Below are 57671 nucleotides of genomic sequence, written 5' to 3'. Positions count from 1 at the left end.
CATACTGACAGGGGCACGACAGCCTCTGAAGAAACGGTCACTGGCCCAGCCACAGAGCAGGATGCCGGGAATGCCGGCAAACTCATAGAGGAAATAGGCCAGACCGCTCTGAGCCATTGAGAAACCTTTCACTTCTTTCAGGTAAGTTGGCGCCCAATCCAGTACTCCGTAACGAACCAGATAAACGAAGACATTAGCCAGCGAGAGATACCAGAGCAATTTATTGTTAAATACATATTTGAAAAAGATATCTTTGGCCGACATCTCCTGCTCATGGTGGTGCTCGTCATAGGATTTAAGCTTGTCACCAGTCCATGCTTCGATACTGGGCAGGCCACAGGACTGGGGAGTATCTCTTAATAAGGTCCAGGTGATACCGGCCAGGACGAGGGCTACGACTCCGTGGAACCAGAGCTGTGATTGCCAGTCACCAAACAGATAGACCGCAAAAATAGCCATGGGACCTACCAGACCGGCTCCCAGGTTGTGAGAAGTATTCCAGTAAGCCCATTTAACGCCCCTCTCTCTCACAGAGAACCAGTGTGTCATGACTCTGCTGCCAGCCGGATAGCCCATACCCTGAAACCAGCCATTGAGAAACAGCAGGGCAAACATGGAAGTGACTGTGGTGGTGGCAAAAGGAACGGTTCCCATAAATATCATGGTCAGGGCCGAGAGAATCAGGCCAATACTCATGAATTTCCGAGCGTCACTGCGATCAGAGAGGTTGCCCATAAGAAACTTGCTGAAGCCGTAGGCAAAAGAGACCGCTGAGAGAGCCAGACCCAGTTCGGACTTGGTAAAACCCTGCTCAATCAGGTCGGGCATGGCCAGAGAGAAATTTTTGCGAATCAGGTAATAAGCGGCATAGCCAACAATGATGCCTAACAAAACCTGTATACGAAGTTTTTTATAAGTTTCATCAACTTCTTTGGACGCAATCTGCTCTTGATGAGCAGGAGGACTGAGAAAGCTCAACATAGGAAGTACTCCCGAATTTATTCGTTATAGCCATTTGTCCCGAACAAGAGCTCGTTCGGGCGGCCAAGAGCTTCGGCAAACATTCCTTTGGCCGACAATTGGGTTCACGGCTGAATGATCGAACAGCTTTGCTCTCATTTCAGTGAGCATCATTTTTACAGGTAACTGGCAAAACGATGGTTAGACTCACCGGTATCAAAAAACAAAAGCCGCTTTATTAAGTCCCACAAACTCTGTGCAAAGATGTTCCTGTGGGAGGGTAGCAACTGTTAATTCCAGTTCAGATTTGTGATTTAGCAAGTCGAAAGCCAAAAAAAACTTAATATCACAATGATGTTCTTTAAATAGAACTTTCGTTTTGTTTTATAGTGCTAACCTGCCCGATGCGGTAAACTGCTGTTGTTTATCTTTTTTGTGCAGGTTTCATGAACTGGTTCGTTTATATCATTCTGGCAAGCAACAACAGTCTGTACACCGGCATTACCACCAATGTCGAGCGGCGCTGGAAGGAACACTCAGGCAAAAAGAAAGGCGGCGCCCGATTTTTTAATGGTAAAAAACCTGCTGCCCTGATGTATCTGGAAGCAGGTCATAACCGTTCAACCGCAGGCAGGCGGGAAGCCGCCATTAAAAAAATGACTCGCACTCAGAAGGAGGCTCTGCTGAAAGAAAAGCAAAACATTGCTTCCAACTATGCTGAAGTCCTTCCGGTCGAAGCAAGGCTTTGATCCGCAGAGATTTCTCACCCTGTCAGAATGCGCCTAAACCAATAAAATACATCGACATCAAAAGCGTCAATGCCGGTAAGTCATAAAGTGAGCTTGCCTTACTGATGTATTCATACTTAAAGCTACCCACATTGATAGACAGTTTTGATTTCCATAACCGCGCAGGACTGTACTCCGGTGATGCCTCAAATCGATAAACGTCGCCATTTTGGTATTCGGGTTTCAGTATCGTCAGGCGCTCACCGACTTTCTGACATAACCAGCTATCGACAATGTTTCCTTTGTCGTTCAGAAGACTGATTTTTGTGTTGGGTTCTTTACACAGTGCAACCACCGGGTAATTCTCCTCTTCAAACAGAGTTTCAGTCTGGGTCTGGTTAAAGCCCATTTCCCACATTAACTGAACGGAGTCTGCCTGTGTAACATCATAGTCAGTGGGTACCGTTTCAGTGGCCTTTGTTGTTACCGCATCGGTATAGATGTCAGTAATAACAGCAGCCGCTTTTTCAGTCGTATTAGTCATGACCGTCTCGGTATTGTTTCCAGTATCAGTATGATCAGTAATGGCAGGAATAGTTGTCGTTAAAGGATTTGTTAAACGAGCTTTTACACGGTTTGTTATAGGAGCAGGAGTAAAAGGGTAAGTTCCTGGAAGCCAGTTTAACTGAGGGTTTGTTTTTTTGCAGAGCGGGCTGGTGTCACCCTTTGCTTTACAGACATAAATCTTGATGCGCATGTTGTGTGTCAGACAATGCCCACCTTTTCTGTTATAGAGTGTACTCGCACGGCCATCTGAAGTGGAGAATAGATAGTAATATTTCCCACCTTCAAAGGTTTTGTCGTTCATTCCGGCAGCATTTTCAAGAAACAGTAAACTAAGGTGAATCAGGCGAGTAGGGTCGTCGCAAATAAATAAATCTTGCCGGGTAATGGGAAAATCTTCCGGTATCTCACAGTTTTCATAGTAGGTCTCGTTGTTCGTGAGCCATATATTTTCTTTCATGTCTGAGGTTTGCCTATCGTGGCTGCGTACCCTTGCTACAGTAGGAAGGTTGGGGCAAAGAAACTGTATCTGCGAGTTTAGCCTTACCCCTATGGTTTTGTTCTCAGCTTTGGAATATAAATCATATTCCCACAATACACTTGTGTAAACATCACGAGCATCAGATGTCTGCAAGAGATGGAATAACAACAGGAGCGAAAATAAGAAAACTTGCATTATATTTCTCTAATGTAAAGTTAGAATAAAAGTAGTAGCCCTATATGCACACCTTTATCTGGTCAGAATGCGTTTGTCACAATAAAGTACATTGAGATCAAAAGCGCCAATGTTGGTGAGTGGTAGAGAGGGTTTTCTTCATTGGTCATGTGATGTCTGAAGCTAGCCACATTAACAGACAGTTTTGATTTCCATACCCGGGTATGGCTATATTCGGGTGATGCCTCAAATAGATAAATGTCGCCATTGTAGTATTCGGGTTTAAGTATCGTCAGACGCTCGCCGACCTTCTGACATAACCAGCTATCGACAATCGCTCCTTTATTGTTCACCAGGCTGATGCTGATGTTGGGCTCTTTACAAAGTGCAACCACTGGGTAACTCTTTTCTTCAAAGAGCTGTGCAGTTCGGGTTTGGTTATAGCCCATTTGCCAAATTAACTGAAAGCGCCGCGACAGTGAATGACCATCATAGTCGACAGTGGCCGTTGTTGTGGCCTTTGCTATCACCGTTTCTGTATCAGTCATAATGACAGGAGCCACACCAGTGGTTTTTGGTACCATTGTTTCAGTTTCATCATCAATATCGGAATCTGTGTCGTTAATAATGATGTGCAAAGTCGTCGTTACAGGGTTTGTTACAGGATTTGTTAAAGGGGTGGTTAAAGGGCTTTTCAAAGGAGCATAAATAAAAGCATCCGTTGGACTGTAAAAGTTTGGCTGAGGATCTGTAATGCCTCTGCATTCGGGATTTGTTTCATTGATAAGCTTTTTTTTACAGACATAAATCTTGAGGCGCATGTTATGGGTTAGACAATGTCCGCCTTTTCTGTTGTTAACTGATGACTTAGTCCCGTTTGATGTGGACAATAAATAGTAATGTTTCCCGCCTTTAAAGGTTCTGTCGTTCGGCCCTGCCGCATGTTCAAGAAACAGTAGACTTAGGAAATCCAGCTCAACGGGATCGTCGCAAATAAAGTGATTCTTTTTAGTTGAGGGAAGATCTTCAGGTATCTCACAGTTCTCATAGTGGGTTTCATTGTCCGTTAACCATATATTTTCATACATGGTTGAAGTTTGTCTATCGTGGCCCCGTAGCTTTATTACGGTGGGGAAATTGGGACAAATAAAATATATCTGTGAGTTTAACTTTACTGTTATGCTCTTGTTCTCAGCATCAGAAAATAATTCGTCCCACCACCAGAGGCTCTGGTAGATATCACGAGCATTGCAGGTCTGAAACAGATGGAATAACAACAGGAATAACAACAGAAAACCAAATAAGATAACTCGCATACTTTTTTCCCAACAACTAGTCAGGATAAAAGTAGCAGATGTATCCGTATGCTTCAGAAAAATCTATGGAAAGGTTCTTAAACCTTTCAGAATCGGTTTGCAGCGATAAGATACATTGAAATAAGAAGCGCTAATGCCGATGAGTCATAGAGAGCGTTTGCGTTATTGTTATTGATTGTTTGATGCCTTATAGTACGCACATTAACAGACAGCTTTGATTTCCATAGCTGTTTAAGGCTGTAATCGGGCGATGCTTCAAATAAATAAAACGCATCATTGCGGTTTTCGTATTTAAGTATCGTCAGACGCTGATCTGTTTTGTTACATAACCAGCTATCGAGAATTTTGTTTTTATCATTTAGCAGGCTGATCTTGATGTTGGGTTCATGACACAATGCAACCACGGGGTAATGCTCTTCTTTAGAGATAGTTGTTGTTTGGGTCTGGTTGTGGCCGATCTCCCATATTAACTCAATGGGGTCATCCAGTGAATCATTATCCCCGATGGGAGCTGCTTCGTTAGACTCTGTCGTAACTGCTTCAGTAGCCTTTGTAATATCCGCTTCAGTAGTCACTTTCATAGCAGTTTTGGTATTAGCATTGTTATAGGGATCAGTAGTAATAGCAGGAACAGCGGGAATTACAGGATTTATAAAACTGTATATGGAATGAGAATTCGTAGAAGGATCACTTGGAGGAATAATGTTTAACTTAGGGTCTATGTTTTTGCACAGCGGATGAGGGTCGTTATTCCTTTTACAGACATAAAACTTGACGCGCATGTTGTGTGTCCGACAATGACCGCCTTTTCGGTTGTTAAGTGAACTCAGGTCGCCATCTGATGTGGACAATGCATAGTAATATTTCCCCCCTTCAAAAGTCATATCGTCTCTACCGGCAGCGAATTCAAGAAACTGTAGATTTACAAAAAACAGTTTATTGGCATCATTGCAAACAAAATGGTAAACCCTGCTTGAGGGATTTTCCGGTATCTCACAGTTTTCGTAGAAGCTTTCGTTTCTTACTAACCATAGATTTTCATTCATATCTGAGATTTGTTTATCAAATCTGCGTTGCCTTATCACAGTGGGAAGGTTGGGGCAAATAAAGTATATTTTTCCGTTTAACCGTACGCCTACGGTTTTGTTCTCTGCGTGTGAATATAAATCTTTCACCCATAGAGCGCTTGTGTAGGTATCACCGGCATCACATGTCTGAAATAGACATAACAACAAGATGAACCCGAATAAGACCAGTTGCATAATTGTTCTCTAGTACAAATTCAGATTAAGAAATAGCAGACAACTCTGCAGATTTTCAGTAAATAAGACAATAAAAAGACATTCATAGAGTTTACTCATCATTTGTTGAAACAAAGAAGTTGTGCCTGGTTCTTGCTAATCCGCTTAAATCATCTGGTTCTTAACCCTGTCAGAGTGCGCTTGTAATAATAAGATACACAGAGATCAAAAGCGCCAATACCTGTGGGTTATAAAAGGTGTCTGCGTTATTGTTATGATAATCTCTGGAGCTAACCACATTGACAGACAGCTTCGATTTCGGTGCCAGTATACGGCGATATTCCGGTGAAGCCTCAAATAGATAAACGTCGCCATACCGGTATTTGGGTTTAAGTATCGTCAGGCGCTCACCGACTTTCTGGCATAGCCAGCTATTGACAATGGTTCCTTTGTCGTTCAGCAGATTGATCCTGGTGCTGGGCTCTTTACACTTTGCAATCACCGGATAATGCTCTTCTTCAAAGATATTTGCAGTTCGGGTCTGGTTGTAGCCCATCATCCAAACTAAACGAATGGGCTGTGCCAGTGAATGTTCATGTCTGGTTGTGGTTGTTTCGGAATCGGTTTGAGTATTGTTGACAGTCATAGTGACGGGAGCCGTTCCCGAAGCGGTTGTCGTAACTATTGCAGTACTCTTGTCAGTGGTAGTGATGGGAGCCGTTCCCGAAGCGGTTGTCATAACTGTAGCGGTACTCTTGTCAGTGGCAGAGACGGGAGCCGTTCCGGAAGCGGTTGTCATAACGATTGCTGTCTCGTTGTCGGCCATAGTCACCGGAGCCGTTTCGGAAGCGGTTGTCATAACGATTGCTGTCTCGTTGTTGGCCACAGTGACGTGAGCCGTTCCGGAAGCGGTTGTCATAACGATTGCTGTCTCGTTGTCGGCCATAGTGACGGGAGCTGTTCCGGGAGCGGTTGTCATAACGATTGCTGTTTCGTTGTCGGCCATAGTCACCGGAGTCGTTCCGGGAGCGGTTGTCATAACGATTGCTGTCTCGTTGTCGGCCATAGTGACGGGAGCCGTTCCGGGAGCGGTTGTCATAACGATTGCTGTCTCGTTGTTGGCCATAGTGACGGGAGCCGTTCCAGTGGCGGTTGTCACAACTATTGCAGTGTCGTTGTCAGCCATAGTGACAGGGACCGTTCCATTAGCGGTTGTGTTAATTATTGCGGTACCGTTGTCAGTGGCAGTTGCAGGGACAGCTGTCGTTACAGGATTTGTTAAAGGTGTCTTTATGGGAGCAGAAAGAAAAGCACCCGTTGCATTATACCAGTTTAACTGAGGGTCCGGATAACTGCAGCTGGGGTCCGTTTCATTATAATTTTTACAGATATAAACCTTGAGGCGCATGTTGTGTGTTCGACAATGTCCGTCTTTTTTACTCTCAAGTGAGTCCTTAAAACCGGTTGACGTGGACATAAAGTAGTAATGTTGCCCGCCTTTAAACGTTCTGTCGTCCCTTCCGGCAGCATGCTCAAGAAACAGTATACTCAGAAAGCCCAGGCGAAGGGGATCGCGACATAGATGGACAGATGTTTCATCTGAGGTGATTTTCGGTATCTCACAATTCTCATAGTAGGTCTTGTTATCCGTCAACCATATATTTTCATACATGCTGGAGGTTTGTCTGATGGAAGTACGCATCTTTACCACGGTGGCAATATTGGGACAGACAAAATACATATGTGAGTTTAACTTTACCGATACGCTCTTATTTTCGTCGCGGGAATATAACTCGTCAATCCACCAGGTGCTCTGGTAGACTTGGCGACTAGCATGGCAGGTCAGGGGCAAATGGGATAACAACAAGAATACGATTAAGACAAATTGCATAATTGATCTCTGACAAGATGTCAGTGTTAAAGTAGCAGACAGGCCAGTGCATCTTTCGAAAGCCCGGAGATTTTTAACTTTGCCTGCAAATATCCGGGTTTAACGGGCAGAAAATAGAAACCACAGTGTAACGTTACGTCCACTTTTCATGAGACGGCAATACCTCTGAAGCCTGCTGCTGCCTTAACTTTACCCGATAAAAACAGCAGTTTTCTGATGCTGAAAACTTCCCGCCAATTAACAAAATCTTACAAAAATAATTCAAGACTGACGGTGAAGCGAGTATAATGCGCACCCGATTAAGGTTTGAACAATCTGTATGTATATGTAACCGGTGGCAGCCCGGACGACATTCACAACAATAAGACGAGGAGCTCTCCATGGAAGTAGCTTTTTGGGATGGCAAACGCGCACCCGGTATTTCTGATCATATTGACCTCGGAGCTTTCTCTAATCTTGGGGAAGTGATTGCAGATGCTGTCGATAGACATGGAGACAAGCCCGCCTTCACAGGACTGGGATTAACGCTCAGCTTTAATGAGGTGGATCGCCTGAGCGATCAGTTTGCAGCCTACCTTCAGCAGCACACCGGATTGCAGCCCGGTGATCGCATTGCTCTGCAAATGCCTAACATTTTGCAGTATCCAGTGGTGGCCTTTGGTGCCATCAAAGCGGGTTTGGTCATTGTTAATACGAATCCTCTATATACTGCCAGAGAGATTAAACATCAGTTCAATGACGCAGGTGTGAAAGCACTGGTCTGCGTCAATATCGTTGGACATCTGGTCGAAGAAGTCTTATCGGAGACTGGTGTTGAGCACCTGATTGTGACTGATCTGGCGGATCTGTTGCCCTGGCCGAAACGCTCCTTAATCAACTTTGCCGTTAAGCACGTCAAGAAAATGGTGCCGTCTTACAGCCTTCCAACGGCCATAACTTTCAGGAAGGCCCTGGCACTGGGTAGCAAGGGAACCTATAAGCCACCCAAGCCAGCACAAAGAGAAGATCTGGCTGCTCTGCAGTACACTGGGGGGACTACCGGTGTCGCCAAGGGTGCGATGTTGACTCATGCCAATCTGGTCGGCAATGTTCTCCAGACAGTTGAGTTGAGAAGACAGGTGAATGCTGATGGTAGTCCGGTTTGCAATCCTGAAGGTGATACTGTGGTAGCGCCATTGCCTCTTTATCACATCTATGCCTTCTCGGTTCACTTGTTGTCATACTTCTCTCTGGGAGGGCACAGTATCCTGATTGCTAACCCCAGGGATATTGATACCTTTATCAAAACCATCAAGCCATGGCGTATCAATGCATTCATTGGCCTCAACACTCTGTTTGTCGGCCTGATGAATCATCCCGAGTTCAAGAACATTGACTTCTCTGACCTGAGGGTGACCAATTCGGGGGGGACAGCGCTTCAGCAGGCGACAGCAGATCGCTGGCTCGAACTGACTGGCTGCCGAATTGGTGAAGGCTATGGTTTGTCCGAAACCTCTCCTATTTTGACCGCCAACCCTGCGGGTGACTTTGTTCAGGATGGCACAGTGGGTATTGCCCTACCGGGTACTGCTCTGAAAGTCATTGATGATGAAGGCAACGAGTTACCATTCGGTGAACGCGGCGAACTCTGTGCAAAAGGTCCCCAGGTCATGGCAGGTTATTGGCAACGCCCTGAAGCGACTACCGAAGTGCTGGACAACGAAGGCTGGTTCCGTACGGGTGATGTAGCCATTATTGGTGAAGACGGTTATATACGTATCGTAGACCGTCTGAAAGATATGGTGCTGGTATCCGGTTTTAATGTCTATCCTAACGAGATTGAGGATGTCGTGGCCAGGCATGAAAAAGTGCAAAACTGTGCGGTGATCGGAGTACCTGATGAAAAAACAGGAGAGGCAGTAAAACTGTTTGTTATTCCACAGGATGACAGTATTACCGAGCAGGAGTTGAAGGATTACTGTCGTAAAAATATGACGGCTTACAAAGTGCCCAGACAGGTGGAGTTCAGGGTAGAGCTTCCGATGACCCCCGTCGGTAAGGTTTTAAGAAAAGATCTCCGTGCGCAGGAACTGAAGAAGCTGGAAACAGCCTGATTATAATTGCAGCGATCTGTTTTATGGAGCATGGCATAGACTCGTAATGAGTCTATGCCACTATCTGGTAATAAAAACGATGACAGCCAGTCGTATGATTTAATTAGACTGTTCGTAGGATTGGCTATTGAAAAAGAAATGATTATTTTTTTCTTAATTCGTTAGTCGTTATTTAGTTTTGCATCATAATTTATGTACGACACTGTTTACAGTTAGTCAGTGCAATGGTACTTTTGATGCTTTCCAAATATTGCCCACCCTGGTTCTATAATGAATATTTTTGAAGAGTCCCTGAATATCCTGAAATCAAAAGTACAGTTACGTAAACTGTTTCAGGGCATGCATGTTGAAGATATAGAAAACGTTATCAGACGTGTAGAAGCGATCCATGCAGAAAAAGTGCGTGAGCACAATGAGCAGAAGGAACAACAAGGTCGCAAAAGAGAAGCTGTTGAAAGCATTCTTGGTCAGATGCAGGAGAAAGGTCTGACCATTGAAGATCTGATGGCTTCTACTGTTGTAGAGAAAACCAGAAAAGGAAAGCCAAGACAGCGCTATCAATTTCAATACGAAAAAGAAGACGGCTCTGTGGTTAACTGGGAAGGCGCTACCATGGGTCGTATTCCATCGGAGTTTACTGAATATCTGTCAAAGACAGGAAAAGAACGTAAAGACTGTATTGTGGCTGAGCTTTAATACTCATCAGCGCAAAAGTTATTACTAAATGGCCTGAGAAATGTAATAGCCAGCAAGTCAAATAAAAAACCGGATGATTCCGGTTTTTTATTAGTTGAATTGCAGGTCAGAGACGCTGCTTGATTTTTTCTTTCAGTACGCCTTCTTCGGTGTAGCCTCTCAACACTTCATCGGGGAATACCAGTGCAGGTGTTCCGCGAATGCCAAGCTCCTGTGCCAGACGCAGGTTCTCGTCAAGCTGCTGAGTTACAGACTCGTCTACTTTCAGTTTGTCGGAGTCTACTCCCTCTGCTTTCAGCGCCGCTTTAATGGAGCTGCTGGTGTGTCTGCCGGGTCTGGACATCAGACGCTGGTTAACAGACAGGTATTTATCCTTGTCCAGCTTGAAGGTGGCCAGAGCCATTTCCGCAGCTTCACGAGATTCCGGGCCAAGAACGGGGAGTTCCTTGACAACAATTTTTACATCAGGGTTCTCTTCAACAATTTTCTTCAGGATAGGATCCTGACGCTTGCAGAAACCACAGTTGTAATCACCAAAGTAGGCAATAGTTACCTTGGCTTCAGGGTTGCCCATAATGGGGTTCTCAGGGTTTTCGAATAGCTGCTTTTGACGGTCTTCCAGCATCTGCGTTTCGGCACTTTGCTGGGCAGCTATTTCTCGCTTTCTCAGTTCGTTCATAGCTTCAACCAGGATGTCAGGGTTTTCTACCAGTGTTTTACGAACCAGCTCTCTGACTTCCTGCTTCTGCTGATCATCCAGAGACTGTGCCTGAATGTTGAGCGAGCCCATCAATAGGGTAGTGGCGAGAATAAAAGTTTTTTTCATCGTGCTCATCTTTGAGTCAGTATTTGTTTCCCTGAGTTGTTGCTGAAGCTCATGGGAGTGAGATTCACTTCAGGGGCGAAATAGCTTTGACTGCCACTTTGTCATGATTAAATGGCAATGGCAAAGACTTATAGGCCAGGCTGTCTGGCTATGGAGCCCATCTGTTGGTGAAACTTCAGGGCTCAGGTTGGTCGGTAAACAGCGAAAAAGCATTCCATTATGATTCTATGAGAAGCTTTTCGGGCTGATTTCCCGGGTTTACCTGGACGATGCCTTCTCAATAGCCGCTGCAACACTGTCATGGTCGAGAATAACCGGCAGTGGTATTCCTTCAGGAGCACCCGGACCATAGACGATATTGAAAGGTACACCAAATCGCCCGTTCTTCTGAAGGTAGGCATTAATTTCTTCTGAAGGCCGGGTCCAGTCTCCTTTCATAGTTATCATAGAGTTTTTTTGCAGGCGACTGTTGGTTGGATCCCTGTCGATGACCCTGATCTTGTTTGCTTTACAAGTGATACACCAGTCAGCTGTGACATCGACAAAGACGACTTTGCCTTCAGCCACCGAGCTGGCAATTTCCTGCTCATTCAGGGGGTTCCAGATCAGATTGTCTGATGTCGATTGTTCCGCAGTGAACAAACCTGTCGACCAGGCTCCGAAGAGCACTATCGCCATTGACAGGAACAGTGAGGGCAGTAGCAATAGTCTTTTTCCAGCTTGAGGCATCAAGCTGATCAACAGGCGATGCAGGACCAGTACGGTAGGAATCAGGGCAATCATCAGAAGCAGATAGACTGGCAGGAATGCCTGAAGCAGGCTGGTTAGCCACAACGAAGTCACCAGCAGCATCAGTGCCAGTAAACGACGAAGGTTGATCATCCACTGACCGGGTTTTGGCATCCACTTCAAAAGAGAGGGTCTGGCTGCAATCAGCAGATACGGAAGGGCAAGACCTATGCCCAAAGCCGTGAATATGGCAAACAGGTTGAAGCTGTTGGTGGACAGGGCAAAGGCGACGGCGGTTCCCAGAAATGGCGCTGAACAGGGCGTTGCCAGAAGCGTTGCGAACATACCCTGAACAAAGTGGCCTGCTGTACTGTTATCACCTGCTGTAGCCAGCCTGGTCGACAGGAATGAGGGCAGATGGATTTCAAACAGGCCTATCAGGTTGGCAGCAAAAAGGGCAGTTACCGCCACCATGAAACCGATAAACCAGGGGCTTTGAAACTGGATGCCCCAACCAATACTGTTGCCGGTCAGCTTGAGTATCCAGAGAAACGTCGCCAGTAACCAGAAGGAGAAAACAATGCCTGCCGCAGAGCTAAGAAACTGCTTGCGGGTGACTTTGGCTTCCTGGCCTGAAGCATGGAGTACGGAAGAAAGCTTCATACCGAGGACGGGCAGAACGCAGGGCATCAGGTTGAGGATAAGGCCGCCCAGAAGTGCCAGACCCAGTAACACCATCAGGCTTGCTGAACGGGTGTCTGCTGGCAGTGAACTGGCAGCGACTTCCTTGACGGACAGGGTTTTTTCAAGGCCATTGTCGCCATTAAGAAGGGTAACGGTGACAGGTTCATCTGACAGGTTGTATTCACCCAGCCAGCTTGATGCATTCATGACGGCCTGAAGCTGGTTGCCCTCAATGGTAAATTCCGGCAGTCCGAAGGTAATCTCTTCCTGACCATCGATGATGACGTCAACGGCCTTTTCCCAGCCAGTCTCAGAGTGGGCAGTGGCAACAACCTTGTTGTTTTCCTTGTTCCATACAACAGATTCCACGCTCAGCCCTGAGTCCTGCATAGTCGTCGGAACCCGGGAAAGGGCTTTATCAATCAGGAATGACGCTTGCGGGTCTGCTTTCAGATCAGAGGGTGTGAAATCCAGTTGAATCTCGTAATCTGTCAGTACGCATACCGTGGTGCAGGAAGACAACCTCAGTCTGGCATCGATGGAGACCGGCTGATTCAAATCTTTAACCTGAATCAGAAGAGGAAAAACCGTACCATTTTTATAGCCAAGGGTATGCAGTCCCAGCATTTCTATACGCTCTGGAGCGGGCCAGAGCCACTCAACCGTTTCTATATTACTGCTGCCTTGTGGCTGTTCTATACGCCAGTCGATTTCAGGTGGAATACCAGCCTCACCGGGTGATCGCCAGTAAGTCTTCCAGTCACCTGATAATTGGACTTCCAGTGCCGCATAAAGTTGACGGGTGGTCGGGTCTGCTTCACCAGAAAAGTGTAGCCTGACCCTGGCCTCAGGCTGCTGAGGGTTCACTAACCATTCAGTTGAAAGAGCATGTGCAGGTCGATTGAGCGATAAAAGAAGGAATACCAGACATAAGCTGAATAGCACTAGCAGGGTATTCTGTCTGCTGTTTTTTGAAACTGTTGCAGTGCAGCTTATCTGAGAATGCAGATTAAGTGATCGTATCTTCATGTATATCCCGATAAATTCAGGCAGACCTTAAAAAGTCGATTATTGTCAAAGACTGCAAAGTGCAAAAAAGCATGAGTCTATCTCGACATTGGCGAAACTTTGCCTGAAAAAACATTGTCAGGGTAAATGTGGCCGGTCAGTGACCGTTCTCTATTGATCCTGTGAATGATACGCTGGACTTCAGTACCTGGATTCAGGAAAAATGATTTTTCTTTGATATTTTCAACCCGTTCCCACGCTCTGAGGCTGTCGCAAAACTCACTCCAGCATGGGAACGAGTTGACTCCTGTCATTCCCGGCTTCATTCTCGTCATTCCCGCGAAGGCGGGAATCCACACTGACTCACCACCAGAACCATATTGCCCGGTGCCCCCCTGGCCTTGTCATCCCCGAGAAGGCAGAGATCCACAGTTGGCGCTGGATTCCCGCCTTCGCGGGAATGACGACCTCAGAGCATGGGAACGAGCTGTTGGAGTTTTGCAGCACCCTCTTTAGCTTTGGGAGGCTGACAATGTATCCAGTAGTCAGAAATACTCCGTTGCGGTCAATTTTTTGAGTCCGGTTGGCTGTTTGGAGAAATGCACCCATTCGCTGGGGTCGGTGTGTAGCTGGCACTCAATGGTAGAAAGGGTTGAGGTGTGTTTTCAACAAAATAACTGATTAACACACTGAATTACTTGTGGATAACTCATGAGGTGCCTGAAATTACAAGGCGTTTATGCATTGGTTGAAAAATAATCAGACGAGAGTCTCTTGAATATGTTGGGCCTTTTGAAAGCCGTATTTATACGTTAATTGTTGTTTATAAGGCTACAAAATTTTGTGTATAACCTGCTTCAACAGTTGTTTTTTGAGAGCGTGTGTTTAAAGCAGGAGCCTGCTGAGAGCAAGCTCCAGACAGAGATATCATTGATTGCGATCCACATCAAAAGCTGCAAAAGCCTGCTGAACGGGCATGATTTCCATGGCGTTAATATTGACATGGGCTGGTCTGCTTGCGACCCAGTAGATGCTCTCTGCGATATCTTCTGCTGAAAGAGGCTTCATACCTTTATACACTGCATCGGCTTTTGATTGATCACCCTCGAAACGCACGAGTGAAAATTCAGTTTCAGCCATTCCGGGTTCGATATTGGTCACTCTGATGCCATTCCCCAGAAGGTCAGAACGAAGATTCAGGGAAAACTGTTTTACAAATGCTTTGGTGCCGCCATAAACATTGCCACCAGGGTAAGGATAATTACCGGCAACTGATCCCAGGTTAATAATACTGCCACTGTTGTTTTTCTTCAGGGCCGGTAAAAGAGCATGAGTGATCAGAACCAGTCCTTTAATGTTGGTGTCGATCATGTTTATCCACTGTCGTGTATCACACTGGTCAGCCGGTTTAGTGCCCAGAGCCAGGCCAGCATTGTTGATCAGAGTATGAATGTCTGAAAAAGCTTCCGGGAGGCTGCTCAGCGCATCCTGAATGGCATCTTCATCTCTTATATCAAAAACAAGGCAGTGAACAGGACAGGATGCCGAGAGTTCTCTGGCCAGTGCTTCCAGACGTTCCTTTCTTCTGCCGGTAATTACCAGCTGCCAGCCTTGTTCACTGGCAAAACGACGGGCACAGGCTTCACCAAAACCGGAAGTGGCTCCGGTGATAAACACAGTTTTCAAGCTCAAGGGGGGGACTCCTGGTCAGAGTGGGTCTTTTCTCTTTCCTTATTATGTCAGATTCTCAGAGCTATTATTTTTTTAGTCTCAGTGAGGCTGCTGACTGACTTCCTGCGCATGAAAATATGCATTTCGAATGCGGACAGAGTCAGATTGTTGGGCATTACTGTTACTCACTGTTTTCCTTCGGTGGGGTACTCTACTATGACTTTACCAGGCGGTAAGATAACGGAAGAACAAGTTCACAGGGGTCAGGCCGTTTATTCAAAGCGGGTTCTCAATATCTATGATATTGCCGTGCTGGGCATTTCCAACCGTTTTATCTGGCAGTGTCCGACACCTATAATCCTGGACTGGTTTAATCAGCACGTCAGCGACCAGCATCTGGATATAGGGGTTGGCACCGGTTATTTCCCTGACCGCTGCCAGTTCCCAACCGATCATCCATCGTTGACATTGGTAGACCTGAACGTAAACACACTTGAGTATGCCGGGCAGCGAGTAAACCGTTATCAACCCATTACCCTGGTGCATAACGTTTTCAAACCATTTACCTCCTTGCCGGTCAATGCCTTCAACTCTATCAGCATGAACTATTTACTGCACTGCCTGCCAGGCAGCATCCATAGCAAAGCTGTCGTGTTCGATCACGTTAAGCCCTTGCTGAATGAAGGGGGAAAACTGTTTGGCTCCACCATTCTTAATGTACCTCGTACTCTGGTGGCAAAAGCTCTTATGGGCCTTTATAACCGAAAAGGGATCTTCAGCAATCAGAAAGATTATCTGGATGGGTTGGAGCAGGAATTGCGCTCAAGATTCACCGATGTGGACATTCAGGTGACCGGTTGTGTCGCTCGTTTTGTAGCCAGTAGCCAGTAGCCAGTAGCCAGTAGTCAGTAGTCAGTAGTCAGTAAGTGCAGAAACAGAATTATAGCTCAATGAAAATACTCACTGGCCAGACGGGGGTTGATGATTCCTGTGTCACAGGGACTATTTAATATCGACGACCTTCAAATCCTGCTGTTTTTTCAGATCTAAATCGCGATAACGAATCCCGGGTTTATCAAAGTCTACCGATGCGAAATCAATCTCCCGAATACGGCTGTTAAACATGGTTTTGTAATAGTATTTCAGGTCTTTGGTATCCATAGCCGTCGTCCACTGAGTGGAGCCCAGTGTGTCGTCTTTGGGGAGTTCATCTCTGGCGAATACTGCACCAGAAGGAATATCAAAGTTGTTCAGGATGCGCAGTGATTCCATTGCGGCGGCATAGCCATTTTCGACGGGGCGTGCTGTGTTTCGAAGTGCCGCTGCGCGAACAAATCGAGATACGGGTGAGTAATCGCCAGGCAGGCCAATCATGCCCGAACCAGCACCGTGTGGCGTTAACTCCAGATCGCCTACTTTAATGTCTGGTTTGGCTTTAGCGGTAAGGCCGATGTAGTTTTTCAGGTTTTGCAGATGCCAGGGAAATTCAGGATTGTTAGTTAACACGCCGACGGGGTTGTCATAAATATTCAGCTGGCCGCCATGGGTGTACTCCACCACGATTGATGCTCCTGAGCGATCTGTGATCATGAAATGGATCGGAGGCACGATATTGCCTAAGCCTTTTTCCTTGACGGGGGCTACATCTATTTTTGGAAGATTTTGCTTTATATCTTTTATTGTCGACTGGGTAGAAAGTACCCAGTTGCTGATGTCTTGAGGGCCAATTGTGTTTGCTGCTTTGGCCGGGTCATAGGGTGGAAACTCGGCAGTGCCTGGCAAGTAAAGCACTGAAACGGCTAACCCTTTTTCGTTCATTCCATCAATAAGCGCTGGTTTATTCAGGCCATTGATGCCGACAACACCGTATTTGGCTTTCCACTTTAAGCCCGGTTTGCCATCAGGCGTGAGACCCGTGAAGGCGGTGTCTCGTGGTATCACCATAATTTTTGATTCCAGATCAAAGGATCCCCACTCTTCAGTGCGAGCCTGGATGACCGCATCGTCCTCTGAAACCAGTGTAATGCCCGTACAGGCCAGAGCGATTGGGATCTGAACAACGGCGGCAAGAGCCATGGCGCTGAGAAGAAAGGCTGCGATGACCGATACTTTTAATGAAGTAGTGTTCATAAAAAAGCGCTCTTTGTGGCGAGTAAGGCGCGATGGAAGTATAGCGTCTTATAAAAGATAGTTTAATCAAAGGGGTTTCCTTGTCTTTTTTTTGCGTCGAACTCACGTTTTTTAAGCAGATCATCAGCGTCCTGTCTTCTTGTTAGTTGCGCTTACATCAATGTTATGAACTTTTATCCTGAAGGCAACTCTGAGTTACCGAAGGACATCAATGTTGGATGATCTTCAAATCAATATCCTTGCAATCAAGGATAAAATTAACTTAATGAAAGGAACTTTATATGAATAACGTAAATACACCCGCCGCTGGTGGGGCTTCAGCCTCAGACTTGACAAAACCTGTTCAGCCACAGAGCAAACAAACAGGTGCTGGTTTCGGATGGGTTATTACTAAAGCTGACCAGGGTGAACTTTTAAGTCATCAAGGTTTACAACAGGCAGGCTCCCAGCTTCAAGGTGACAGGGCCAGTGACCGCCGTGTGGTGACCATCAATACCGATGGCATAGCGAATATCTACAATCGGAAGGCCGATGGGTCATTTGCAAAAGAGGCTAGCATTGCCTCAAAAGGTCATATCAACTCAGCCACCTTAAGCGGCGATAAGCTCCATGTGGTCACTGTCAGCGACGATCACATGGCGGGAATTCATGACCTGGGGGCCGACGGAGCATGGGTAACCAAAACTGCCATTTCCCATGACGGGCCGATCACATTAGCAACCTTCAGCGCTGATGAAATGCATATGGTGACTGCCAGTGACGATCACACGGTAAAAGTCTGTGACAAGATGGTCGACGGATCATGGGTAGAAAAAACCACCGTTCAACATGATGGGCCGGTCAATTTCGTAGACTTCATCGACGATGGCTTCCGCCTGGTGACCAGGAGTGAGAATGGAACGAGGCAAGTCACTGAGCTGAAGTGAAATGATTGATTGCCTGCGCTCACTCATGGTGTCAGGCAACAGTTCTTGACAACTCACCTTAATTAACGCAACCCGCCGAGTGGGCAGTGATGTACTCTGGTACTTTGACGCCACTGACAAACTCCCAGAACCTGCCGCAATTACCTGCTCTTAACTGTTTGTGCTCCAGAGACTCTGTTGGTGGGTCATGGCTAATTCATCAAAGTCGTGGCGAGATGGTCTGTTTCAAGCTCAGTGGCAAAGTGGCGATATAAAAAAAAACTCTCTGAGCATGGATGATGATATGACAACTGGTGGCTCCAATCTACCTGTTAATGGCCCGGGGGGCAGGCAGCAAACAGTTCAAAATCAATCGATACCTTCTACTCAACCATACAAGGCTAAAATGGGGCCTCGGGATGTCTCTGTTGACGAAACCACCGACTCGCTATTGCAGGGGGAAGCAGGTCTGCACCTCCAATATGTGCCTATCCACAAACGGGATGTTGTCATTGAGAATGTGGAGGGAGGCTTCTGGGCCACCCTCCTGACAGGATTTTCCAAGTTAGCGATGAAGTTTATCCGAGCCGGAGTCGGTAAGACTGGCAACAGGGCCGATGATAATTTAAAGAGAAATGAACAGTTTGCCAACGAGAACAAAAAGAAACTGAAGAAATTACAGTATGAGATGAAATCCATTCAGACTGAGCTGAAGGGATTGAGAAAAAAGCTTCCCCGTCTGGAAACTAAAAAGCAGGATAAATTTTCAAAACTCCAAAAAAGGCTTTTTGAATTAAGAGCTCAGCTGAGCAGGCTAGAGCGAAACTTAAATGAGATAGAGGAGACGAAGCCTCTCCTGAAAGTTTGGGATACGACGATCAGGAAAGAGACACAGGACTTCCTGACGTTGATCGAAAAGCAAATGGGTCCCGGACTTAAACTGATACATGGGCTTCAACAGGTCTTTGGAAAGTCCGAAAAAGAGCTGGCTGCTGGCAAGGTTTATCACCTCGACCTGGGGAATCTATCGACCACACTGTCCTCAGGTGCTGAGCTGAAGGTACAAAACATCGGTGTCTTTATTGAGCAGTGTTATATGTCTCCCACGCAAGAGCTGGTGCTGGATATTGCCGATATCAGGGCAGACTTATCGTCAATGGGAGCCAGTGGCGAGGTTGAGCCAATGACTTTGTCCGGAGGAATCAGTATCAAACTGAAGCCACCGGCCAGTAAACACTTGCACAAGGTGTTGACCGAGAACATCGCGAAAGCTCCCATACATATTAATGCCATGAGCAAAGTGCTGAAGCCTGCTGATGTGGCTGATATGGCGGAAGTGTCGATTAAAAGCCTTCAGTTAGAAAAAAAAGATGGACAAACCCTGGCGCTGCAAGACGCTTCGTTTGCTCATTCGCTGCTTGATTTGATGATCCCGTTCACGTCGGGAAGCCCCGAACTTCCTCTTGTTGCACTGGATCTTGAGAAGCAATGGAAGCTTAAAGGGTTGGAAGCGGTTTGCGAAAGTTTGGATAAAGAAGAAAAAGAGCGCAAAGACGATCTTCATCAACTGCTGAAAGATATAGAAAGCCTGCCTGGGGGTGAAACAAAAGACCACTGTCAACAGTTGAGTCTTCAAGCGACCAAAGCTCTGAAAGAGGTAGCGGAACTGAGAGAAGTCAAAATCCGTGAGTTAACCCACAGCAAACAGTTAAGAAGCGTACAGCAACAACGATCAAAGAATATTGACTCGTCATTTGATATGAACCGGGGGATGATCGATCTGGTCTACGGGCTGGCAGCTGTGGCTAATGGCAGCCAGACAGGCAGACAAAAGCATATTGCTATTCCGGGAATGAAGATTCCCGTATCGGATACCAGTTCTGTTGAATTGAGCCAGCTTAAGGTCAACGCGTCTGATTTTTCTTTCAGTCCATCCGGTGCCGCGGAGCTGACTATTCCGGAAATGGCCAGCCATATCACTCTTCAGAATGAAGTGACGGGAGAGAAAAAGTCGGTACCGGTCATCGTTAGAGGTGCATCGATCAAAATTCAGCCACCCTTTGGACCTCTGGTGAAGGAACTGTTGCAGCTGAAGTTTCCAGTGGACTCCAAAACGCTGAAAAAAGTCGTTCTGCCCATTTACAGGGAGGTGGAGAAAAAGAAGCACTCGGGTGGGACTAAAACCTCCGATTATTTAGAGATTGATCTGGGGAAGGTTGCCTGCCTGACCCGCGAGGGAGAGGTGGCTTTCTCAGGAGAGGAAGCCAGCCCGTATCAGCAGCACAGGCAGACGTTTGTCGAGAAAACCGGAGAACTTCTCTCGGCAAATGTTGATGCCGAGGCTATGGCGTCAGCACTGGCATCGGCAGGTTTAACCAAAGAGTCTCAGCAGAAAGTCTGGAAGCTTTGTGAGGAAGGTGTTTTTGCTGACAGTGCTGTTTTTGCACCTGAAAAACTGGAACATCTGGTCTTGCCATTCTCTGGACAAGAGCTACCAATACTGCGGACTTCCCCACTGCCGGAGCAAGAGGTCACTCAGAGTTCGGAAGTGGCGACCCCTGTTTCAGAGACAGAGCCACAAGAGAATACAACCCCGAATGCTGAGATCTCAGAGTCTGAACCTGTCTTAAACACTTCAACAGGCACAGCGGCGGTAAATCCTGAGTCTCCCCGGAATGTAACGGTGGATGCTTCCGTCGCTGAGCCGGAAAGGCTTGAGTCAATCCTGGTGAATTCTCGAAAAACCCAGGCAGTTACTCCATCCTCTTCATCGTTACCCGAAGAAGTCAAGCCGTCCGAAGTGGCAAACGCAGCGACCAATCGGCCCCTGTCCCGGGCCTCAGTTAAACCAGCCGTAGAAAAACCACCAGAAGGTTTAAAGTTCAAAGACCTGGACGAGTGCATCGGAGTGATTAATCCAAGGTTCCGGACAGAAAAAGGAAAAAGAGTCGCTGATTTTGAAATGCGTATTGCTCCTCGGAGTTTGATGAAAAAGCTGTCCTGGTGGATGGGCTTTTTCCTCGGCAAAAAAGAGGTGGCTGTAAAGGTAACTCTGCCGATTGACCGAAAAAGTTCAGAATTGCAACTGCAGTCACCTTTTGTTCAATTGAAGAAGCGAACTTCCTTAAACCCGGCTGTCTGGTTGGCGACTTCTCTGGTTAATCGCAGGCTCAGGAAGCAGCAGTATCAGCTGGAGCTGGACCGTGTTGAGCAGCAGAAGCGTTTGAATCTTGTTCAAAAGTCTCGGGTTAGGCCTGTCTGATGCCGGGAGTCCGGATCGCGGGGCAGAGCAGAAAGCGCTGGGATATATGGCAAACCTGACTAACTGGTTTGTAGAATGGGTGAGTGAAAATCAAGTGAAGGCATTCCTCAGAGTGTCGCACCAGACAACTGAGATGGGTTGGTCGTATAACTGAACAGACATTAGGCCAACAAAAAACGCTCAAGCCAGCCTTGAGCGTTTTTGGCAGGTGCAGTTAAGCCTCACTGCTTTTGGGTGTTTAACTCCAATGTCGATACCAAGCCCAAGGCAATCTCATCTTCAGTATAAAGGAGAGGTCTGAGCCCCTGGCCTGATGAGTAAAGCTCAGTTTGATCTTTATACTCAGGGCGCAACATATTGTTCGTTTGTGAGTAGGTTAATATGCCTTTAGCCTTCGGGCCGGAATCCGTAAAGCTCACCACATACATCCAGCTTGAGCCATTACGAATAGGATATCCCTCGGCGGTTAACCCGGAAGGTAAGGTGTCACCACTGACGACATCTGTAATCCCCGGATAGGTGTGCTGCGGAATAATGGTGTCATCACCCGTTAAACTGGTTGAGAACACGTTGAAGCCGCCTTCCTGGTTATGAGAACCGGGCCAGGGAAATCTCAGCCCCGATGGCGATCCATTTGGCAGGGAGCGCTCAACAAACTGAACCTTACCAGTTTCGCCGTAAAGCCTCGCTCAATGCGGGCGGGGATATAAGGCGGGAACGCGTAGAACGTTCCGGTTGAGTGTTTGTAGGTAAACTGCTACCTTTTGTCCTGTCTCTTGTAGACCTACCGTCGGGCAGACGGAACGTTAAGTCTGCGGAGTTTGTGTGAGACTTGGGGAGCATGGGTTGATTCGCCATCGTAAAAGCTCCCACTGTGGAACTTTTATGCGATAACCAAGCCTATTCCCTGAGCAACGAACTATGAAACAGAAACGTTCTTGAGCGATCAAGAACCCTCGCCCAATAGGGCGGGGAGTGTCAGCAAGTACCTCATCAGGTGCAAAACCCGCCTGGCCCAGATTGGCACTGGCTTTGGCAAGCGCAACCAGCACACTGCCATCGGTTGCCAGAGTGTTAGGTGTTGTTGCCGCATTAGCTGGATCAAACGGCACAGTAAACATAGTGCTCTGGTCAAACTCATGGGCAAATTCCCGGATTAGCGCACCGCCAATACTGTCGTTGTTTTGTGCACCGTTCCAATTCGCCAGAGCGCTGCACGCCGGGCGAATGTCTACCGACAAGCCTGCAGAGATTGTAACCGGGGTATCACCCTGAGCATCACATTGAGCCAGCAGTTCAGGCAGCACGAGTTCTGGTAAATAAGCGCGGTTGTTTGTCAGCATGTTCGACAGTTCATCAAGGTTAAACTTGCCATCACTACCGGCAGCATCCTCCATAAGCTTAAGTCCCATTCGGGTACGTAACCGAAGTTGACCACGCTCTTCCCCTTACATAGGTGAGAAATTTTCCAGTGGCTGGGCAAGGTTAGTTGACCAATGTGAGTCATTAGAGTTTTGCACAAAATCACTGCGCAGCAACTTGGGTGAGCGCTCGTAGGGCGTTGGACCATCAAAGGCAAAGAATGAGTTATCACCTGGCAGTACGGTAAAGCCCGCCTGTTCACGCAGGGCATTTAACTCTGGTGAGGTGCGCAGTGTCGCCACTGCCGCCTCAGAAAGCCCGGGGACTGCAGAGTCATCAATATAAAGAGCGTTGCCCTCTTTGTCGGCATACATGGTGTTGTTAAAAATCAAGCCATCATAATCGACAAAGGTTTGTTGGAACTCTTTTAAATTGGTAGCGCGGTTCATCGCCAGCCAGTGATCAATAGGGTCTGTGTTGCCCATATTCACATCCTGGATCATAAAGGCTTTGCCATCGTCCCAGCCAAAAGGGGCCGATCCTGGCGGTGCCTCTAACAGCGGGCGTCAGGCTCAGGTGTGGTGATCTGCGCCATACTGGTTGCTAACTGCTGCTTTAAGCTCTGGTTAAAAGCCGTCACGCTTGAGCTGGTGCTCGCCGGACGCGGTAAGTATTCATCGCCATCGCCAGGGTTGGCATAGAAAATTAAATCCAGGAAGTTAGCGGCCCCTGGTAGCGCTGTGACGGAGAATAAATAAGTGAGGTAGTCCACATCTGTGATAGGTTGCAGCCAGGGGTGCCCGGCACAAAACGGCTCTGCGTCTGGGTCATCGCCCTGGTTCACCTCTTGCACGTATTGGTTGTAGCCTTCAACAAAACCGCTTATCAAGGCTTTTGCGTTATCACTCATTTGCGGTAGCTTTTGTTCGGCAAGCTCGCGGATTCTCATGGCCTTGTAGGCAAAGTCAGAAATAATGTTGGCGTTGTCTTCCGCAAGTGGTACACCGTTTGTGAAATCTAACGTGTGGGGGCCAAAATATTGTGAGCGTTGGGAATTTGCCTTCACGAATCCGTCGGCCAAAATACACAGGTTGTCTTGTGCCTGCACATAACCACTACCGTACGCCAGGCTCTCAAGGTTATCGGCCCGAATATGAGGCACCCCGTATGTGGTGCGTCTGACTGTGGCTTGTAGTTTCCCCCACTGGCGCGAACGCCACTAGTGTTGATACTGGCTCAAAGACATCTTCATCATTTGAGCCACCTCCGCAGCCAGCCAATAACGTGCCTAGGAGGCTGACCGAGAATAGCGCCCGTAGCGAGGACGGCAGAAAATTGAGGATGAAAATTCGGTTTTGTGAGGAGAATAGCGAGCTATTTGACGAACAAAAGCGGATTTTCAGACCAATTTGCTGCCGCCGCAGTAGGGCAGTCTATTCTCGGTCAGCCTCCTAGGAGCCTGACCGAGAATAGCGCCCGTAGCGAGGACGGCAGAAAATTGAGGATGAAAATTCGGTTTTGTGAGGAGAATAGCGAGCTATTTGACGAACAAAAGCGGATTTTCAGACCAATTTGCTGCCGCCGCAGTAGGGTAGTCTATTCTCGGTCAGGCTCCTAGCAGCCTGTCGGACTTAAGACTGTCCTACGCGGCAACTGCTCCTGCGTTGCTCTAGCTCCTGCATCCATGCAGTCGTGCGGTTGCAATAAATTGGTCTAAAAATCTCTGTTTCTTCGTCAAATAGCTCGCTATTCTCCTCAGAAACAGAGATTTTTATCCTCAATTTCTTGCAATCCTCGCTACGGACGCTTAAGTCCGACAGGCTGCTAGCGCAACTCCAATAGCCAACTTAAGTTTGTGAAATTGCATATTATTATTATTGTCTCTTGTTATTTTTACATCTTGCTGCATCACTTTTGGCGATGTGCAACCACGCTAACACGTTAGCGAAAACATGCAGACCCGCCGCAATCGGTCGTTGAGCTGAGTCTGTGCATGTCAGGCTTTTTAAATTGTTACACTAACGTTGCAGGCGTATTAAACCAGTGTTTCAGACACTCGTCTACCAGGGAAATGGTTAATAAAAGGTAATGAAATTAGGCAATAAAGTAACCGGCAGAAAGCCCCTGCATCTGCCTCCGTCTTCGGACTTGGATAATGAGGTTCAGGGGGTTCGCAAGGAAGAGACAACCCGCAAACAGATCCTGTCTCGTTCAGAATATCAACCTTTCCGATCACTGGCTGAAAGGGGGATAGAGACAGTCCCGGTTAAACCCGGCCTGTTGACCCGTGCGCTCAGTTCACTGTCGTCCAGTTTTATCTCTTTTTTCAGCTCTGCGATTTCATCGGTTGCCGGTGCTACTCAGAAAGAGTTTCGCAATTTAATCAATTATGAGCTTGAGAATCAGGAGTCATTTAAGCGGGATATCGAAGACTTGGAGCACAGTCTGAAGCTTGCTGAGGAGTCACTGCAAAGGCTACGCAAAAGTATCAAGGTTCTGACGCCTGAGCAGATTGATCACTACAGTATTCTGGTTAAAAAGCAACTGAGCATAAAGGCACAGCTGGTTCTCAAAAAGGCTTATTTAACAAGATCCGCTGAACAGGTGCGTTCTTATGAGCAGTCGCTGCCAGTCAGTAAAAGAAAACTTGAGCAGAGTATGAAGGTGCTGCAAGAGAATATTTCAACCGGTATCCAAGCCCTTGCGCTAATGAAAGATGTTTTTAAAAGAAACAAGAAGGACAAGCATCGGGGAAAGGTGTTTGAAATGTGTTTGGGTGATGTGAAAGTGACCGATCCTGACCGTTATGACTTTCAGGTTAAAAATCTGGTCCTTAATACCAGTCGTTTCTGTTTTGAGAAGGGGCAGCTGGAGCTGGAAGTACCCGAAATCTCTGCCGATTGCTTTTCCCTGGAAGAAGATAAAGCGGTTGGCCCCATCAAAACGAAGGGGAGCTGTCGTGTTTGCATTGGCGAACCCCTTGCCGAGCCATTGAACCACTTGTTGACCTGTAGAAAGACAGAGACTTTCAGCGCCTACAAAAAATGCTCTGAGGCCTTTGGAGCTCTCTATGCAGAGACATCAGGATCGGATGCAAAAAGGCATCTGGGTGATGTTATTCAATGCTCGTTTGATGGCTTGGAAACGGAAGAGAGAGGGGTGAAGTCAGACCTGTTCATGGAAGCGATGGGAGAAGCGCTCATCCGATTATTTGCTCCGATGGTGACGACCTGGAAAAAAGAGCTGGGTGCTGACAGTCTTAAAAAGTCCAGAGAGCGGGAAGATGGCTTTGCCGTAAAAGCCAATGCTACGGTCGGTCTGTATCAGTCAAGAGAAAAGACGGTAAAGATACTCGAAGAAGATCTTCCAGGGATGAAGGAAAGCAAGGCGAAAAAGGCTTGCCAGGTCATGTTGGCCTCTTGCCGGAAAGATCTGCAACGCGCCCGGAAATTGCTTAAGCAGAGGCAAGAAGAGTTGTCGAAGCAGAAACAGCGGACTGCGGCTATGATGTATCGCGAAGCCAATGCTGGCCAATCCATCCATTCTTACCAAAATGCCCTGAAGCTCTTTCATACCTTAAGAGGACTTGCCAAAAAGCAGGCATCAGACCCTTCTACCTCTGCATCCATGGGTTTTGGTGAGCAGCGCATCGACTTTACAGACACAGCCCATGGCGAGTTATCGTCCGCCTCTCTGAAGTTTTCCGGATTCCGTCTGGGTGAGGAGGGTGTGCTTGAAATCAAAATGCCCGATGTCGTCCTGAACCTGGGGCTGGTCAACGAAGTGTCAGGTACCCGTCAAGCGTTTCCCGTCAGCCTGAAAGATGTCTCTCTGAAAGTGAATCCGCCAATGGGAGAGATTGTTCACCAATTACTGCAACTGGACTTTCCTCTTGAGTTTCGGAAACTGGAACGGCTATGGAAACAGTATCAGGCTTGTACCTCTGAACATTACAGCTCCATTGGTACCCATAATCCTCTTGGTATCGGCAGTTACCTTTCTGTCGACCTGGGCAGCGTGGCCTGTCTGGCTGCCGGAGATGTTCGTGTCGAAGCCAGAGAGCGCCCGGTTGCAGATAAGGAGTGGGTGGCCCTTGCTATCTCTGATCTGATGGGGAAGCCGCATGAGGTCAGTAAATTGGATCAGCTGTTCCAGGAAAAAATGGGTATGAATCCTCAGTCGTCCAATCAGGTCATGAACCTGCTTTGCCTGGGCTTGCTGGGTGAACCGGAACCGCTTTCTGCTCCGGACGAACAGAAAGAACTGTCGACCCATGAGATACCGCCATCCTTTCCCAAAGAGATTGAAGTGACTCCTGTAATCAATGAAAAGGCTGACATCAGCACCGGGTTGCCTTCTCAAATACCCGAAGAGATACTGGCTCCTCTATCCGAAAGTTCCGTGAGTCATAGCAATATAAAGTCAGAACCTGAATCTGAACCTGAGCCCGAACGTAAGGAGCCAGCATTCAACACGCTTCAGGAAAACCCTGAAAAAGCAGCACTGCCAGGGACAGAAATTTATTTGGGTGATCTTAGCCATTGTCCAGAGGTCAGTCAGGTGAAATTAGCGGTCAAGGGGGATACACCGCAAGTGAGTTTTGCTCTGAAAGTACCTGCCCTCAAGGTGCTTGGGAAGCTGCCTTTGCTGTTTAGCTGGCTGGTGGGATCTGACCTGGCTCTGTCTGTTCAGGCTCCCCTGAAAGAGGATATTGTTCAGTTCAGGCAACCCTTCATTAAGGTTCGTGGTGCCAGAGTACCTCTACTGGGTCCCTGGCTGGCCAATTTCTGGTTAAAACGCGCAATGGCCAGAGGCCAGTTAGCAATTAACACCCATCAGGTTGAAGGGCAGGCGGGCCTGCAGTTGCTGAGAGTTGACTCAGCCTGACGTCAGGATTTGTACCTCGACAGTGAATTCTGTCCCGACCCGGTCTACCGTTGTAGAGGCGTTAACTATAAAAACTCTGACCGGAAGGATAACTGGCTATAATGCCCTCTTGTGTTTCGGCTATAGTATGTTGGCTGGGACGGTTTAGCGCGGTTCTTTCACTGATGTTAAAACTCGAAAAAAGACAGATCTTTTTGCAGCAGGAGGCTGATAGCAAGCAGGAGGCTTTACAGTTAGCTGGCAAAAAAATGCTGGAAACCGGTTTGGTTTCAGCCGACTACCTTCCGGGTATCCACGCCCGGGAGAGCCTTGCTTCCACATTTCTGGATAACGGTATCGCTATACCTCATGGCATGCCAGAACTTCGCCGCGCCATTAAGAAGACGGGCGTGGTTGTCATTCAGTTTCCTGAAGGTGTTGAATGGGGAGTGAATCAACCTGTTTTTCTGGCCTTTGGCATAGCTGCCCACTGCCATGAACACCTCAGGATTCTGGGTGGTCTGACCAGGGTTCTGGACAATCGTCCTCTCTGTCATTATCTGGCCCGCACCCGTGAGCCTGAAATTATTGTCGATGCACTTGAGGGCAAACCATTACCGGGGCTGGGCAGTCTCAGTGAATGGCAAAAGGCTTACTTGAACCAGAGCCAGAAGGAAACCTGTGAGAGAGGCTGGGTCAGTCGTACATGCACGAAAAGCAATGAACTGACCAGAGAGTATCTTATCCACAACATTAATGGTTTACATGCCCGGTGCGGCAGTGCCTTTATTGCTGCCCTGACGCACTATGATGCCCGTGTTTATGTCCGCAATGTCAGTAAGAATGGTGACTATGTCAATGGAAGAAGCCTGGTCAAACTGTTGGGTCTTGAGCTGGTCTGTGGTGAGACTCTGGGTATCAGACTTTCTGGTCTTCACGCATTTGATGCGTTAAAGCGTCTTGATCAGTTGTTTCAGAAGAGTTTTTTTTGATCTGGGTCTGGCGCGCTTTTGAGTTCAGTCCGAAAGGCTCCCAAAGTAAAAAGCGCCCTTGAACGGGCGCTTTTGCAAATTCTATCTGGAGCTCAGGCCTCCAGGAAGTTGTTAGTTTCATCTACCTCAGTGATGAACATAAAGTATCCGGTTAATGACGGGTTTCACTGGCGGGCATTATGTTCGGGTGATCGAGCCACTCTTCAGGGCTCTCATCAATAGAGTCCACTGCTTCGGCTTCGTTCAGCTCCCCACGGGTTGCCAGCACTGCCAGATCCTTGGCAAAGCTCTGCAATAGATCGATCACTTCCTCCCTGTCAGGATCGAGGCTTTCATCAAAAGTGATATTAAAGAGAGGATTATCATGTTCATACTCCTCTCCCTTGCGCATAAGTGTCATTTGAAGTCCGGGGTTCTCATAGTCCGCGACTTCGGCCAACTTGAAGGTAACAGATTGAGCTTCCCTGAGAACAGACAGCAACTTCAGGGCTTCTGCAGCGCTGATATCGCCTGCATCCACACAGGCTTCAACATACTCTCTGGCTGATAACCCCGAGTCCAGGTAGTTGTCTACCAGATCCTGCAGTTCTTTGTACTTGTTATGGTTCATGGACCCTCCTTAACTGCGCTTTCAGTAATGCCTGTAAACGAGTGCACAATTCCAGTGTACCTGATTGCGGATCAAATGAAAGGTTAAATAAGTATTTGTACTTTTACGAATTTCGGGTGTTACCTAAAGGCATCAAGTAGATCTTCTAACAGTTGATTTAAGGTGATACATTTGGCCACCATAGCTTTCATGAAAGGTTTTCTGAAAGGTTTTTTTTATTCGTAATGTAGGGCTGTTTGGCCATACTTTTATTTTCTATCAATCCTTCTGCTGTATTTATGAACCTTTCCAGACTGAACCTGAACCTGCTGCCCGGCCTGAAAGCCCTGCTGGACACCCAGAGTGTTTCCAAAGCAGCGCAGATGATGTGTGTTACCCAGTCTGCCATGAGTCGAACTCTGGCCCAGTTGCGGGAAGCATTGAATGATCCGATTCTGGTGAGAAAAGGCAATCGGATTTTTTTGTCCGAGAAAGCTACGTCACTGCATGAAGATGTGAACAGAGTGGTCACGGAAGCGAGCAGTATTTTTGAAAACCAGCAATTTTATATTGCGACTACCCAGCGACATTTCCGGATTGCTTCGGGGCACACGGTGCTGGAGCGAATTCTGCCAGAAGTACTGCAAAAAATATGGGCGGTGGCACCCGGGCTGACCTTTGAATTGCAAGCCATCAATCCCGCTGTTGATGTTGCAGCCGGAAAGTTGGATCTGTCCATTGGTTATATGGGCGTTCGGGAAGAAGGATTATCCAGCTTTTCACTGATGAAAGATCGGATGTGCCTGATTCTCTGTGAAAACCATCCCTTGGCCCATGAGTCTTTTTCAGAAGAGGCTCTGAAGTCTTTTTCCTTTGTGGTACAACGGGACAATATCAATCTGCATCAACAGAGCGAGATCAACCATTTCCTGAGCAAGGTGCAGGTGAAAACCTGGTCACCCGGTCTTTCGATCAGTCTGGCGTTAATCAAGGGAACAGACTGTGTGCTCATGGCTCCGGCTTCACTGTCCATGTTCCTGGACGATCTGTCAGGCTATGTGATCCGTGATTGCCCAAAAATTATCCCGGAAGTCAGCTTCGATATTGTCTGGCCAGAGTATTGGGAGATGAACAGGGCGCATCGTTGGATGAGGGAGTTCATCAGTGATGCATTGCTGGAACATATCCGGAGCAAAGAGCTGTATATGTTTGCCAATGAGTCAGAAGAAAGTCGGAAAAGGCCAGGTGCACGCCTTTCCTGACCCTGTTCTCAAATGATACTTTCCCGGGCGATTGCTTCCGTTGTCGGGGGCTGGCACACCTGAAGAACATCATATAGCTTTTCTATCTGACGGGTGAGCATCTCAACAGGTCGCTCACCGGAGACATCAAGTGCAGCAGAAACCATTTTCCCACACTCGGAGCTGCTCATGGATAGGCTCTCGAGATCAAATCCCCGGTGTCTGATTACCCGCAGGAGTCTCTCCATCACCTCTGGTTTTTTATGACACTGGATGGTCAGAGAGTAGTGGGTTTTGGAATCGCTCATGCTCTTGCCTCCATCATTTCGTGGTTGGCGGCGCCGGGTGGCACCAGGGGCCAGACGTTTTCTCGCTCATCAATACAGACATGAAGCATTCTTGGTCCCGGAGCCAGAAGCATTTCTTCCAGGGCCGGGAGCACTTCATGTCGTTCGGTAATCATTCTGCCTTCAATGCCAAATGCATTGGCCAGCGTAACAAAATCAGGATTGTCCGAAAGGTCAGTTTCACTGTAGCGCTGGTCAAAGAAGAGTTCCTGCCATTGCTTCACCATGCCCAGCCGCTGGTTGTCGAGTAAGACAATTTTGATGGGGAGCTGTTTTCTTTTGATCGAAGCCAGCTCCTGCACATTCATCATGAAAGAGCCATCTCCGGAAACCAGTATCACATCGTCTTCCGGTCTTGAAATGGCCGCGCCTATCGCTGCCGGCAGACCAAAGCCCATGGTGCCAAGCCCGGCACTGGAGAGATGGTTGTTAGGATGAGAGAAGCTCATGTGCTGGGCTACCCACATCTGGTGCTGACCCACATCACAACTGATGACAGAATTCTCGCGGGAGGCTTCAGATAACTGTTTCAGAAGCAGAGGCGCAAAGATATCCTTACCGGGTTTGTCATAAACCCACTGGCTGGCAGCGCGGCTGGCTATACAGTGTTGTAACCAGTCACCCTTTTCTAAGGCGATGGTCAGGCTTTTGAGATTCTTCTTTAAGCAACCACCGAGGCTGACATCAGCCAGGCGACGCTTACCAAATTCTGCCGGGTCAATATCGAGATGGATGACTTTCGCATCGGGTGCAAAGCTCTCAAGCCTGCCTGTGACCCGGTCATCAAAGCGGGCTCCGATGGCTATCAGCAAGTCGCATTCCTGCACTGCCAGATTGGCAGCCCGGGTTCCATGCATACCTAGCATACCAAGGTAGCCCTGATCCTCAGGACAAACCGCTCCGATACCTTTCAAAGTACAAACACTGGGAAGACAGGTTTCTGTCAGGAATGTTCTGAGTTCGTTTACCGCATCAGCCATGCCTGCTCCACCACCGATATAAGCAAGAGGCTTGTTGCTCTTGCAGAGCAATGAGAGGGCTGTATCAATCTTGTCATAACTTTCGGCAGCTCTCTCTTCTATCACGTTGAGCGGTGGTGCATAGTGAGCTTCTGCTTGCTGAATATCTTTTGGCAGGTCAACCAGAACAGGACCCGGGCGGCCAGATTGAGCCAGATCGAAAGCTTTGTTCAGGGTTTCGCAGATATCATTCGGGTCTGTCACCAGAAAGCTGTGCTTGGTGCAACCCAGTGTCATACCCAGAATATCGATTTCCTGGAAGGCATCCGTTCCCATCATGGCAACAGGCACCTGGCCTGTAATGGCTACCAGGGGGATGGAGTCCAGCATGGCGTCAGATAAAGCGGTGATCAGGTTGGTTGCGCCAGGACCGGAAGTAGCAATACAGACTCCGGTTTTGCCACTGGCTCTGGCATAGCCAATAGCAGCGAAAGCGGCTCCCTGTTCATGTCTGCAAAGAAGGTGCTCAATATTGGAATCCAGAAGGGCATCATACACTGGCATAATTGTGCCACCGGGATAACCGAAAACATGCCGGACTCCGCGTTGGGTAAGATTTCTTACCAGTACATTAGCGCCGTTCATGGGGTTGACCTCGCCCGGGATGAACTTCAGACTTGATGCGAACAGGCTTGCCAGTGTTCAACTCAAACCATTGCTGCGCAAAGAAAAATACGGCAACAGGGAGGATAATCAGCAGCAGTTCAGGAAGGCTGAGTACTGCCGCAGCGGCCAGACTCAGAATAGCAAGAATCAGTTTGTTGTTTACGTTTAGCATGGTTCTATCCTCTCTGTTTGGAGTTTTTATCTTGTTTATACTTGCCGGGTTTTTAGGCCCCAAATACGAAAAAACCCCCCGAACCTTTCGGTGCGGGGGGTTCCTCGAAACTCTGATCTGTCAGCCAACAGACCCCCGCGCAGAGACGATAATCACCACGACTGGTAGCAGAATGATGTTGCTTATGGGGTTGGTTTTCATGGCTGACAAATACATATCAAGTTATTTAACGTGCTGTCAGGTATAACACACGCAGTCAGCATCTGCCAGAAAAAAATAAAATCTCGGAAAGGTGGCAGAGCCAGTGAGGCAGAGTGTCCTCACTGGTAAATCCTCAGAAAGGCTGGTTAATAAAGATGCGAAGCCGGTTGTCTTCTTTGCTGCTGGCGATTTCAGTTCTTACAGTGACACCTTCCACCTTGAAGCGGATACCACCGCCCACGCTGTATTTCATATCGGTGTGAAGTTCTCTCAGGTCGAAGTCGTCAGCAATGCGGCCGGCATCAACAAACAGGGTCCATTGCCACCAGGGAATATCGTACAGAGGTCCGATGACAGCTAGATTCTCAAGTGGCTGCCAGAGAGGAACTGCCCGGTACTCCAGACTATAAGACACTGCTGATCGGCCATGAAAACGCTCAGTGTTGTAACCTCTCAGCTTATCCCAGCCGCCCAGGGAGACTCCGGCAAAAGAAGGGGGGCGCTTGTACTCCTCTACGCCATTGACATCGGTAGTGTCGTTCCAGGTAGGCGTATCAGCCAGCCAGGCATTCAAGGCGATGACCTGCTGATCAAGATAGTCATTGCTACCCAGGTTAAAAAACTTGCTGAACTCAAATTGCCAGGTTGTCCAGTCGGCACGGCTTTCGCTACCCCAGTCCCTGGTGTAGGTGAAGGTTGTCTGACTGCCCTGGGTCGGCAATTGACTGGCGTTACGATTGTCATAATCCAGAGTAAGCCTGATACCGGCAGCTTCGTCTGCAGAATCTGTCGAGTGGTCTTCAAGTTTCACACTTTCGTAAAAAGGCTGAATGTCGAAAGAGCTGATACCGGATATCAGGGGGTTCCAGACTTTACCCGCAGCGGCATTGCCCAGTGCATCCTGTTTCAGGCTGGACAGTGCACCGTTTCGACCTTCTGCAATAGGAAAAATGTATTTGAAACGGGCTGAATAGCTTTGTTCAATACTGCCAGGGGTTATGAAGTTTTCCTTACTCGACTCATTGCTGCCTGGTTGCTCTCCGGAAAAGTCAGGATTGCCGGGCAAATAATATCTGGACTGTGTGTAATCACCATAAAGCCCATTGACACTCACCAGCATCTGATCAAAACCGGGAATGATGAGATTATAAAGACCGGCATAGGCCATCGCGGAACCATTGCTGGAGGCAATGGCGGTTCCGAACAGAGAGGCCTGTGGTTGTCCAATGCCTTTGATAAGTCCGGCACCACCCAAGGCGGTGCCCCAGTCTTCAGAACTGAACAGGAAGGGGATTCCGGCAAAATCGAATTCTTCACTTGCAGGCGTCGCAGCAAACGCGCTTTGAAGCCCGGCAGTCAAGAGTAAAGAAGCTCCAACAAGCTTTGTTTTTTGTCCGCGTTGGGTATTGTTGCGCATTGTGTGTGCAGCAGATCCTTAAGGTAATGCGCTATTTTCTAATTGGTTCCAACGTTCTGGAATAAGAGGTTGTGCCTATTGACCTGCTGAACTTTGGATTATGCAGTCGACCCTCTCTCAGTATGATAAAAAAATCTGAGTTGACAGTTAGTTACCCTGATAATGTTCTGGCCAGCTCGTAGTTTGTTTCACACTGAAGTGTTCTGATTTACCTGAGTTCTTGTTGAGGCCGACCACCATAGCTAGCCGTGACCTTGATACGATAGACATCGCCAGCATCAACCGTTAATAAATGATCAGGGTCATAGATTTCGACCAAAGTCGGGTCTTCATCCGCATCTTTCAACCACTTAAATTGGGCAAGCTTGTCAGAGTGTTGATTACTTTTTACCTCGAAAAGCAGGATGGACGGATCTATGTCACAGTAGGGCGCCTCCTGACGGTAATAAATATTCATGATTTTTTCGTTTCCTGCAGTGGTTTGCACAGACCACGGCGAGACATGGTCAATGCATTCTCTTGGAACTCCCGTAGTCACTGTGAAAGTATCCTCGCCGCCTCCCTGTATGAATTCTATCTGTGCCTGACCAACGGAGAAGGCATTCATGGAGCAGAGCGATAACAAAACCATGATAAATGCTATCGTAACGGTTTGGTTTGCATTTTGCCTCGACATAATTAAATCTCCGGTTGCATTGCTGCAGCCTGTATTCTAGGAGCCTGACCGAGAATAGCGCAACCAGACCAACAGAAGTTTTCCCAAATCTTAAAATGAGCAAAAAATATCCAATTATTAGTGGGATTTTGCTCATTTTTGCATATTTATGCCTTCTCACAGCCTCTATGCTGCCTTTTTAGCCTCTTTCAAATCTTCAAGACGGATTGACCTCGTGGAAGCCGCTTTTACAAATTTTTTGATATTATGCGCAGTGCATACCAGTGAAAATTCCGCTGAAACTTTTTCTTTGCCGCGGAGACTGAACCCTCGGAAACCAGATTCTTTTATCTGTCCAAATGGTGGCTCCGCAATAACTTTACGACGCTCATATATGGCTTTCGCACCGGCTGTCTCCATTTTCTTATTCATAGCCTGACGTGCTTTTTCAAACTTATCGGTACGGATAACCCTGCCAGCCTCTTTCTTTGAATCACTGCAATTCCGACGATAAGGGCATTCCCTGCATACCGTCTTGTTTGCCCGGTAGCTTTTTCTTTTGCTTTTGCTGGCCGGGTTCGTTACCAGCTTTTCCCCTGCCGGACAGATAAATACATCAGCTTCGGAATCATACGCAAAATCCGCTTTGACAAACTTCCTGTCAGAGCTTTCAAGGTCGTCAGCGGCAGGCTTCTCCGCCTTGTCGGTTGCGATATAGGCATCAATCTCATGTCGCTCGACTGTATGTAAGTTTGACCCTGAAAAGTAACCATTATCCATACTCCACTTATCTACAGCCGCGCCATCAGTGGCTCCTGATAATGCCCTCAGCGCCGGCTCCACTTCCTGTACATCGTTGGCGTGTTGGCTGACATGCTGGCCAACAATGATCTGGTTATCGGAATCAACTGTAATTTGAGCATTGTAGCTGTACTCACAATACCCCTTCTTGCTCATCATGCGGGCATCGTGATCTGCAAAACTGATCTGCTTTTTGTCGTCTATTGGTTTGTCTGGATTTAAAGCTTTTTCACGTTCTTCAAGTGCTTTCTTGGCCTCTTTGATTTTTTTCAGGCGCTCTTCTTTAAACTGGAGGTCTTCAGGAATGCTGTAACCATTGGTTGCTTTGTAGGCGTCATCTTCTTCCTGATCACACTGACTGGCTTTTTTGATCAGCTCATCCACTTCGGTACTGAGTTCTGCCTCTTTCGCTTTGAGCCTCCCGTAGCTCATGGCCTTGTGTTTTGAGCTGTTGGCTTTGAACTTGGAGCCGTCCAGGCTGATATGACCCAGTGATGCCATTTTGAGTTCAATGGCCAGTTTGACTGACTGTTTGAAGCAGTCATGGAAAAACGACAGATTATCCTTACGAAAGTCACCAAGAACCCTGAAATTCGGGCAGTTCATTTGTGAGATATACATGAACGCCAAGTCTTGTCGACACCGTCGCTCAATCTCACGGGAACTGAAAACACCATGGCTGTATGCGTAGATCAGAATAGCGACAATGAGCTTTGGAGGGTATGCGTGCTGACCAAGGTGGTGATATTTTTTTTCGACTTCAGACGTATTAATGTTCTGAAAAATGCTTTCATAAATAAAACAATCATGATCTTTGGGAAGCAAATCGAAAACGTTGGTTGGGAACAGCAGATGCTGATCAAACTCAACAGGACTGTCCTTAAACTTTGGTGGTGGTGACATTTGGCATAATCAGAGTTGGTTTAAGGCTTATCATAACAGATAAGCCTATTCTCGGTCAGGCTCCTAGCAGCCTGTCGGACTTAAGACTGTCCTACACGGCAACTGCTCCTGCGTTGCTCTAGCTCCTGCATCCATGCAGTCGTGCGGTTGCAATAAATTGGTCTAAAAATCTCTGTTTCTTCGTCAAATAGCTCGCTATTCTCCTCAGAAACAGAGATTTTTATCCTCAATTTCTTGCAATCCTCGCTACGGACGCTTAAGTCCGACAGGCTGCTAGGAGCCTGACCGAGAATAGCGCCCGTAGCGAGGACGGCAGAAAATTGAGGATGAAAATTCGGTTTTGTAAGGAGAATAGCGAGCTATTTGACGAACAAAAGCGGATTTTCAGACCAATTTGCTGCCGCCGCAGTAGGGCAGTCTATTCTCGGTCAGGCTCCTAGAACACCCTGACGTTTATGCGAGCATAAATGGTTAATGTTGGAAACAGTCAACCATAAGGTGGATAGCATCTCGTTTCTTCATAATTTACAGACTGAGCATCGTCACAAATCCTGACTTTAATATTGTCGCTAACATATTGTCGCTACCGTCAATTGATAATAATCCGCATTCATCAATAAGTACTCAACCATACGAAATCATATTTTCTGACTTATTGTTCAGGCACTCGCGGCAACTGCTCCTGCGTTGCTCTAGCTCCTGCATCCATGCAGTCGTGATGCGTTGCAACTCTGGTCACATAGCTTGCTATGTTCCCGTCGTTGCGCCTTGCAGAGCACCTGCCCAATAAGCCAGAAATATTCGATTCCGTATGGCTGAGTGCTTACAATGCCCGAATCGAATCAGGAAAGGCTCATATGAACCTGAAAAAGCAGTTTCCCATTCTGGAACAGCATGCCCATGGCCATCCGTTGGTGTATTTGGATAATGCTGCCACTACCCAGAAACCTTTCCCGGTCATTGAAGCCATAGATCGTTTTTATCGGGAAGCCAATGCCAATGTACATCGTGCGTCACACTACCTGAGTGCTCGCTCAACCCATGCCTTTGAGGAAGCAAGGGAGGAGGTTAAGCATTTCCTGAATGCCGCCAGTTCTGACGAAATTATCTGGACGCGGGGCGCGACAGAAGCTCTCAATCTGGTCGCTCAAAGTTGGGGAAGAAGTCAGTTGCAGCCGGGCGATGAAATTCTGCTTTCGGCCATGGAGCATCATGCCAATATTGTGCCCTGGCAACTGGTGGCCGAACAAACAGGCGCTGTGATCAAAGTCATCAGTGTCACCAGGCAGGGAGAACTTGATAGCAAGAGTTTTCGCGAACAGTTGACGGACAGAACCAGGATTCTTGTTATTACCCATGTCTCCAACGCGATTGGAACAGTGAACCCGCTTCAAACGCTTATTCCTGAAGCCAAAGCCAGGGGCGCATTGGTGTTGGTGGATGGCGCCCAGGCAGTGGCGCATTCTGCTATTGACGTACAGAAACTTAACTGTGACTTCTATGTTTTTTCCGGCCATAAAGTATTTGGCCCAACCGGTATCGGTGTTTTATACGGTCGTAAAGCCTTACTGGAAGACATGCCACCCTGGCAGGCCGGGGGAGAAATGATTCGGCGGGTCAGTTTCAGCGGCACTTCGTTCAACGACTTACCCTTCAAATTCGAAGCGGGTACTCCCAATGTGTCGGGCGTGATCGGACTCGGGGAAGCCATCCGTTTTTTGAGGTCACTGGATATGGGACAGATTGCTGAGCATGAAGACAGGCTGAGAAGAAAAACGGAAGCTGGTTTGAGAAAAATTCCCGGAGTCACTTTGGTGGGGGAAGCCAGAGAGAAAGTGTCTGTCGTCTCTTTTGTAGTCGAAGGGTTTCACAATCAGGATATTGGTCTATTGCTGGATCAACAGGGTATTGCCGTAAGGACTGGCCATCATTGCACCATGCCGTTGATGGAGCATCTGGGATTGTCAGGAACCGTCAGAGCTTCTTTTTCTCTCTATAACACACTTGCTGATGTGGATGCCTTCCTGTTAGCGCTGACCCGTATTGTGAACGGCGAGTTTGATGCTTCTCCCCTGAGCAAAGAGATTAAAGCCGATTCAGCCTTCTTCAACCAGCTTGAAGGTGAGCATGTTGCCGAGTTTACGAAAAATCAGATTTTCCAGACAATCACCAATGCCCGAAGCTGGCAGGAAAAGTACCTTCATATTATGCTGCTTGGCAAGAAACTGCCTTCTCTGCCAGAAACGATGAGAACCGAAGAGTCACGACTTCATGGCTGTGAAAGTACCGTCTGGTTGCATCATTTTTATGACGAGCAGTCCATGAAGCTGTTCTTCGCTGCGGATTCTGATGCCCGAGTGATCAGGGGGCTCATCGCTATCGTGATTTCCGTCTTTAATGGTTGTACACCAAAAGACATCAGTCGTTTTGATATCGATGGATGGTTTGCCAGTCTGGACCTGTACAACCATCTGAGCCCATCACGGGGCAATGGGCTGAGGGCGATTATAGAAGAGATCAGATCTATTGCTCACCGGTTTGAATAACGGTATCTGTCTTTGCCCACCAGGCTGCAAGAACAGAGCCTGTGATGTTATGCCAGATGCTGAAGAATGTAGCCGGCAGAGCAGCGGTAGGCATAAAGAATTTGGTAGCCAGTACAACAGCCAGACCGGAGTTCTGCATCCCGACTTCAATGGCGACGGTCTTGCAGGTTTTCCGGTCAAAGCCTGACAGGTACGCTGCCAGATAACCCAGACTCAGTCCTGTGCCGTTGTGCAAAGCCACTGCCAGAATAGTAATGAGTCCAATTTCTGGCAGCTCCTGAGCATTAGACGCCACGACCACGGCAATGACCAGAAGGATGCTAGCCATGGAACAGAGTGGAAACAGAGGGCTCAGTTTTTGCACGAAACCATCGCAGAAATGGTTGATCAGAACCCCCAGAGCCACCGGTAAAACAACTATCCTGGCCAGGCTCCACATCATTGCCAGTGGTTCCACTTCAATATACTGGTGAGCAAGAAGACTGATTAACAGGGGAGTAGCGAAAGCGCCTATCAGAGTTGATGCAGCGGTCATTGAAATGGACAGTGCAACATCTCCCCTGGCCAGATAACACAGCACGTTAGAAGCGGTCCCCCCGGCAACACTGCCAGCCAGAATCATGCCTATTGTCAAATCCACGGGAAGACTCAGAAGTTGTGCAATCAATAACCCGGCAAAAGGCATGATACCGAATTGCAGAATCACTCCAGCAGAGAGCGCGGGTAAACGATTTTTGATTCGGGCGAAGTCGGTCACTGATAAGGTCAGTCCCATAAACAACATGATCAGGCTGAGTCCCGGAGTAATCAGGTAACCAAGGTGGTCAAAGCCCTCTGGGAAGGAATAAGCGAGGGCCGAAAAGATAACCGCCCATAAAGGAAAAAGTCGTGTCATCGTATTCAAAAGCATGAAGGATTTTTCCACGCCAACCGTTAATCATTGGCAGCTAAAGATTTTCTTGAGTCGCTAGATAAATCTTAAACCAATGTGAACCCGGGTGACAGACCACTCAGAGCAAGTTGAGTAACAGAGGGAGCATTGAAACCGACAATCTGTTTTTGCTGCAAGCTGCTTAGTCTGGCAATGAGTAAAAACCGGATTGTCGTTGATCAGGAGTAAATCAATAACGATAAAGCAGGAGCTTAACTCCTATGGCCATCAGTTTTGAAGCTGCGTTGGGTGTTCATCCCCGGGCTCTGGCGTTTCGGGGAGTCCGTGCTGAAGTGATTGCCGGAAACCTGGCAAACATTGATACACCGGGATTTAAAGCCCGGGATGTAGAGTTTAAAACCATCTTGAATGGGCAGCTTTCCGGAGATGCCACCACCGACGGCAGGCATCTGGACATGCCACCCACTGGGCAAAACAATTCAATGTTGTATCGCATTCCATTCCATCAAACTACTGATGGCAACTCGGTAGAATTGGGCGTTGAGCAGGCATACTTCTCTCAGAATGCCATGGACTTTCAAACCAGTCTTATTTTTCTCCGTAAAAAGCTTGGCTCCCTTGAGCAGGCTATTAAGGGGGGTCGATAAATGAAACTGGACAACCTCTATGAAATATCCGGTTCGGCATTGAATGCCCAGATGGTTCGTCTGAATACCATTGCCAGTAATCTGGCTAATATCTCCAGTGCAGGCAGCACTGCTGAAGAAGCTTACCGCCCTGTTAAACCCGTTTTTTCTGCCATTTACAAGCAGGCTGTTGGAGAAAATAGAGGAGCTGCCCTGGTGCAGGTTGATGATGTTTTGGAAATGCCACCCAGTGCCAAAAATAAACGATACGAACCTGATAACCCTCTGGCTGACAAGGAGGGTTACGTTTTCTATCCCGACATCAATGTGATGCAGGAAATGGCTGACATGCTGTCGGCCACTCGCAGCTACCAGAGCAGTATGGAAGTTATGGTCAGCGCCAAGAAATTACAGCAACGACTGCTGTCGCTTGGTGAGTAAAAAGGAGAGCTATGACAGGCATTAATTCGGTCTCATCAGGCAGCAGCGTTAACGCTGTGAACAATGACAGCAGAACGCTACAGGTCAACCAGGATCAGTTTATCGAACTGTTCATCGCACAATTGAACAACCAGGACCCGTTGGCGCCGATGGACACCAACCAGATGCTGACACAGCTTTCGCAAATATCCTCTGTTGAAAGCCTGAACTCTATTGATGATCGAATTGGTGGTCTGACCAGTTCACTTCAGCAGTCCCAGTCTCTGGGGGCAGCCGGACTGGTAGGGAAAGAAGTCTGGGTTGACTCCAATAGCCTGTCGATAGAAGAGGAAGGTCAATACAGCGGGAAAACCGAGTTGCAGGTTAATGCTTCGGACGTTCTTATTCGGATTTATACGCCGGATGGTAGTCTGGTTCAGTCCAAATCACTGGGACAACAGTCGGCAGGCATTATTCCATTCACTCTGGATGATCTTGCTCCCGGGCAATACACGGTCACTGCGACCGGAGTCAATGGTAATGAAGCCTATAGCGGTAAGTTGTCTATGAAATCTACGGTCACCGGTATCAATATGACCAGTTCCGGAAGTGAATTAAGGCTTGAAGGCATGGGATCTGTACCACTGTCTTCTATCTCAACAATTGGCAAATAAGACTGTCAGGGAGGGTGGAGAATGTCGTTTAGAATCGGGTTGACCGGATTAAATGCTGCACAGCAGGATCTGGAAATAGTCAGTAATAATATTGCCAACAGTAATACCATTGGCTTTAAAGGGTCCCGTGCAGAATTTTCTGATGTTTATGCCTCTTCGATAGGTAGTGGTAATGGTCAGGTGGCAGGTGTTGAGGTGGCATCTATCAGTCAGCAGTTCTCACAGGGCAGTATCACTTCAACAGATAATGCGCTTGATATGGCGGTTAATGGTCAGGGTTTTTTTGTCGTGAATGACAATGGCCAAATGAATTACACAAGAGCCGGTTTCTTTCAGTTAGATGCCAATAATAATGTGGTCAATAATAAGGGCCTGAGGCTTCAGGGGTATTCAGCGGATGCATCAGGCAACGTACTGGCCGGTACCCAGACTGACCTGAAAATCAACCAGACCTCTATACCCGCTCAGGCAACTACCGATGTGGTGACGCTTGCCAATCTGGATGCCAGAACGGATGCCATTACGCCTGCTGTGGCAATAGACCCAACCAACCGGTCTACCTTTAATTCCACCATGGCATTTAATGTTAATGACAGTCTGGGTGGATCGCACACCGTCAGTATGTATTTTGCAAAAACTGCAGATAACGCCTGGAACATTGAATATTATTTTGATGGGCAGGGGCCGGACCTGACTCAGCCGGTCACATTTAATAACGATGGAACCCTGGCAACCCCTGTTGGCGGCGCGGTCACTCTGGGTATTCCAGCCGGGGATGCCCGGCTGTCCGGTGCTGACGCGATGAGCTTCAACATCGATTTTTCAGATTTCACTCAGTTGGGCACTGACTCATCGGTAAACCGGGTCACCCAGAATGGTTTTCCTCCGGGCTCACTCAACGGTATTCAGATTACTGCTGACGGTATTCTTCAGGCGCTTTACTCCAACGGACAAACCCAGGTTCAGGGGCAGATCGTTCTGGCCGATTTTGCTAACGACAGTGGTTTGATTCCAATAGGGGACAGCCTCTGGCAGTCAAGCTTTGCTTCAGGTAATGCTGCTTTGGGTATTCCGGGAGCGGGTGTTATGGGTTCCCTGGAGTCAGGAGCACTGGAACAATCCAATGTCGACATCTCTTTGCAACTGGTGCGTTTGATTGAGGCCCAGAGTAACTATCAGGCCAATGCCAAAACCATTGAAACCAGTAACAACCTTACTCAGGCACTGATGAATATTATCTGATGGATAAAGTTCTATATATCAGCACAGCCGGAGCCAATCTGGCCATGCAAGCCCAGCAGGTACATGCCAATAATCTGGCTAATGTCTCTACCCCCGGATTCCGCCGGGACTTTGTTAGCAGTATGGCCGTGGAAATGAAGGGTGATGGCCTTGAAGCCCGGGTGATGCCGAAAATGCGAGGACTCGGTAGTCGTTTTGCCAGCGGTGCAATGGAGACTACCGGTCGTGCAATGGATGTTGCGATCAGTGGCAGTGGCTGGTTTGCAGTCCAGGGCAGTGATGGCAATGAAGCTTATACCCGAGCCGGACAGTTAAAAATAGATGACGAAGGTAACGTACTGACCGCCCAGGGGTATGCCGTTATCGGAGATGGCGGGCCTCTTCAGTTACCGGATAATCAGTCTGTCTCCTTTGGTGTAGACGGCACGATAAGTATTGTACCTGCTGAGGGCGGCAATCCTGTTCAGGTGGGCCAGTTAAAGCTGGTGAACCCGACTATTACAGAAATTACCAAAGGCGCAGACGGGCTTTTTCGTTCGATTGAGGGTGGAGAGCTGGAGGCGGATCCGGAAGTCAGGTTACGAAGCGGTTTTCTTGAAGGCAGTAATGTTAATGCTCTGGAAGAAATGGTGTCGTTTTTAAGCCTCAGCCGACAGTTTGAGGCCCAGATGAAGCTGATGAAAACCGCTGGCGACATGGCTTCTGCAGGTGACCGTTTAGTCAGAGATCAGTAACTGACAGCAGATAACAACTTATAGCTCAGAGGATGAGTCTATGAATCCCTCATTATGGGTCAGTAAAACTGGGCTGGCTGCTCAGGAAAAGCAGATGGCCATCATTTCCAACAACCTGGCCAACGTCAATACCATCGGTTTTAAACGGGATCGGGCCAGCTTTGAAGATCTCTTTTATCACATTGGAAAACAGCCGGGGGCGCTGTCAGACCAGGACAACGAATTGCCTTCCGGCCTGCAGATAGGAACCGGCGTAAAAATTACCGGAACCCAGAAAGTGTTTACTCCCGGTAGTTATGAAACCACGAAACAGGCACTGGATGTGGCGATCATCGGGAATGGTTTTTTTCAGTTTACTCAACCTGATGGAACCGCTGCATTCTCCAGAAATGGTCAGTTTCATCTGAATGGAGATGGTCAAATAGTGAACGCCAGTGGTTTGCCCCTGGAGCCTGGCATTACCCTGCCCGCTGACGCTACCGGAATCAGTATCAGTGAAGATGGCATTGTTATGGCAACCATTCAGGGGCAGGTTGAACCGACAGAAATAGGCCAGATCACCGTTGTTAATTTTGTTAATCCGGCTGGCCTGGTGGCTCTGGGGGGGAATCTGTACCTGCAATCCAACGCCAGTGGTGATCCGGTAGAAGGCACTGCGGGTGAGGGAGGTCTGGGCTCGCTGAAACAGTTTACTCTGGAAACATCCAATGTCAGCTCAGTGGAAGAGTTGGTCAATATGATATCAGCACAACGGGCCTATGAAATGAATTCCAAGGTCATCGCAGCGGCTGATGAAATGATGCAGTTTGTTAACCAGACTCTTTAACAGGGCTGGATAGAGGGCAGGGAATGAGACTTCTGTGTTTTATAGCTATTTTTATGTTGTTGGGTTGTTCGACTGCACCCCGTCAGGGGGACACCCAACCTGCTGGTAATCAACAGCAAGTGACAGAGCGTCCTGAACCTGAAGCGGAAAAAATGGCTCTCGAAAAAGTGGCCTTTCAAAAGGGGAACTCTTACAACGAAGCTGTTTATCCCAACGGCAGTCTGTTTAATGCCAACTACGGGTATTTTATGTTCTCCGACCGTCGTGCCTATCGGTTGGGCGATATTCTTACCATCGAGCTGGAAGGTACCACGAATATCAGCATGAGTGGTTTAAGTAATGTCAACAAAAATAATGCCATCAGCATTCCTGATCCCACTCTGCTTGGTAAAAGCAGTGCATCGATTCTTGGCGGGGGCAGATCTCTGGCCTTTGAAATTCAGCCTTCCAGAACTTACGGAGGCAATACTTCCGCCAGTCGTGGTAATAGCCTGAAAGGTAATATTGCCGTGAAGGTGGTCGAGGTTTTCAACAATGGCACCCTCAGGGTCGAGGGAGAAAAATGGCTGACCATCAATTCGGGTAAAGAGCTGATCAAGATCAGCGGGCTGGTCCGGCCGGAAGATATCAAAACGGATAACAAGGTTTCGTCTGAGCGACTGGCGGAAGCAAAAATTGATTACGTGGCATTAGGCATTAACTCAGATGCCCATGAACCAGGCTGGGTGAGCAAGATGCTTAACAGTCCATGGTTTCCATTTTGACAGGGGTCATTATGTCTTCAACGCGATGGGGCATCATTTTTCTTATGCTGGTTTTGGCAGGTAATGCCAGTGCCCGTCGTTTGCTGGATATGGTGGATGTTGAAGGTGTCAGAAATAATCAGCTGATTGGTTACGGTCTGGTGGTGGGGCTTGATGGCACCGGAGATAAATCAGCGTTTACCAAACAATCACTGGTGAACATGCTGAGAGAGTTTGGATTAACCATCAGCAGTTCTGATGTGAATTCAAAAAATATTGCAGCGGTCACCGTCCATGCCAGCTTGCCTCCGTTTGCCCGTCCGGGTCAGAAAATCGATGTAACCGTTTCTTCTATTGGTGATGCCAAGAGCCTCAGAGGTGGAACTCTGCTGCTGACACCGATGAAAGGTATTAATGGCGAGGTGTTTGCTGTAGCCCAGGGCAGTCTGATTGTGGGCGGAGTTTCTGCTCAGGGTTTGGCAGGAACGGCGGATGCTCCGGTCGCTGGTAGCCTTATACAGATTAACAGTACTAACGCCGGTCGCATTCCCGGAGGTGCACTGGTTGAGCGTTCAGTAAAGAGCGCTTTCAACTTTGGGGAACAGCTGGTACTGAATTTAAAAGAACCCAGTTATACCAATGCTCGCAGGGTAGTGACGGCCATTAATAATCACTTTGGCCCCAAAGTCGCCAACGCCAGTAATGGTGTCTCTATTCTGGTCTCGGCTCCCAAAGACAGTAGCCAGCGGGTGGCCTTTATGTCCATGCTGGAAGGGCTGAATGTTGAAACGGCAGATCCTGCGGCACGTATTATTTTCAATTCCAGAACAGGAACTGTGGTCATGGGCGAGCATGTTCGTGTTCGTCCGGCTGCAGTCAGTCATGGCAACCTCGTTGTTAAAGTCCGGCAGACAACCTCGGTATCACAACCTGGTGCATTCTCTCGGGGAGGAGGCACAGAAGTGATATTAAACAGTGATGTCGCAATAGAAGAGCAGAATGCCGCTATCTATATGGTTAAGGAAGGAGTCACTTTGCAGGAAGTGGTCATGGCTATTAACGGTGTCGGGGCGACTCCCACAGACTTGATGTCAATTCTTGAGGCGCTCAAAGCAGCCGGGGCGTTGGAAGCCGAATTAATTGTGATTTAAATAGAATTTACGATAAGGGCGTTCGATATGGATATTGGCAGCACTCTGTCGGCTAAACATCTGGCCGGTATTTATCAGCCGGACTCCGGTCAGGGGAAAGCTCCCGGGGATTTGAAAGAAGCAGCAGAAGCCTTTGAAGCCATATTTGTTAACGAATTACTCAAGAGTATGCGCAGGGCCAATGAAGCGATGATGAGCAGCTCAGACTTGCCGACGTCGGGCAAGGATGTGCAGTTTTTTCAGTCGATGTTTGACAGCCAGATTGCCGGACATCTGGGTAAAGAAGGCGGGCTGGGTATCGCTGAGGCATTGGTAAGGCAGCTGGGTGATAAAGACGACGGGCTTGATGCTGAACGTTAATCGGGGTAGATGACATGAGTCTGACGCAGATAGGTATTTCTGGATTACAGGCCAGCCAGGCGTCGCTTAATGTCGCCAGCAATAATATTGCCAATGCCGAAACAGAAGGCTATAGCCGTCAAAGGGTTTACTGGTACCCGACTTACACTTTGCATCCGGGAATCGGTACCAAGGGAACCGGTGTTAATGCATCCAGTGTCGAGCGAATAGCTAATAGTTTTCTTACTGCCCAGATGTGGGAGAGCCAATCTCTGGCAGAAAAAACCGCCACTTTTTCAGAATACATCAATTCGCTGGACCAGTGGTTGGGCGATGACAGCACCTCTCTTACCTCAGGCCTTGAGAGTTTCTTTACGACGCTCAATGGCGCAACGGTTGATCCTTATTCCAGTGCTGCCAGGCAGGTCATACTCAGCGAAAGTAATAAACTGGCTCAGCAGTTTACGACACTGAATAACCAAATTGCGGGTCATCAGGGGCTGGTCGGGCGGCAGCTGGAGGCTGCGGTGGCAGAAGCGAATGGTTTGCTGGCAAATATTGTCGGCTTTAATGACCAGCTGAAGAAGATCAGTGCCAGTGGTGAGGCTGCTAACGAGATGTTTGACCAGCGGGATCTGGCCGTCAAAGAATTATCAAAGCTGATGGGCATCAATGTTCTGGAGCAGTCAGATGGCAGTATTAATATTTATCTGAAATCAGGGCAGCCACTGCTGGTTGGTGATCAGAGAAACAACCTGAATGTGAGCGGATCAGCCAGCAACCCTGATGGCTTTTCATTGGAGTTTGAAAGTGATTCTGCCTCTCTAAAGGTACACGGTGATCCGGGAGGCAGCATTGGTGGCATCCTGAATTACCAGAATGGCACTTTAACACAGGCTCAAAATGAGATTGGGCGCCTGGCAGTAGTCATATCATCGACGATCAATGCCCAGCTTCGACTTGGGGAAGATGTTAATGGCAACGCCGGTGTCGACCTTTTTTCTGATCTGACAAATCCTGCCAGTGGTATATTTTCCCTGGACGTTGTCTCTACCGCAGTGTCTGATATGAGAATTACGGATAGTTCCCAAGTCAAAGCCAGCGACTATGATCTGCGGGTAGATAACACCGGCAACTATGTTATTACCCGTTTGAACGACGGGGTTCAATTCAGTGGCAGCTTATCCGGTGCCGGTACCGATACCCTGAACTTTGATGGTGTTGAAATTGATATCGACGGCACCGCTACTGACCAGGCTTACCGGTTGTCACCGGTGCGTTATGGTGCCAGAGATCTTGATGCGGTTCTGACGGAACCCTTTGCTCTGGCTCTGGCAGCACCAGGTGGCGGCGTGGCCGATAATTCAAACTTGCAGACAATTATTCAGCTTCAGAATGATGCTCTGATAGAAGGGCAAAGTAGTCTGACTGAAAGCTATACCCGGTTTATTGGCGATATTGCGGTACAGACTTCTCAGGCGAAAACAGAAGCCGATGGGGGTAAAAAGCTGTTTGAGCAGGCTGAAGCGAGCCGAAATGCTTATAGCGGTGTCAATCTGGATGAAGAAGCCGCCAACCTTCTGCGCTTTCAGCAACTTTACAGTGCCAATGCTCAGGTAATTTCAGTGGCCCGGCAGACATTTGATTCATTGCTGAGAATGTTCTGATTAAAACAGGAAGCCGAAAACATGCGTATCAGCAGCATCAATTTCAATAATATTATGCTCAGGGCTATGCAGGACGGTATGGCCAGACTGGCTGTAACCACTGACCAGATGGCAAGCGGAAAGCGTATCTTGCAACCATCAGATGACTCCGTTGACACAGTAAAAATTCTTCAGATCAATAATGAATTAACGGCAATAGGACAGTATGAAGATAATATTGATTCGGCGAGGAGAATGCTGCAACAGCAAGATGTTTTGTACAGTGGAATGACTGAGCAACTGCGGCGTGCCAGAGACATTATTTTGCAGTCCAGCAACGGAACCCTGACTGATCAGGACTATGTGCCACTGGCAGAGGAGCTGGATACGGTCAGTAAGTCTCTGTTAAGCCTGGCCAATTATCAGCAGGCAGACGGGCAATATATTTTCTCCGGAACCCTGAGCACCCAGAAGCCTGTTGATGAAGTCGCTGGTGATTATTCATACTATGGCAATAATAACCTTCGCCAGGTCAATATCAGCGGCTCTGCCCAGATACCGGTTAATGAGCCGGGAGAAAATCTGTTTTTTGACCCAACCGCTACACCACCAACAGACAGTGTCTTTGATGCTCTGTCTGATGCAGTGGATGAACTGAGAAACCCTGTGAGTTTAAACACCGTTCTTTCTGACGCATTGACATGGATTGACGACACTCTGGACAGGATAGGGATCGCCCAGACCAAGGCTGGCAGTAATCAGAGTGTGCTTGACCGGGTGAGTGAAAGTCATGCCGATATCAAACTGATGCTGGAAAAACTTCATTCATCCCTTGAAGATATTGATATGACAAAGGCTGCTACCGATCTGGCTCAGCAGCAGACCCTGCTCAATGCCAGCCAGCAGGTTTATGCCAACATCAAGCAGTTGTCTCTGTTCAATTATTTCTGACGGGCCATGGGCAAAAAAAAATCCTCATTTCAGGGGATTTTAATATTTTTTGACACCTTGCCGATTGGAGTTCTGTACCCATCACATACGAGTGGTGAAAAGGATGCCAGGAATAAATCGCACCGGGCCAAAAAAAGCGGCTAGTCCAATAGCAAGTCAGCGTGCAGTTAAGAATGATGCGAAAGCTGTCGAGCCCCCTAAAGTCAATAATGATCGTTTGCAGTTGAGCGGTGAAGCCCAGAATATTGAAGAACTGTTCCAGTCTCTGTCAGCCATAGATGAAATTGACAGTAAAAAAGTGGAAAGCATTCGGCGCGCCATTAAAAAAGGTGAGATGCCGGTCGATTATCAAGTGCTTGCCAATAAAATTCTGGAGCTTTCCGATGACTTTGATGACCACAGAAAAGAATGACAATAAAAGTGGTACCTACAACGTCTCTGCTGAAAAAAAACTGCTGGATAATATTCGAGATGCACTGGCTTTAACCCGCAAACTTGAAGCTGTTCTGAGCAAGGCCCATAACCTGATGCTGGAAAGGGATATTGCAGCTCTGGAAACTCATCTGGAAACTCAGGTCAAACTGTTGGACATGCTGCATCTGAATGCTTCCCTGCGAGAGCATTATTTGAAAGAAGCGGGGTTGTCACCGGACCCGGCAGGTATACGAACTTTTCTGCAGATTATAGCTTCTACTCCCAAGTCTGAAATCACACTGAAACAATGGCATCAACTGGAAATCACAGCAGGTCGCTGCCGCAGTTTGAATCAGGCAAACGGCAAACTGCTGAGTCGTTTGGCTGCCAGTACTAACCAGATTATTGATGTGGTTTTTTCCAGTCAGGAACCTGTGCCCTATAACCAACAGGGCATCTGCGAAAGAAAGCTGGGCTGATCAGCATGTGGTTTTCTGATGATTTGCGGCGATTTCAGAAACTGTTGATTTTTGGCCTCACGATTTTTGGCTTCTCCTTGCTGCTGCTTTCCCGATCATCAGCCAACTCAGTCAGAGAATTCCCTCAGGAACTCAGTCTCCATAAATGGGAGTTGACCACTTCCCGTTTCGAGTGTCGCATGAACAGCAAAGTGACGGGGCTGGGTAGTATCGTTTTGAATGCGGCTGCCGGAGGCATTCATTATATAACCCTGGAACCGGATTTTTTCATTAAAGAAGCCCGACATATTCGTGTTGGGGTTCAGCAATCACCCTGGCGTCATAGCCATTATCTGAACGCTCTGGGAGGTGTTGAAGCAGAGCCGGATAAACAGTTTGAAATGAGAATCAATGTTGCCCGTGTTGTGGAAGATATGCAACAGGGTCATCAGCTGGTTATTGAGATTGAGAGGGAGGCAGTTAACCCTGTTCATATTAAAATACCCGCTATGAATTTCCAAAAAACAGCAGCAACATTTTATAAATGTTATGGAGAATTGCTGGCTCTGAACTACGAACAGGCAAAAGAAACACTGTTCTATTACTCCTCTTCAGGCTCTCGTATAAGCTCTGAGCAGTTATCACATCTTGATGATCTGGCCACTTATATTCTGGTGGATAAAAGTGTAACCAATGTCGCCATTGACGCTCACACAGATTCTCGGGGTGACAGGCTGGAAAACCTTCAGCTGTCAAAAGTGCGTGCAAGCCGGATTTATAGATATTTACGATCAAAAGGTATTCCCGAACAGCGTCTTACCATGCGCTTTCATGGTGACCGCTATCCTGTCGCCACCAATGCAACTGTTGAAGGAAGAAATAAAAACCGACGGGTAAAGATTACCCTGAGCCGCCGATAAATAATTCTGACAATAAATCGTCAACTACGAAAGAGCCTGTTCTCACCAGGCACTTTTACAGAACAATATTTCACAGAACAATAGTGGATGGCGGCTCAATGGACATCAAAGGTCTTAACCCGGATTCCCTCAGTGTACTCCTGAAAAACCGACCTGCTCCGATTTTACCTTCCGCAATTGAATCTGAAGCTGTGACTACCACCGGCTTTGGCAATCTGCTGCAACAGGCCATCGAAAAGGTTAATGATCTGCAACAACATTCCAGCAGCATGATGCACAACATTGAAACCGGGGAGAGTGATGACCTCATGGGCACCATGATTGCCATGCAGAAATCCAGTATTTCCTTTCAGGCATTGATGCAGGTCCGTAATAAGGCAGTGACTGCTTACGAAGACATCATGCGTATGCAGATTTAAGGTAGAAAAATACCATGGCAGAATCAGATAAAAAGGCTGCCCCGGAGCCGACACCAGAAGAAAAAGAAGTGAAGCCTGTGTGGCGCGAAGCAGTGGACAGAGTCACCGGAGTTCTGAAAAACAATCGCAGCTATCAAGTGGTGCTGATGGTGTTGTTTGCAGTTTCTGTTGCCCTGATGTCGGTTTTCTGGCTCTGGTCACAATCTCCCGATTATCAGCCACTGTATGGCAATCAGGAACTCTATGATGTGGCCAGTGTCGTCAATGTGCTGGATCAAAACAATATTGCTTATAAGATTCACCCTGCTTCGGGTCAGGTAATGGTGGATGCCGGAAGACTCTCTGATGCCCGTATGCAGCTGGCTGTATCCGGAGTTCAGGCGAGAATGCCGGAAGGGCTGGAAACTCTGGATGGGCAGGAGATCGGTACCAGCCAGTTTGTGGAAAATGTCCGCTACCGGCGCGGTCTCGAAGGCGAGCTGGCTCAGACCATTATCAGCCTGAAACCCGTCCGCAATGCCCGAATCCATCTGGCTCTGCCCAAGCAGAGCAGCTTTATTCGCAAACAGGGAAAACCATCGGCCTCGGTGTTTGTCGATCTGTTTCCGGGGTACAGGTTGAGCAATGAGCAGATTGAAGGCATCGTGAATCTGGTGGCCGCCAGTGTCGCCAATATGAATCGCAGCGATGTTTCTGTCATTGACCAGTCCGGCAAACTGCTCTCTTCCGATATTTTACTGGGCAACAGTGCGCTCAGTGAAGCCAGTAAACAGTTGGACTTTAAGCGCCAGGTTGAGGCTCATTTTCAACAGCGCATTAGTGCCCTGCTGGAGCCACTGGTGGGTGCTGTCAACTTCAGAGCTCAAGTGAGCGCCAATGTGGATTTTGAACAGGTAGTACAGACGGTTGAGCAATATGAGCCTGGTGCTCCGGTGCTGAGAAGCGAGCAGGGAAGGGAAGTGGCAACCAGTGGGCAGGGAGCCAGAGGCATACCTGGAGCTCTCAGCAATCAGCCTCCGGAAGAAGAAGGTCAGGCTGAAGCAGAGCAAAACAATAATGTCCAGTCAGAGTTTGTCCGCAATTATGAAGTAGATAAAGTTATCAGGCAGGTGGCCAATCAGCAGGGCAGAGTACAAAAACTGAGCGTTGCAGTCGTTCTCAATGAGCAGCCTGATGAAGCTCTGGGTATTGGTAACTGGGACCAGGCAAGAATTGCCACGATTCAACAAATGATCATTGATGCAACAGGTATTGATCAGGCCCGTGGTGATCAGATCAGTATTCACACCGCACCCTTTGTGCCAGTCACTCATGTTGAACCTGTCGGGCTGGCCTGGTGGCAACAGCCGCAGGTTCTCTACTTCGTCAAATATGGTTGCGGCACTTTGTTGGGTATTTTGGTGATTATGTTTCTTTTAAGACCCATGATGAAACAGATCACCGTCAAGATGGAGGAGCCCGAAGCATTACCTCCTCCAACGCCCGAGGAAAGTGGTGCCCAGTTTGACCAGAAAGGCAGGAAAGTGATCTTTGACGACACCTTTGATCTGTTGCCACCTGAGTTAGCCGATTTTGAAACTCAGGTGACTCAGATGCGAGAGCTGTCCTCGAAGGCTCCTGCCAGGGTTGCACAGGTGATCAAGCTATGGATGAACAGTCATGAGTGATAATCCGAGAGTCTTGCCATCAAGGCAGCCGACGCCCAAAGACATAGCCATTCTGCTGCTCAGTCTTGGGGAAAAAGGTGCGGCGCAGGTATTCAAACACCTTAGCCAGCGGGAAGTTCGACAGATCAGCACGAACATGGCGACCATCTCACCATTGAAAAGAGATCAGGTTCAGGAAGTGCTGGACCTGTTTTTCCACACCTATCGCTACGATAGTGCCTTGTCCGGCTCCTCAAAAAGCTATCTCAACAAGACCTTGAAGTTGGCTCTGGGTGATAAAGAAGCAAAAGGGGTCATGGACTCTATTTTTGGTGGTGAGAGCAATAGCCTGGAAGCGATGAAATGGATGGACTCGGGAACCATTACTGAACTGATTGTTGATGAGCACCCACAACTTCAGGCAGTGGTATTGACCTATCTGGGAGCCACGCAGGCTACCGATGTATTAATGCGCCTTCCAGCCAAGAGTCATCAGGATCTATTGTCACGAGTCGCCCGACTGCAGGAATTACATCCATCCATTATTGAAGAACTTAACATTATATTTGATGCCAATGTCGGCAAAATGAGCACCAGCCAGAATACCACCGTCAGTGGTCTTCGTCAGGTGGCAGATATAATGAACCGGATGAATGATACTTCGGTGCAGAGTCTGTTGAGTTACTTTAAGGAGCAGGACAAAAAACTGGCTGAGCAAATTGAACAACAGATGTTCCTCTTTGAACACCTTATGCGTCTGGATGAAGATGCGCTGCGTAAGGTCATGGCGGAGGTCAGCCAGGATATTCTGGCTCTGGCGCTCAAGGGGGCTGCTCAGGAGATGGTTGATTCTGTGGTAGGCACCATGACCAAACGAAGCGCCAAATTCCTGCTTGAAGATATTGAAAACCTCGGCCCGGTGCGTGCCAGCCAGGTTCAGTCTGCCCGAAATGATGTGCTTCGGGCAGCGCGACAGCTGGCGGCATCCGGTGAGATAGAGCTGAGCTTTAATGATGAGGACGAGATGATCGGGTAATGCAAACCAATATCCATCACGTTTTTCATAATACTAACAACAGGTTGGTTCATGACAAACAGACAAAAAATATGGCAGCCTGAAACAGCGGCCTTCAAACGGTTTCTCTTTCCGGTTCACCAGAAGCCCGGTGAATCTCAGAATTCAGAGCGTTCAGAGGTAGATCAACAACCTGACTATAGTGTTTCCCAGTCTGTCGATACGGCTGAGAATACAGTACCGAAACCTCAGGAATCCATTGAGCCCTCTCCTGAAGTATTACAGAGTATTCTGGAGCAGGGTATTGAGAAAGGCTATGCCAAAGGTGTGGAAGAAGGCCGCCGAATGGGCTTTGAAGAAGGCAGAGAACTGGGCGTCAAAGAAGGTGGGCGTATTGCCACTGAAGAACAGAAAAAACTGGTATCCCTGCTGCGAAAAGAAATGTCTGAATTTCGCTCTGGTGGCAATTATGGTCGTGACGAAAAGATCAGCTGGCTAGGAAAAGTTATAGAAGAAACCTGTCGTCAGGTAGTGCGCCGGGAACTGATGACTTCTCCGGAACAGATAGTCTCTGTTGTCAGGGAAACTCTGAGTATCATGCCCGAGGATACTCAGTACACCATTCATGTGAATCCGGTCAATGCGGAGTTGCTCAAGACACTCAAACCTGACTTTGGTGCAGCCTGGCAGGTTGTCGAAGATCACGAATTACAAATAAACGACTGCCGTATTATGTCCAGCCAGACAGAAGCGGAAGCGCGCATGGAATCCCGGTTGGTGGAGTGTCTCGATATCATTCGTGAAAACTTGCCTGCCGCAATGGAGGATGCAGGTTAATGTCTCTTTCTGATGATCTGATTGAAAAACTGAAGACAGTACCTGTTGCCAAATTATCCGGGAAAGTATCAGCCATAAAAGGTCTTCTTCTGGAAGCCCAAGGGTTGCGATTGCCCATTGGCCAACTTTGTCATATCAATATGCGCAGTGGTCGTCAGGTAGAAGCAGAAGTGGTTGGCTTTGACGGGGCCAGTCAGTTTCTGATGCCCCTGTCAACGACAATGGAAGGCCTGGCAGCGGGAGACAAAATTATTCCCGTTTCTCACAATCACACCATGCCTGTGGGGGAAGAACTGTTAGGGCGGGTAGTGGATGCTATGGGTAAGCCGCTTGATTCCTCTGCCTTGAGCCTGTCTGACAGAATTTCAATTCATTCCTCCCCTCTTAATCCCATGACCAGAAAGCCGGTCGATGAGCCACTGGAAGTGGGAGTGAGAGTTATCGACAGTCTGCTGACCCTGGGAAAAGGACAAAGAGTAGGGTTGTTTGCCGGCAGTGGCGTTGGCAAAAGCACGCTTATGGGTATGATGACCCGAAATACCCGGGCTGATGTTACAGTTGTTGGTCTGATCGGTGAACGCAGTCGGGAAGTAAAGGAATTTGTGGACCAGATTCTGGGTATGGACGGTCGGGAAAAAGCGGTTGTGGTGGCCTCCCCCGGGGATGAGTCGCCCGTCCGAAGAATTCGTGCTGCACTCTATTGTCATCAAATTGCCGAGTATTTCAGAGACCAGGGCAAAACGGTTCTGCTGCTGATGGACTCCCTCACCCGCTATGCCCAGGCTCACCGTGAAATTGCCCTGGCTGTGGGTGAAGCTCCGGCAGCGAAAGGTTTTCCTCCTTCAGTATTCAGTAAGATTCCAATACTGCTGGAGCGGGCTGGAACGGGAACCGGCGAAGGTTCGGTAACGGCCATCTATACCGTACTGGCAGAAGGTGATGATATGCAGGAGCCGGTAGTAGACACTGCCCGCTCCATCCTGGATGGGCATATTGTGCTCAGTCGTGAGTTGGCGGAAAGAGGGCATTTCCCGGCCATTGATCTGGAAGCCTCCATCAGCAGAACAATGTCTCAGTTGATAACAGAAGAACATGAAAAGTGCGCCCAGGCGTTCCGACGCTTCCATGCCCGGTATAATGAGTTCAGAGAACTTATGGCGATAGGTGCTTATAAACCCGGTGCTGATCCTGAGCTTGATAAAGCGATTGAATACCGTCCGCAGATGGAGCGTTTTCTGCAGCAGAGCCGTTATGAACAGGTTGATCTCACCGGCAGTATTGAACAGCTGATACATATCTGGCGATCTGATCAGGTTGTTACATCATGAACAAAGTCCGGCGTCTGGAAAAAGCACAGTCCGCACTGGAGAAAAAGAGCCAGCTAACTAAAAGAGAGAAACAGCATGCTGAGCAGAGTCTGGCTTCACTCAACGCCCAGAAAGAGTTGTTGAATGATGCCCGGAAATCCTGCGATAGTCGTCCTGGAGAAAAACTTTCATCACTATCCTGCTGGGGTCGCAATCAGTTTGTTGAATTGCTTGAAGATGTTTCTGTATTACTGGAAGAGAAGATAAAAGCAGAGTCTGGAAATCTCGAGCAAATTAATCAGCGGCTGGAAGAAGAACGCAGAATGACCAGCGGTGTTGAACATATAAAAAATAAAGAAACCGAACAACAGCAGCAAAAACAGCTTCGGGATGAACTTCAGGAGACAGATCGACTGCTGCAGCGCTCCCCTCGATAATTCTGGCTTGCCTGTGTTAACCTGACATTTCGTCAGGTACTTTATGCAGGGAAGCATCCATGCCGCTTTTGATACCGCATTTCAGACCGCTTTTCAGATCATCCATACTCATCGCCTCGCTATTTTCTCCTCACACCTCTTCTGATACAGACCTCGCAAAAGAGATTGAACGCATTGTTTATCAATCCGTTGAAAAAGCAGTGGCCGGTTTTATTCAATCGATTCCCGGTGCCCGTTATGAACTGAAAGTCCGCCCTCTTTCTGCCAGTAAGTCCCGAAGAACCTGCAAAGGCAAACTGTCCGTCTCTGCAGTTTCCGGAACGCGCCCGCCTGTGGGAGTGGTCAAACGAACAGTAGAATGCCCTGGGGAATGGCGAATGACAGTGATGACTGAAAGTAAGATTTTGGTGCCTGTTATTCACAGTGCTCGTGCTTTGGCCAGAGGGCAGAGGCTGACCAGCGATGCTCTTGTGTTTCGGGAAGCCGATTACAGCAGGCTGAGAGGTCAGTTTTTTACTGAAATCAATGAAATCAGGGGGAGAGTTATCAAGCGCAGTATAGGTGCACAGAAACTGATTTCAGCCAATATGCTCGAAAAAGACTATGTGATTCGCAAGGGGGAAGTCGTCCAGATTATTGCCGGCGGGAATGGACTGGAGGTTTCTATGTCCGGGATGTCTCTGGATGATGGCGAATTACAGGAAACCATTCGGGTAAGAAACCGGTCTTCTGGCAAAATTGTGCACGCAGAAGTTATCAGCACAGGAAAGGTTCGAATTCATCATTAATTTTTTGCTGAATACAGTAATCAGCGTCTGATTAGATGTTTTATCAAAAAATTAACTAATCAGCAGATGATTTAGTCAATAACGATTAAATTAACCCTGTCAGAGAATGA

General features: G+C 47.9%; 49 protein-coding genes and 3 pseudogenes (1 of these 52 running past the window's edge). 32 read left to right on the top strand and 20 right to left on the bottom strand.

The features are described from left to right. A protein-coding gene (gene pgtP, locus ACOJUO_RS02620) for a phosphoglycerate transporter protein PgtP (protein ID WP_422135197.1) crosses the window boundary here: on the bottom strand, positions 1–981 show its 5' portion. It extends 375 nt beyond the left edge of the window; the window shows 981 of its 1356 coding nt (coding positions 1–981); the start codon lies at positions 979–981; its stop codon lies beyond the left edge, outside the window. A gap of 425 nt (positions 982–1406) precedes the next feature. On the opposite strand from pgtP, the gene ACOJUO_RS02615 reads away from it, so the two are divergent. Beyond that, the gene (locus ACOJUO_RS02615; RefSeq protein ID WP_422138829.1) at positions 1407–1709 is read left to right on the top strand and encodes a GIY-YIG nuclease family protein; all 303 of its coding nucleotides are present in this window, start codon (positions 1407–1409) and stop codon (positions 1707–1709) included. 22 nt (positions 1710–1731) lie between these two features. Here ACOJUO_RS02615 and ACOJUO_RS02610 read toward each other — a convergent pair whose 3' ends face one another. The 4 genes from ACOJUO_RS02610 to ACOJUO_RS02595 all read right to left on the bottom strand — a co-directional run bounded on the left by ACOJUO_RS02610 (position 1732) and on the right by ACOJUO_RS02595 (position 7355). After that, complete coding sequence (locus ACOJUO_RS02610) at positions 1732–2712, bottom strand: hypothetical protein (RefSeq protein ID WP_422135195.1); 981 nt, start codon at positions 2710–2712, stop codon at positions 1732–1734. Positions 2713–2990: 278 nt separating this feature from the next. Continuing rightward, the gene (locus ACOJUO_RS02605) at positions 2991–4196 is read right to left on the bottom strand and encodes a hypothetical protein (RefSeq protein ID WP_422138828.1); all 1206 of its coding nucleotides are present in this window, start codon (positions 4194–4196) and stop codon (positions 2991–2993) included. A 113-nt stretch (positions 4197–4309) separates the two neighbouring features. Beyond that, on the bottom strand, positions 4310–5485 hold the full coding sequence (locus ACOJUO_RS02600) for a hypothetical protein (RefSeq protein WP_422138827.1): 1176 nt from the start codon (positions 5483–5485) through the stop codon (positions 4310–4312). Positions 5486–5654: 169 nt separating this feature from the next. After that, a complete protein-coding gene (locus ACOJUO_RS02595; RefSeq protein WP_422138826.1) occupies positions 5655–7355 on the bottom strand; it encodes a hypothetical protein in 1701 nt (566 codons plus the stop codon). A gap of 380 nt (positions 7356–7735) precedes the next feature. On the opposite strand from ACOJUO_RS02595, the gene ACOJUO_RS02590 reads away from it, so the two are divergent. After that, positions 7736–9448, top strand: coding sequence for an AMP-binding protein (locus tag ACOJUO_RS02590; protein ID WP_422135191.1), 1713 nt, complete (start codon positions 7736–7738; stop codon positions 9446–9448). 270 nt (positions 9449–9718) lie between these two features. Continuing rightward, positions 9719–10144: a hypothetical protein gene (locus ACOJUO_RS02585; protein ID WP_422135190.1), complete on the top strand. Its 426-nt coding sequence runs from the start codon at positions 9719–9721 to the stop codon at positions 10142–10144. 106 nt (positions 10145–10250) lie between these two features. Here ACOJUO_RS02585 and ACOJUO_RS02580 read toward each other — a convergent pair whose 3' ends face one another. Together ACOJUO_RS02580 and ACOJUO_RS02575 are read right to left on the bottom strand one after the other, a co-directional pair. Continuing rightward, entirely contained in the window at positions 10251–10970 is a 720-nt protein-coding gene (locus ACOJUO_RS02580; protein ID WP_422135189.1) for a DsbA family protein, read from the bottom strand. 258 nt (positions 10971–11228) lie between these two features. Next, entirely contained in the window at positions 11229–13250 is a 2022-nt protein-coding gene (locus ACOJUO_RS02575; RefSeq protein ID WP_422138825.1) for a protein-disulfide reductase DsbD family protein, read from the bottom strand. 441 nt (positions 13251–13691) lie between these two features. Here ACOJUO_RS02575 and ACOJUO_RS02570 point away from each other — a divergent pair, with 441 nt between their 5' ends. Beyond that, complete coding sequence (locus tag ACOJUO_RS02570; RefSeq protein WP_422135187.1) at positions 13692–13907, top strand: hypothetical protein; 216 nt, start codon at positions 13692–13694, stop codon at positions 13905–13907. Between the two features lie 411 nt (positions 13908–14318). Here the strand turns inward: ACOJUO_RS02570 and ACOJUO_RS02565 are convergent, their stop codons facing one another. After that, positions 14319–15077, bottom strand: a complete 759-nt coding sequence (locus ACOJUO_RS02565) for an SDR family oxidoreductase (RefSeq protein WP_422137034.1) — start codon at positions 15075–15077, stop codon at positions 14319–14321. 201 nt (positions 15078–15278) lie between these two features. Between ACOJUO_RS02565 and ACOJUO_RS02560 the strand changes: the two genes are divergently transcribed. Continuing rightward, positions 15279–15953 (top strand): class I SAM-dependent methyltransferase, encoded by a 675-nt coding sequence (locus ACOJUO_RS02560; protein WP_422138824.1) that lies wholly within the window; start codon positions 15279–15281, stop codon positions 15951–15953. A 111-nt stretch (positions 15954–16064) separates the two neighbouring features. Here ACOJUO_RS02560 and ACOJUO_RS02555 read toward each other — a convergent pair whose 3' ends face one another. Further along, complete coding sequence (locus ACOJUO_RS02555; RefSeq protein WP_422135185.1) at positions 16065–17192, bottom strand: linear amide C-N hydrolase; 1128 nt, start codon at positions 17190–17192, stop codon at positions 16065–16067. 281 nt (positions 17193–17473) lie between these two features. Between ACOJUO_RS02555 and ACOJUO_RS02550 the strand changes: the two genes are divergently transcribed. Together ACOJUO_RS02550 and ACOJUO_RS02545 are read left to right on the top strand one after the other, a co-directional pair. Further along, positions 17474–18118 (top strand): WD40 repeat domain-containing protein, encoded by a 645-nt coding sequence (locus tag ACOJUO_RS02550; protein ID WP_422138823.1) that lies wholly within the window; start codon positions 17474–17476, stop codon positions 18116–18118. 187 nt (positions 18119–18305) lie between these two features. Continuing rightward, positions 18306–21359: a hypothetical protein gene (locus ACOJUO_RS02545; RefSeq protein ID WP_422138822.1), complete on the top strand. Its 3054-nt coding sequence runs from the start codon at positions 18306–18308 to the stop codon at positions 21357–21359. Positions 21360–21580: 221 nt separating this feature from the next. On the opposite strand, the pseudogene ACOJUO_RS02540 reads toward ACOJUO_RS02545, so the two are convergent. The 3 pseudogenes from ACOJUO_RS02540 to ACOJUO_RS02530 form a co-directional block, all read right to left on the bottom strand. Beyond that, positions 21581–22015 (bottom strand): annotated as a pseudogene (locus ACOJUO_RS02540) (penicillin acylase family protein); the annotation flags it as partial. Between the two features lie 150 nt (positions 22016–22165). Next, a pseudogene (locus ACOJUO_RS02535) lies at positions 22166–23206 on the bottom strand (penicillin acylase family protein). Positions 23207–23274: 68 nt separating this feature from the next. After that, positions 23275–23898, bottom strand: a pseudogene (locus ACOJUO_RS02530) (penicillin acylase family protein); the annotation flags it as partial. Positions 23899–24809: 911 nt separating this feature from the next. Between ACOJUO_RS02530 and ACOJUO_RS02525 the strand changes: the two are divergent. Both ACOJUO_RS02525 and ACOJUO_RS02520 read left to right on the top strand, forming a co-directional pair. Continuing rightward, positions 24810–27608 carry a hypothetical protein gene (locus ACOJUO_RS02525; protein WP_422138821.1) on the top strand — a complete coding sequence of 933 codons (2799 nt, stop codon included), beginning with the start codon at positions 24810–24812 and terminating at the stop codon, positions 27606–27608. Positions 27609–27772: 164 nt separating this feature from the next. Beyond that, positions 27773–28579 (top strand): PTS sugar transporter subunit IIA, encoded by an 807-nt coding sequence (locus ACOJUO_RS02520; RefSeq protein WP_422135181.1) that lies wholly within the window; start codon positions 27773–27775, stop codon positions 28577–28579. A 151-nt stretch (positions 28580–28730) separates the two neighbouring features. Here the strand turns inward: ACOJUO_RS02520 and ACOJUO_RS02515 are convergent, their stop codons facing one another. Continuing rightward, the gene (locus ACOJUO_RS02515) at positions 28731–29189 is read right to left on the bottom strand and encodes a hypothetical protein (RefSeq protein WP_317145220.1); all 459 of its coding nucleotides are present in this window, start codon (positions 29187–29189) and stop codon (positions 28731–28733) included. Positions 29190–29467: 278 nt separating this feature from the next. Between ACOJUO_RS02515 and ACOJUO_RS02510 the strand changes: the two genes are divergently transcribed. After that, positions 29468–30430: a LysR family transcriptional regulator gene (locus ACOJUO_RS02510; RefSeq protein WP_422135180.1), complete on the top strand. Its 963-nt coding sequence runs from the start codon at positions 29468–29470 to the stop codon at positions 30428–30430. Between the two features lie 8 nt (positions 30431–30438). Here the strand turns inward: ACOJUO_RS02510 and ilvM are convergent, their stop codons facing one another. From ilvM to ACOJUO_RS02480, 6 genes are all read right to left on the bottom strand, one after another. Continuing rightward, positions 30439–30717, bottom strand: a complete 279-nt coding sequence (ilvM, locus tag ACOJUO_RS02505) for an acetolactate synthase 2 small subunit (protein WP_422135179.1) — start codon at positions 30715–30717, stop codon at positions 30439–30441. Further along, positions 30714–32360 carry an acetolactate synthase 2 catalytic subunit gene (gene ilvG, locus ACOJUO_RS02500; protein ID WP_422138820.1) on the bottom strand — a complete coding sequence of 549 codons (1647 nt, stop codon included), beginning with the start codon at positions 32358–32360 and terminating at the stop codon, positions 30714–30716. Before ilvG ends, ilvM begins: the two co-directional genes overlap by 4 nt. Beyond that, positions 32347–32553: a hypothetical protein gene (locus ACOJUO_RS02495; RefSeq protein ID WP_422138819.1), complete on the bottom strand. Its 207-nt coding sequence runs from the start codon at positions 32551–32553 to the stop codon at positions 32347–32349. The genes ilvG and ACOJUO_RS02495 overlap by 14 nt, the downstream gene beginning before the upstream one ends. A 334-nt stretch (positions 32554–32887) precedes the next feature. After that, on the bottom strand, positions 32888–34114 hold the full coding sequence (locus ACOJUO_RS02490) for a BamA/TamA family outer membrane protein (protein ID WP_422138818.1): 1227 nt from the start codon (positions 34112–34114) through the stop codon (positions 32888–32890). 265 nt (positions 34115–34379) lie between these two features. After that, positions 34380–34847, bottom strand: coding sequence for a hypothetical protein (locus ACOJUO_RS02485; RefSeq protein ID WP_422135175.1), 468 nt, complete (start codon positions 34845–34847; stop codon positions 34380–34382). Between the two features lie 165 nt (positions 34848–35012). After that, a complete protein-coding gene (locus ACOJUO_RS02480; protein WP_422137199.1) occupies positions 35013–36530 on the bottom strand; it encodes an IS1182 family transposase in 1518 nt (505 codons plus the stop codon). A gap of 857 nt (positions 36531–37387) precedes the next feature. Between ACOJUO_RS02480 and ACOJUO_RS02475 the strand changes: the two genes are divergently transcribed. Further along, positions 37388–39076, top strand: coding sequence for a SufS family cysteine desulfurase (locus ACOJUO_RS02475; protein ID WP_422138817.1), 1689 nt, complete (start codon positions 37388–37390; stop codon positions 39074–39076). On the opposite strand, the gene ACOJUO_RS02470 is transcribed toward ACOJUO_RS02475, so the two are convergent. Beyond that, on the bottom strand, positions 39054–39986 hold the full coding sequence (locus ACOJUO_RS02470) for a bile acid:sodium symporter family protein (RefSeq protein ID WP_422135173.1): 933 nt from the start codon (positions 39984–39986) through the stop codon (positions 39054–39056). The two genes, ACOJUO_RS02475 and ACOJUO_RS02470, sit on opposite strands and share 23 nt — an antisense overlap. A gap of 242 nt (positions 39987–40228) precedes the next feature. Here ACOJUO_RS02470 and flgB point away from each other — a divergent pair, with 242 nt between their 5' ends. From flgB to flgA, 21 genes are all read left to right on the top strand, one after another. Next, on the top strand, positions 40229–40615 hold the full coding sequence (flgB, locus tag ACOJUO_RS02465; RefSeq protein WP_422135172.1) for a flagellar basal body rod protein FlgB: 387 nt from the start codon (positions 40229–40231) through the stop codon (positions 40613–40615). Then, positions 40616–41035, top strand: a complete 420-nt coding sequence (gene flgC, locus ACOJUO_RS02460; protein ID WP_422135171.1) for a flagellar basal body rod protein FlgC — start codon at positions 40616–40618, stop codon at positions 41033–41035. Between the two features lie 11 nt (positions 41036–41046). Next, a complete protein-coding gene (locus ACOJUO_RS02455; RefSeq protein ID WP_422135170.1) occupies positions 41047–41688 on the top strand; it encodes a flagellar hook assembly protein FlgD in 642 nt (213 codons plus the stop codon). Between the two features lie 21 nt (positions 41689–41709). Further along, entirely contained in the window at positions 41710–42930 is a 1221-nt protein-coding gene (gene flgE, locus ACOJUO_RS02450; RefSeq protein ID WP_422135169.1) for a flagellar hook protein FlgE, read from the top strand. After that, positions 42930–43664, top strand: coding sequence for a flagellar basal-body rod protein FlgF (gene flgF / locus ACOJUO_RS02445; RefSeq protein ID WP_422135168.1), 735 nt, complete (start codon positions 42930–42932; stop codon positions 43662–43664). Before flgE ends, flgF begins: the two co-directional genes overlap by 1 nt. A gap of 40 nt (positions 43665–43704) precedes the next feature. Beyond that, a complete protein-coding gene (gene flgG / locus ACOJUO_RS02440) occupies positions 43705–44490 on the top strand; it encodes a flagellar basal-body rod protein FlgG (RefSeq protein WP_422135167.1) in 786 nt (261 codons plus the stop codon). Positions 44491–44513: 23 nt separating this feature from the next. Then, the gene (locus ACOJUO_RS02435) at positions 44514–45254 is read left to right on the top strand and encodes a flagellar basal body L-ring protein FlgH (protein WP_422138816.1); all 741 of its coding nucleotides are present in this window, start codon (positions 44514–44516) and stop codon (positions 45252–45254) included. A gap of 11 nt (positions 45255–45265) precedes the next feature. Further along, positions 45266–46384 carry a flagellar basal body P-ring protein FlgI gene (locus ACOJUO_RS02430; RefSeq protein WP_422138815.1) on the top strand — a complete coding sequence of 373 codons (1119 nt, stop codon included), beginning with the start codon at positions 45266–45268 and terminating at the stop codon, positions 46382–46384. 27 nt (positions 46385–46411) lie between these two features. Next, positions 46412–46744, top strand: a complete 333-nt coding sequence (locus ACOJUO_RS02425; RefSeq protein ID WP_422138814.1) for a rod-binding protein — start codon at positions 46412–46414, stop codon at positions 46742–46744. Positions 46745–46758: 14 nt separating this feature from the next. Next, positions 46759–48390 (top strand): flagellar hook-associated protein FlgK, encoded by a 1632-nt coding sequence (gene flgK / locus ACOJUO_RS02420; protein WP_422138813.1) that lies wholly within the window; start codon positions 46759–46761, stop codon positions 48388–48390. A gap of 21 nt (positions 48391–48411) precedes the next feature. Next, positions 48412–49320: a flagellar hook-associated protein FlgL gene (gene flgL / locus ACOJUO_RS02415; RefSeq protein WP_422138812.1), complete on the top strand. Its 909-nt coding sequence runs from the start codon at positions 48412–48414 to the stop codon at positions 49318–49320. A 103-nt stretch (positions 49321–49423) separates the two neighbouring features. Beyond that, positions 49424–49732, top strand: a complete 309-nt coding sequence (gene flgM / locus ACOJUO_RS02410; RefSeq protein ID WP_422135161.1) for a flagellar biosynthesis anti-sigma factor FlgM — start codon at positions 49424–49426, stop codon at positions 49730–49732. Continuing rightward, positions 49704–50213 carry a flagellar export chaperone FlgN gene (gene flgN, locus ACOJUO_RS02405; RefSeq protein ID WP_422135160.1) on the top strand — a complete coding sequence of 170 codons (510 nt, stop codon included), beginning with the start codon at positions 49704–49706 and terminating at the stop codon, positions 50211–50213. Before flgM ends, flgN begins: the two co-directional genes overlap by 29 nt. Positions 50214–50218: 5 nt before the next feature. Next, positions 50219–51112 (top strand): OmpA family protein, encoded by an 894-nt coding sequence (locus ACOJUO_RS02400; protein ID WP_422135159.1) that lies wholly within the window; start codon positions 50219–50221, stop codon positions 51110–51112. 98 nt (positions 51113–51210) lie between these two features. Next, on the top strand, positions 51211–51531 hold the full coding sequence (gene fliE / locus ACOJUO_RS02395; protein WP_422135158.1) for a flagellar hook-basal body complex protein FliE: 321 nt from the start codon (positions 51211–51213) through the stop codon (positions 51529–51531). 14 nt (positions 51532–51545) lie between these two features. Beyond that, positions 51546–53198 (top strand): flagellar basal-body MS-ring/collar protein FliF, encoded by a 1653-nt coding sequence (gene fliF / locus ACOJUO_RS02390; protein WP_422138811.1) that lies wholly within the window; start codon positions 51546–51548, stop codon positions 53196–53198. Next, positions 53191–54213 (top strand): flagellar motor switch protein FliG, encoded by a 1023-nt coding sequence (gene fliG, locus ACOJUO_RS02385; RefSeq protein ID WP_422135156.1) that lies wholly within the window; start codon positions 53191–53193, stop codon positions 54211–54213. Before fliF ends, fliG begins: the two co-directional genes overlap by 8 nt. Before the next feature lie 51 nt (positions 54214–54264). Next, entirely contained in the window at positions 54265–55029 is a 765-nt protein-coding gene (locus ACOJUO_RS02380) for a FliH/SctL family protein (RefSeq protein WP_422138810.1), read from the top strand. Then, on the top strand, positions 55029–56357 hold the full coding sequence (locus ACOJUO_RS02375) for a FliI/YscN family ATPase (RefSeq protein ID WP_422135154.1): 1329 nt from the start codon (positions 55029–55031) through the stop codon (positions 56355–56357). Before ACOJUO_RS02380 ends, ACOJUO_RS02375 begins: the two co-directional genes overlap by 1 nt. Continuing rightward, the gene (locus ACOJUO_RS02370) at positions 56354–56773 is read left to right on the top strand and encodes a hypothetical protein (protein WP_422135153.1); all 420 of its coding nucleotides are present in this window, start codon (positions 56354–56356) and stop codon (positions 56771–56773) included. The genes ACOJUO_RS02375 and ACOJUO_RS02370 overlap by 4 nt, the downstream gene beginning before the upstream one ends. A 59-nt stretch (positions 56774–56832) precedes the next feature. Next, positions 56833–57561, top strand: coding sequence for a flagellar basal body P-ring formation chaperone FlgA (flgA, locus tag ACOJUO_RS02365; protein ID WP_422138809.1), 729 nt, complete (start codon positions 56833–56835; stop codon positions 57559–57561). The last annotated feature ends 110 nt before the right edge of the window (positions 57562–57671 follow it).

It is taken from the genome of Endozoicomonas sp. ALC020, assembly GCF_049275935.1.
Lineage (GTDB): Bacteria > Pseudomonadota > Gammaproteobacteria > Pseudomonadales > Endozoicomonadaceae > Endozoicomonas_A.
The sequence above is the reverse complement of the archived record's forward strand: the minus strand, read 5'-3'. Positions and strand labels throughout refer to the sequence as shown.

Bases quoted from the DNA above. Each gene is read 5' to 3' on its own strand.
- ACOJUO_RS02370 (WP_422135153.1), top strand. From the start codon at position 56,354: ATGAACAAAGTCCGGCGTCTGGAAAAAGCACAGTCCGCACTGGAGAAA.
- ACOJUO_RS02480 (WP_422137199.1), bottom strand. From the start codon at position 36,530: ATGTCACCACCACCAAAGTTTAAGGACAGTCCTGTTGAGTTTGATCAG.
- flgE (WP_422135169.1), top strand. From the start codon at position 41,710: ATGTCGTTTAGAATCGGGTTGACCGGATTAAATGCTGCACAGCAGGAT.
- ACOJUO_RS02485 (WP_422135175.1), bottom strand. From the start codon at position 34,847: ATGTCGAGGCAAAATGCAAACCAAACCGTTACGATAGCATTTATCATG.
- flgM (WP_422135161.1), top strand. From the start codon at position 49,424: ATGCCAGGAATAAATCGCACCGGGCCAAAAAAAGCGGCTAGTCCAATA.
- ACOJUO_RS02550 (WP_422138823.1), top strand. From the start codon at position 17,474: ATGAATAACGTAAATACACCCGCCGCTGGTGGGGCTTCAGCCTCAGAC.
- ACOJUO_RS02545 (WP_422138822.1), top strand. From the start codon at position 18,306: ATGGCTAATTCATCAAAGTCGTGGCGAGATGGTCTGTTTCAAGCTCAG.
- ACOJUO_RS02510 (WP_422135180.1), top strand. From the start codon at position 29,468: ATGAACCTTTCCAGACTGAACCTGAACCTGCTGCCCGGCCTGAAAGCC.
- fliF (WP_422138811.1), top strand. From the start codon at position 51,546: ATGGCAGAATCAGATAAAAAGGCTGCCCCGGAGCCGACACCAGAAGAA.
- ACOJUO_RS02425 (WP_422138814.1), top strand. From the start codon at position 46,412: ATGGATATTGGCAGCACTCTGTCGGCTAAACATCTGGCCGGTATTTAT.
- flgK (WP_422138813.1), top strand. From the start codon at position 46,759: ATGAGTCTGACGCAGATAGGTATTTCTGGATTACAGGCCAGCCAGGCG.
- ACOJUO_RS02455 (WP_422135170.1), top strand. From the start codon at position 41,047: ATGACAGGCATTAATTCGGTCTCATCAGGCAGCAGCGTTAACGCTGTG.
- ACOJUO_RS02580 (WP_422135189.1), bottom strand. From the start codon at position 10,970: ATGAAAAAAACTTTTATTCTCGCCACTACCCTATTGATGGGCTCGCTC.
- ACOJUO_RS02470 (WP_422135173.1), bottom strand. From the start codon at position 39,986: ATGCTTTTGAATACGATGACACGACTTTTTCCTTTATGGGCGGTTATC.
- flgG (WP_422135167.1), top strand. From the start codon at position 43,705: ATGAATCCCTCATTATGGGTCAGTAAAACTGGGCTGGCTGCTCAGGAA.
- flgF (WP_422135168.1), top strand. From the start codon at position 42,930: ATGGATAAAGTTCTATATATCAGCACAGCCGGAGCCAATCTGGCCATG.
- ACOJUO_RS02600 (WP_422138827.1), bottom strand. From the start codon at position 5,485: ATGCAACTGGTCTTATTCGGGTTCATCTTGTTGTTATGTCTATTTCAG.
- ACOJUO_RS02375 (WP_422135154.1), top strand. From the start codon at position 55,029: ATGTCTCTTTCTGATGATCTGATTGAAAAACTGAAGACAGTACCTGTT.
- ACOJUO_RS02495 (WP_422138819.1), bottom strand. From the start codon at position 32,553: ATGCTAAACGTAAACAACAAACTGATTCTTGCTATTCTGAGTCTGGCC.
- ACOJUO_RS02615 (WP_422138829.1), top strand. From the start codon at position 1,407: ATGAACTGGTTCGTTTATATCATTCTGGCAAGCAACAACAGTCTGTAC.
- ACOJUO_RS02595 (WP_422138826.1), bottom strand. From the start codon at position 7,355: ATGCAATTTGTCTTAATCGTATTCTTGTTGTTATCCCATTTGCCCCTG.
- flgB (WP_422135172.1), top strand. From the start codon at position 40,229: ATGGCCATCAGTTTTGAAGCTGCGTTGGGTGTTCATCCCCGGGCTCTG.
- fliG (WP_422135156.1), top strand. From the start codon at position 53,191: ATGAGTGATAATCCGAGAGTCTTGCCATCAAGGCAGCCGACGCCCAAA.
- flgL (WP_422138812.1), top strand. From the start codon at position 48,412: ATGCGTATCAGCAGCATCAATTTCAATAATATTATGCTCAGGGCTATG.
- ACOJUO_RS02610 (WP_422135195.1), bottom strand. From the start codon at position 2,712: ATGAAAGAAAATATATGGCTCACGAACAACGAGACCTACTATGAAAAC.
- flgN (WP_422135160.1), top strand. From the start codon at position 49,704: ATGACTTTGATGACCACAGAAAAGAATGACAATAAAAGTGGTACCTAC.
- ACOJUO_RS02380 (WP_422138810.1), top strand. From the start codon at position 54,265: ATGACAAACAGACAAAAAATATGGCAGCCTGAAACAGCGGCCTTCAAA.
- ACOJUO_RS02400 (WP_422135159.1), top strand. From the start codon at position 50,219: ATGTGGTTTTCTGATGATTTGCGGCGATTTCAGAAACTGTTGATTTTT.
- ACOJUO_RS02520 (WP_422135181.1), top strand. From the start codon at position 27,773: ATGTTAAAACTCGAAAAAAGACAGATCTTTTTGCAGCAGGAGGCTGAT.
- flgA (WP_422138809.1), top strand. From the start codon at position 56,833: ATGCCGCTTTTGATACCGCATTTCAGACCGCTTTTCAGATCATCCATA.
- ACOJUO_RS02590 (WP_422135191.1), top strand. From the start codon at position 7,736: ATGGAAGTAGCTTTTTGGGATGGCAAACGCGCACCCGGTATTTCTGAT.
- fliE (WP_422135158.1), top strand. From the start codon at position 51,211: ATGGACATCAAAGGTCTTAACCCGGATTCCCTCAGTGTACTCCTGAAA.
- ACOJUO_RS02515 (WP_317145220.1), bottom strand. From the start codon at position 29,189: ATGAACCATAACAAGTACAAAGAACTGCAGGATCTGGTAGACAACTAC.
- ACOJUO_RS02525 (WP_422138821.1), top strand. From the start codon at position 24,810: ATGAAATTAGGCAATAAAGTAACCGGCAGAAAGCCCCTGCATCTGCCT.
- ACOJUO_RS02430 (WP_422138815.1), top strand. From the start codon at position 45,266: ATGTCTTCAACGCGATGGGGCATCATTTTTCTTATGCTGGTTTTGGCA.
- ACOJUO_RS02475 (WP_422138817.1), top strand. From the start codon at position 37,388: ATGAACCTGAAAAAGCAGTTTCCCATTCTGGAACAGCATGCCCATGGC.
- ACOJUO_RS02555 (WP_422135185.1), bottom strand. From the start codon at position 17,192: ATGAACACTACTTCATTAAAAGTATCGGTCATCGCAGCCTTTCTTCTC.
- ACOJUO_RS02585 (WP_422135190.1), top strand. From the start codon at position 9,719: ATGAATATTTTTGAAGAGTCCCTGAATATCCTGAAATCAAAAGTACAG.
- ACOJUO_RS02435 (WP_422138816.1), top strand. From the start codon at position 44,514: ATGAGACTTCTGTGTTTTATAGCTATTTTTATGTTGTTGGGTTGTTCG.
- ilvG (WP_422138820.1), bottom strand. From the start codon at position 32,360: ATGAACGGCGCTAATGTACTGGTAAGAAATCTTACCCAACGCGGAGTC.
- ilvM (WP_422135179.1), bottom strand. From the start codon at position 30,717: ATGAGCGATTCCAAAACCCACTACTCTCTGACCATCCAGTGTCATAAA.
- flgC (WP_422135171.1), top strand. From the start codon at position 40,616: ATGAAACTGGACAACCTCTATGAAATATCCGGTTCGGCATTGAATGCC.
- ACOJUO_RS02560 (WP_422138824.1), top strand. From the start codon at position 15,279: ATGACTTTACCAGGCGGTAAGATAACGGAAGAACAAGTTCACAGGGGT.